The organism is Sporosarcina cascadiensis, from assembly GCF_009650995.1.
Taxonomy (GTDB): Bacteria; Bacillota; Bacilli; order Bacillales_A; family Planococcaceae; genus Sporosarcina; species Sporosarcina cascadiensis.
Genome location: NZ_WHVV01000022.1, coordinates 1 through 44,475, shown reverse-complemented (window position 1 = coordinate 44,475; position 44,475 = coordinate 1). Strand labels below are relative to the sequence as shown.

General features: G+C 46.3%; 48 protein-coding genes, 1 pseudogene, 2 riboswitches and 1 other annotated feature. Of the genes and pseudogenes, 27 read left to right on the top strand and 22 right to left on the bottom strand.

Features of this window, described 5'->3' with window-relative positions; genetic code table 11:
• Both GDZ68_RS16655 and GDZ68_RS16650 read left to right on the top strand, forming a co-directional pair.
• On the top strand, positions 1-889 hold an 889-nt coding region (locus tag GDZ68_RS16655), incomplete at its 5' end, for an Nramp family divalent metal transporter (protein ID WP_153723443.1).
• Positions 890-1,046: 157 nt separating this feature from the next.
• Entirely contained in the window at positions 1,047-3,089 is a 2,043-nt protein-coding gene (locus GDZ68_RS16650; RefSeq protein WP_153723442.1) for a catalase, read from the top strand.
• 158 nt (positions 3,090-3,247) lie between these two features.
• Here the strand turns inward: GDZ68_RS16650 and GDZ68_RS16645 are convergent, their stop codons facing one another.
• Positions 3,248-4,489, bottom strand: a complete 1,242-nt coding sequence (locus GDZ68_RS16645) for an S-layer homology domain-containing protein (protein ID WP_153723441.1) — start codon at positions 4,487-4,489, stop codon at positions 3,248-3,250.
• A 187-nt stretch (positions 4,490-4,676) separates the two neighbouring features.
• On the opposite strand from GDZ68_RS16645, the gene GDZ68_RS16640 reads away from it, so the two are divergent.
• From GDZ68_RS16640 to GDZ68_RS16630, 3 genes are all read left to right on the top strand, one after another.
• On the top strand, positions 4,677-5,258 hold the full coding sequence (locus GDZ68_RS16640) for a TetR/AcrR family transcriptional regulator (RefSeq protein ID WP_153723440.1): 582 nt from the start codon (positions 4,677-4,679) through the stop codon (positions 5,256-5,258).
• 56 nt (positions 5,259-5,314) lie between these two features.
• A complete protein-coding gene (locus GDZ68_RS16635; RefSeq protein WP_153723439.1) occupies positions 5,315-6,520 on the top strand; it encodes a YhgE/Pip domain-containing protein in 1,206 nt (401 codons plus the stop codon).
• Between the two features lie 99 nt (positions 6,521-6,619).
• The gene (locus GDZ68_RS16630; protein ID WP_153723438.1) at positions 6,620-7,387 is read left to right on the top strand and encodes an arylamine N-acetyltransferase family protein; all 768 of its coding nucleotides are present in this window, start codon (positions 6,620-6,622) and stop codon (positions 7,385-7,387) included.
• A 16-nt stretch (positions 7,388-7,403) separates the two neighbouring features.
• On the opposite strand, the gene GDZ68_RS16625 is transcribed toward GDZ68_RS16630, so the two are convergent.
• Positions 7,404-8,078, bottom strand: coding sequence for a Dph6-related ATP pyrophosphatase (locus tag GDZ68_RS16625; protein ID WP_153723437.1), 675 nt, complete (start codon positions 8,076-8,078; stop codon positions 7,404-7,406).
• On the bottom strand, positions 8,075-9,067 hold the full coding sequence (locus GDZ68_RS16620; protein WP_228551145.1) for a GNAT family N-acetyltransferase: 993 nt from the start codon (positions 9,065-9,067) through the stop codon (positions 8,075-8,077). The genes GDZ68_RS16625 and GDZ68_RS16620 overlap by 4 nt, the downstream gene beginning before the upstream one ends.
• 108 nt (positions 9,068-9,175) lie before the next feature.
• Positions 9,176-9,219, top strand: a riboswitch (PreQ1 riboswitch).
• Positions 9,220-9,226: 7 nt separating this feature from the next.
• Between GDZ68_RS16620 and queC the strand changes: the two genes are divergently transcribed.
• On the top strand, positions 9,227-9,883 hold the full coding sequence (queC, locus tag GDZ68_RS16615) for a 7-cyano-7-deazaguanine synthase QueC (protein WP_153723436.1): 657 nt from the start codon (positions 9,227-9,229) through the stop codon (positions 9,881-9,883).
• Positions 9,884-10,066: 183 nt separating this feature from the next.
• Here the strand turns inward: queC and GDZ68_RS16610 are convergent, their stop codons facing one another.
• The 8 genes from GDZ68_RS16610 to GDZ68_RS16575 all read right to left on the bottom strand — a co-directional run bounded on the left by GDZ68_RS16610 (position 10,067) and on the right by GDZ68_RS16575 (position 17,435).
• Complete coding sequence (locus GDZ68_RS16610; protein ID WP_153723435.1) at positions 10,067-10,591, bottom strand: PCYCGC motif-containing (lipo)protein; 525 nt, start codon at positions 10,589-10,591, stop codon at positions 10,067-10,069.
• A gap of 85 nt (positions 10,592-10,676) precedes the next feature.
• Positions 10,677-12,062, bottom strand: coding sequence for a class II fumarate hydratase (fumC, locus tag GDZ68_RS16605; RefSeq protein ID WP_153723434.1), 1,386 nt, complete (start codon positions 12,060-12,062; stop codon positions 10,677-10,679).
• A 217-nt stretch (positions 12,063-12,279) separates the two neighbouring features.
• Complete coding sequence (locus GDZ68_RS16600) at positions 12,280-13,497, bottom strand: multidrug effflux MFS transporter (protein WP_153723433.1); 1,218 nt, start codon at positions 13,495-13,497, stop codon at positions 12,280-12,282.
• 135 nt (positions 13,498-13,632) lie between these two features.
• Entirely contained in the window at positions 13,633-14,730 is a 1,098-nt protein-coding gene (locus GDZ68_RS16595; RefSeq protein WP_153723432.1) for a sensor histidine kinase, read from the bottom strand.
• Positions 14,723-15,406, bottom strand: a complete 684-nt coding sequence (locus tag GDZ68_RS16590) for a response regulator transcription factor (RefSeq protein ID WP_153723431.1) — start codon at positions 15,404-15,406, stop codon at positions 14,723-14,725. Before GDZ68_RS16590 ends, GDZ68_RS16595 begins: the two co-directional genes overlap by 8 nt.
• Positions 15,407-15,443: 37 nt before the next feature.
• A complete protein-coding gene (locus tag GDZ68_RS16585; protein WP_153723430.1) occupies positions 15,444-16,013 on the bottom strand; it encodes a redoxin domain-containing protein in 570 nt (189 codons plus the stop codon).
• A gap of 17 nt (positions 16,014-16,030) precedes the next feature.
• Positions 16,031-16,789, bottom strand: a complete 759-nt coding sequence (locus GDZ68_RS16580; protein WP_153723429.1) for a cytochrome c biogenesis CcdA family protein — start codon at positions 16,787-16,789, stop codon at positions 16,031-16,033.
• Positions 16,776-17,435: a hypothetical protein gene (locus GDZ68_RS16575; protein ID WP_153723428.1), complete on the bottom strand. Its 660-nt coding sequence runs from the start codon at positions 17,433-17,435 to the stop codon at positions 16,776-16,778. The genes GDZ68_RS16580 and GDZ68_RS16575 overlap by 14 nt, the downstream gene beginning before the upstream one ends.
• 219 nt (positions 17,436-17,654) lie before the next feature.
• Here GDZ68_RS16575 and GDZ68_RS16570 point away from each other — a divergent pair, with 219 nt between their 5' ends.
• The 3 genes and pseudogenes from GDZ68_RS16570 to GDZ68_RS16560 form a co-directional block, all read left to right on the top strand.
• Positions 17,655-17,849, top strand: coding sequence for a PLP-dependent transferase (locus tag GDZ68_RS16570; RefSeq protein ID WP_153723427.1), 195 nt, complete (start codon positions 17,655-17,657; stop codon positions 17,847-17,849).
• A gap of 114 nt (positions 17,850-17,963) precedes the next feature.
• Positions 17,964-18,164 (top strand): PLP-dependent transferase, encoded by a 201-nt coding sequence (locus tag GDZ68_RS18410; RefSeq protein WP_153723426.1) that lies wholly within the window; start codon positions 17,964-17,966, stop codon positions 18,162-18,164.
• Positions 18,101-18,331 (top strand): annotated as a pseudogene (locus GDZ68_RS16560) (transposase); the annotation flags it as partial. The gene GDZ68_RS18410 and the pseudogene GDZ68_RS16560, both read left to right, overlap by 64 nt.
• Positions 18,332-18,417: 86 nt before the next feature.
• Here GDZ68_RS16560 and chrA read toward each other — a convergent pair.
• The 3 genes from chrA to GDZ68_RS16545 form a co-directional block, all read right to left on the bottom strand.
• Entirely contained in the window at positions 18,418-19,578 is a 1,161-nt protein-coding gene (chrA, locus tag GDZ68_RS16555) for a chromate efflux transporter (RefSeq protein WP_153723425.1), read from the bottom strand.
• A 159-nt stretch (positions 19,579-19,737) separates the two neighbouring features.
• Positions 19,738-21,045 (bottom strand): ABC transporter permease, encoded by a 1,308-nt coding sequence (locus tag GDZ68_RS16550; protein ID WP_153723424.1) that lies wholly within the window; start codon positions 21,043-21,045, stop codon positions 19,738-19,740.
• The gene (locus GDZ68_RS16545; protein ID WP_153723423.1) at positions 21,035-21,733 is read right to left on the bottom strand and encodes an ABC transporter ATP-binding protein; all 699 of its coding nucleotides are present in this window, start codon (positions 21,731-21,733) and stop codon (positions 21,035-21,037) included. Before GDZ68_RS16545 ends, GDZ68_RS16550 begins: the two co-directional genes overlap by 11 nt.
• Positions 21,734-21,972: 239 nt before the next feature.
• Between GDZ68_RS16545 and GDZ68_RS16540 the strand changes: the two genes are divergently transcribed.
• The 7 genes from GDZ68_RS16540 to GDZ68_RS16510 all read left to right on the top strand — a co-directional run bounded on the left by GDZ68_RS16540 (position 21,973) and on the right by GDZ68_RS16510 (position 29,966).
• Entirely contained in the window at positions 21,973-22,593 is a 621-nt protein-coding gene (locus tag GDZ68_RS16540) for a DUF47 domain-containing protein (protein WP_153723422.1), read from the top strand.
• 13 nt (positions 22,594-22,606) lie between these two features.
• The gene (locus tag GDZ68_RS16535; RefSeq protein ID WP_153723421.1) at positions 22,607-23,611 is read left to right on the top strand and encodes an inorganic phosphate transporter; all 1,005 of its coding nucleotides are present in this window, start codon (positions 22,607-22,609) and stop codon (positions 23,609-23,611) included.
• 157 nt (positions 23,612-23,768) lie between these two features.
• Complete coding sequence (locus tag GDZ68_RS16530) at positions 23,769-23,969, top strand: cold-shock protein (RefSeq protein WP_009766462.1); 201 nt, start codon at positions 23,769-23,771, stop codon at positions 23,967-23,969.
• Between the two features lie 323 nt (positions 23,970-24,292).
• Positions 24,293-26,443: an MMPL family transporter gene (locus tag GDZ68_RS16525; RefSeq protein ID WP_153723420.1), complete on the top strand. Its 2,151-nt coding sequence runs from the start codon at positions 24,293-24,295 to the stop codon at positions 26,441-26,443.
• Positions 26,444-26,601: 158 nt separating this feature from the next.
• Complete coding sequence (locus tag GDZ68_RS16520) at positions 26,602-26,862, top strand: hypothetical protein (RefSeq protein WP_153723419.1); 261 nt, start codon at positions 26,602-26,604, stop codon at positions 26,860-26,862.
• Positions 26,863-27,631: 769 nt separating this feature from the next.
• Positions 27,632-28,348 carry a dihydropteridine reductase gene (locus GDZ68_RS16515; RefSeq protein ID WP_153723418.1) on the top strand — a complete coding sequence of 239 codons (717 nt, stop codon included), beginning with the start codon at positions 27,632-27,634 and terminating at the stop codon, positions 28,346-28,348.
• Positions 28,349-28,416: 68 nt separating this feature from the next.
• Positions 28,417-28,689, top strand: a binding site (T-box leader).
• Positions 28,690-28,754: 65 nt separating this feature from the next.
• A complete protein-coding gene (locus GDZ68_RS16510; RefSeq protein WP_228551144.1) occupies positions 28,755-29,966 on the top strand; it encodes an MFS transporter in 1,212 nt (403 codons plus the stop codon).
• A 49-nt stretch (positions 29,967-30,015) separates the two neighbouring features.
• Here the strand turns inward: GDZ68_RS16510 and GDZ68_RS16505 are convergent, their stop codons facing one another.
• Positions 30,016-30,189, bottom strand: a complete 174-nt coding sequence (locus GDZ68_RS16505; protein WP_153723417.1) for a hypothetical protein — start codon at positions 30,187-30,189, stop codon at positions 30,016-30,018.
• Positions 30,190-30,209: 20 nt separating this feature from the next.
• Positions 30,210-30,671, bottom strand: a complete 462-nt coding sequence (locus GDZ68_RS16500) for a hypothetical protein (RefSeq protein WP_153723416.1) — start codon at positions 30,669-30,671, stop codon at positions 30,210-30,212.
• A 268-nt stretch (positions 30,672-30,939) separates the two neighbouring features.
• Here GDZ68_RS16500 and GDZ68_RS16495 point away from each other — a divergent pair, with 268 nt between their 5' ends.
• The 4 genes from GDZ68_RS16495 to GDZ68_RS16480 all read left to right on the top strand — a co-directional run bounded on the left by GDZ68_RS16495 (position 30,940) and on the right by GDZ68_RS16480 (position 33,268).
• Entirely contained in the window at positions 30,940-32,067 is a 1,128-nt protein-coding gene (locus GDZ68_RS16495) for a CAP domain-containing protein (protein ID WP_153723415.1), read from the top strand.
• Positions 32,068-32,164: 97 nt separating this feature from the next.
• Entirely contained in the window at positions 32,165-32,611 is a 447-nt protein-coding gene (locus tag GDZ68_RS16490; protein ID WP_153723414.1) for a hypothetical protein, read from the top strand.
• Positions 32,596-32,886: a DUF2653 family protein gene (locus tag GDZ68_RS16485; RefSeq protein ID WP_153723413.1), complete on the top strand. Its 291-nt coding sequence runs from the start codon at positions 32,596-32,598 to the stop codon at positions 32,884-32,886. The genes GDZ68_RS16490 and GDZ68_RS16485 overlap by 16 nt, the downstream gene beginning before the upstream one ends.
• Positions 32,887-32,995: 109 nt before the next feature.
• Positions 32,996-33,268: a translation initiation factor 2 gene (locus GDZ68_RS16480; protein WP_228551143.1), complete on the top strand. Its 273-nt coding sequence runs from the start codon at positions 32,996-32,998 to the stop codon at positions 33,266-33,268.
• 162 nt (positions 33,269-33,430) lie between these two features.
• Here GDZ68_RS16480 and GDZ68_RS16475 read toward each other — a convergent pair whose 3' ends face one another.
• The 5 genes from GDZ68_RS16475 to GDZ68_RS16455 all read right to left on the bottom strand — a co-directional run bounded on the left by GDZ68_RS16475 (position 33,431) and on the right by GDZ68_RS16455 (position 37,750).
• Positions 33,431-34,027, bottom strand: coding sequence for a superoxide dismutase family protein (locus GDZ68_RS16475; RefSeq protein WP_153723412.1), 597 nt, complete (start codon positions 34,025-34,027; stop codon positions 33,431-33,433).
• A gap of 155 nt (positions 34,028-34,182) precedes the next feature.
• Positions 34,183-34,572 (bottom strand): ectoine synthase, encoded by a 390-nt coding sequence (locus GDZ68_RS16470; protein WP_153723411.1) that lies wholly within the window; start codon positions 34,570-34,572, stop codon positions 34,183-34,185.
• Positions 34,573-34,584: 12 nt separating this feature from the next.
• The gene (gene ectB, locus GDZ68_RS16465; protein ID WP_153723410.1) at positions 34,585-35,865 is read right to left on the bottom strand and encodes a diaminobutyrate--2-oxoglutarate transaminase; all 1,281 of its coding nucleotides are present in this window, start codon (positions 35,863-35,865) and stop codon (positions 34,585-34,587) included.
• Between the two features lie 65 nt (positions 35,866-35,930).
• Positions 35,931-36,455: a diaminobutyrate acetyltransferase gene (gene ectA, locus GDZ68_RS16460; RefSeq protein WP_153723409.1), complete on the bottom strand. Its 525-nt coding sequence runs from the start codon at positions 36,453-36,455 to the stop codon at positions 35,931-35,933.
• A 614-nt stretch (positions 36,456-37,069) separates the two neighbouring features.
• A complete protein-coding gene (locus GDZ68_RS16455) occupies positions 37,070-37,750 on the bottom strand; it encodes a phosphoribosylaminoimidazolesuccinocarboxamide synthase (RefSeq protein WP_153723408.1) in 681 nt (226 codons plus the stop codon).
• Between the two features lie 168 nt (positions 37,751-37,918).
• Here GDZ68_RS16455 and GDZ68_RS16450 point away from each other — a divergent pair, with 168 nt between their 5' ends.
• The 7 genes from GDZ68_RS16450 to GDZ68_RS16420 all read left to right on the top strand — a co-directional run bounded on the left by GDZ68_RS16450 (position 37,919) and on the right by GDZ68_RS16420 (position 43,602).
• On the top strand, positions 37,919-38,140 hold the full coding sequence (locus GDZ68_RS16450; protein WP_153723407.1) for a heavy-metal-associated domain-containing protein: 222 nt from the start codon (positions 37,919-37,921) through the stop codon (positions 38,138-38,140).
• A gap of 28 nt (positions 38,141-38,168) precedes the next feature.
• Positions 38,169-40,070 (top strand): heavy metal translocating P-type ATPase, encoded by a 1,902-nt coding sequence (locus GDZ68_RS16445; RefSeq protein ID WP_153723406.1) that lies wholly within the window; start codon positions 38,169-38,171, stop codon positions 40,068-40,070.
• Complete coding sequence (locus GDZ68_RS16440) at positions 40,048-40,746, top strand: Crp/Fnr family transcriptional regulator (RefSeq protein WP_153723405.1); 699 nt, start codon at positions 40,048-40,050, stop codon at positions 40,744-40,746. The genes GDZ68_RS16445 and GDZ68_RS16440 overlap by 23 nt, the downstream gene beginning before the upstream one ends.
• A 72-nt stretch (positions 40,747-40,818) precedes the next feature.
• Positions 40,819-40,927: riboswitch (TPP riboswitch) on the top strand.
• A 77-nt stretch (positions 40,928-41,004) separates the two neighbouring features.
• Complete coding sequence (locus tag GDZ68_RS16435) at positions 41,005-41,595, top strand: thiamine phosphate synthase (RefSeq protein WP_153723404.1); 591 nt, start codon at positions 41,005-41,007, stop codon at positions 41,593-41,595.
• Between the two features lie 17 nt (positions 41,596-41,612).
• The gene (gene thiS / locus GDZ68_RS16430) at positions 41,613-41,819 is read left to right on the top strand and encodes a sulfur carrier protein ThiS (protein WP_153723403.1); all 207 of its coding nucleotides are present in this window, start codon (positions 41,613-41,615) and stop codon (positions 41,817-41,819) included.
• Positions 41,816-42,589 (top strand): thiazole synthase, encoded by a 774-nt coding sequence (locus GDZ68_RS16425; protein ID WP_153723402.1) that lies wholly within the window; start codon positions 41,816-41,818, stop codon positions 42,587-42,589. The genes thiS and GDZ68_RS16425 overlap by 4 nt, the downstream gene beginning before the upstream one ends.
• On the top strand, positions 42,586-43,602 hold the full coding sequence (locus GDZ68_RS16420) for a ThiF family adenylyltransferase (RefSeq protein ID WP_153723401.1): 1,017 nt from the start codon (positions 42,586-42,588) through the stop codon (positions 43,600-43,602). Before GDZ68_RS16425 ends, GDZ68_RS16420 begins: the two co-directional genes overlap by 4 nt.
• Before the next feature lie 191 nt (positions 43,603-43,793).
• Here GDZ68_RS16420 and GDZ68_RS16415 read toward each other — a convergent pair.
• Positions 43,794-44,475, bottom strand: a 682-nt coding sequence (locus GDZ68_RS16415) for an RNA-guided endonuclease TnpB family protein (protein ID WP_153723400.1), incomplete at its 5' end; no start/stop codon positions are given.

The following is a 44,475-nucleotide window of genomic DNA, read 5'->3' as shown; positions in this document are numbered from 1 at the left end:
TACCTCATTAGGCATCTCTACCTTGACAAATATTCCAGCCAATGTTGTAAGCCCTTTCATCGGGATTGCGATTCTGATACTCGGTTTATCAGGCAGCTATAAACTAATCGAGAAACTGATGATTACGCTGGTGGTCATCATGAGTCTGACGTTCATCACAACGATGATAGTCGTCAAACCGGATCTTGGCGCGGTATTCGCAGGTTCTGTGATTCCCGCTATCCCTGCCGGCTCTATTATCATGATTATCGCACTCGTTGGAACGACGGTAGTTCCTTACAATTTCTTCATTCATTCCTCTATGGTGCAAGAACGCTGGACAAAAGCGAGTGATCTGAAAGAAGCTCGCTGGGATACGATTATTTCCATTTGCATCGGCGGTTTAATTACAGCGGCCGTGCTGATTACAGCAGCAACCACGATGTATGGAATGGATGTGAAAAGTGTTGCTGATCTTTCCTATCAGCTGGAACCATTATTCGGTTCATGGGCGAAAACATTCATTGCAATCGGGATTTTTGCAGCAGGCTTTTCTTCCGCGACAGCCAGCCCTCTCGGTGCAGCAGTCGCTATCAGCAGCGTGTTGAAATGGGAAGGCGGCATGAAGAACAAGAAGTTCAAAATGGTTTTTGCCGCTGTTATTATCATCGGAATTGTTACTTCTGCTATCGGCTTCAATCCGCTTGATGTATTGCTTGTTGCACAGGCACTGAACGGAATTCTTCTTCCGATCGTCGCTATTTATCTGTTCATTATCATGAACAATAAGAAATTGCTGGGCAATCATCGCAATACGGTGCTCCTCAACATCATTGGGGCGATAGTCATTCTCATCGCTGTATTCCTTGGCGGCTACAGTCTGCTCGACGCCATCCAAAACTATCTATAAGAATGAACGGCACTTCCCTGCTGCACGTCGGGGGAGTGCTTTTTTATTGTTTAGCGACAGCAATTCCGGGGAAGTATGGTATCGATGGACATACGCAGGAAAACTTATCTGACAGGTTTTGAAATCAAAAATTCTTACAGAAAAGGATGATGACAGGATGAATCAGAAAAATAATAAGCAAGACCAAAAGGATCAGCAACTGGAACAATATCGTCATGAAAACAACGGTCCTGATAAGCAAATGACTGAAGAAAGCGGCAACAAAGTCTCTGATGACCAAAAGTCCCTGCGTGCAGGAAAACGCGGCCCTCTTCTCATGCAGGATTTTCATTTTTATAAGAAGCAGTCACATTTCAACCGTGAACGAATTCCTGAAAAAGTTGTCCACGCAAGAGGATTTGGCGTATATGGAGATTTCGAGCTCTATGAGTCTATGAAAGAATACACGATGGCAAATTTCTTGCAAGAACCAGGTAAGAAGACTCCTCTTTTCGTACGTTTTTCTAACTTTGTCGGCAGCAAAGGTTCAAAGGACACAGCAGTCGATATCCGCGGATTTGCGGTGAAATTCTATACCGAAGAAGGAAACTATGACTCGCTTTCCTTGCAGTTCCCTGTCTTCGTAATGTCTGATCCAATGAAATTCATGGAAGTGACACATGCTGCTAAGCCGAATCCAAAAACGGATCTGCCGCAGGCGACAGTCGCCCATGATAATTTCTGGGATTATGTCGTCAACAATCCGGAGTCTGCCCATATGGTTATGTGGCTGATGTCGATGCGCGGACGTCCGAGAAGCTGGAGAATGATGGAAGGCTATCCGGTCAATACGTTCCGTTTCGTTAATGATAAAGGTGTGTCGACATTCGTCCGATTCGTCTGGAAACCGAAACTGGGTGTTCACTCCCTGAAGCTGGATGAAGCCAATCTAATCGGCGGTGTAGACCCCGATTTCCACAGACGGGATATTATCGCGGCGATTGAAACGGGTTCCTACCCTGAATACGAACTGGGCGTGCAGCTGATTGCCGAAGAAGATGAGTTCAAATATGACTTTGATCTTCTTGATGATACGAAATTATGGCCTGAAGAAGAAGTTCCGCTGAAGATCATCGGGAAAATGACACTGAACCGCTTAGTCGACAATTTCTTTGCTGAAGAAGAACAGGCTGCATTCAACCCGTCGAATCTCGTACCGGGCATTGAGTTTTCGAATGATCCCGTCTTGCAGGGCCGTTCATTCGCTTACCGTGATACGGAATTATATCGTCAGAATACACCGAACTATGAAGAGCTGCCGGTCAACCGCCCAATTTCGGAAGTGAATAATAATCTCCGCGACGGTCATTACAAAGTGCCGATTGATACGGGTACCGTTCATTACCATAATAACTCGATGGCCGGCAATACGCCTGCTGAAGTCCCGCCGGAAGAAGGCGGCTATGAAAATTATCCAGGCAAAGTCGAAGGGCATGTCACGAGGGAACATCCGAGCGATTCATTCGAAGATTACTTTACGCAGGCACGAATTTTCTGGAACAGCTTGAGCAAACCAGAGAAGGATGATCTGGTCGAATCGTTCAGTTTCCATATCGGTGGCGTCAACAATAAGGAAATACGTCAGCAGAACGTGGAGATGTGGGCAAATGTAGATGAGGAGATGGCTGCCCGGATTGCTGAAAACGTGGGGGTTAACCCGCCGAAGAACAAGCAGGTCAAAACGGACAAGAACTATCCTTCGCTCAGCCAGCTGAATTCTCCGCACTCCCCGGCGACATCGAAAGTCGGTGTCTTGGTCGGAGACGGCTTTAATGGAAAAGAACTGCAGAACACACTTGATATACTCAATAAAAGTGGTGTCCTGATCGAAGTGATTTCCGAAAAACTGGGGCCTGTGAAGGGCGATGACGGCACGGAGCTGATGCCTGCCAAGTCCTTCCTGACATCGCACCCGGCCTTGTACGACGCAATTTACGTGGCGGGTGGAAAATCGGCCAATCAGATGATGTTCGACCAGCATCTTCATGATTTCATCCGCATGCAGTTCATGCATTTAAAGCCGATCGGTGTAGCGACCGGCCTGGAAACATTTATTTTGAAAAAAGATGCGCCCGGCATCGTGCTAGCTGCGGGCAACTCGGATTTCCCTGAACAATTTGTTGGAGCGATTGCAAAAAAGCGTTTTTGGGACCGCATTTGATGTGAGTAACTGACTAACGAAACCTGAGGGCTTCAGCCTCCAGGTTTTGTTCCAGACTAAAAATCATTGCAGTACTTCCGGCAATTGGCCGCGAAGTACTTTTTGGGTTTACCCAAAAAGGCAGGCTGTGAGTAAACAGCCCGCCAGTTCATCTCCGCTCAGTCATACCTCCCATTAGATGAATGAACCTCCACATTTTCCCGGCCTTTGTCCGTCTCTACAGCGAACTTATAGACAGTGTAAGTAAACGGCTTTTTCGTGAAATAATCGGTATCTTTATCGGATCTCTGAGATACATAATTGACATTGACATAACGGGCACCGTTGCTCATATAAGATTCTATCAAAAGCTTTTTGGCTTCATCGGCTGTTAATTGAAAATTCTTTGAGCCGGCCATTTTATACGTATAGCCGTCCAGCTTCCACTTGCCTGACTCTTTTTTAAATTTATAGTCGACAAATCCGCCATGCGCCAGACCGTCCCACAGCTCTATTGTCTGGACATGCAATGTTTCAGGTGCAGGCTGCTTGAAATCAAATCGAATTTTCGGCTCGAACCGAAGTGTCGGGAACAAGAATGAATCACACTCTGTACAGACGTTTGGATAATCGTCTTTCAGCAGACCGTCTGTGAATTCCTTCGTTGCATAGGCAAGTAATTTCGGACGGATCGTATTGAACGACTGCTTATTGCGCTTGCCTTCGATTAACGTCATTTCCGTAAGATGCGGAAGACGGTTGGACAAATCCCATGCTTTTTCCTTCGTTACAGCCTTTGTGTCTGGACGTTCCTGAACCGCCTTAATTGAACGATTTAAGAACTCTGCATAATGTGCACGTGTGACAGCGGTATTAGGTAGAAACTTCCCCTCGTCCCCTTTTGCTACACCGCTTGAATAGAGCGCATTCGCATGTGTATACCCCCAATGGCTGCTGTATACATCTTCGAATGCATGCTGTGCCGTCATATTAAAGTCAAACGCTAAATCCAGCACTTTCGCCATCTGAATTCTTGTAATCGGCGCGTCCGGATTGAACTTACCATTCGATCCACTGACAATACCCGCCTGTGATAACTTCATGATCGGTGTGTAATACGGATGGCTTTTCGGAACATCCGAATAAAATGCTTTTGCGGCAGAAGGCTCTCTCAGTTTCAAGGTTTCATTCAATAGTTTAGCCACGTGCTTGCGGCTAATCTTTTCATTCGGGCGGAACGATCCATCTGGATAACCGTTGATGTAGCCTGCTTTTTGCATAGACTGAATGGCCTCATAGTTCGGATGGGATTTCGGCACGTCTTTGAACTCTTTCGCGGACACCTGACCCGGTGCTCCCGCGGTAAATGACAGCAGCAGTAAAAGTCCTGTCCAGGCCGCAATTTGCAAAAGTTTCTTCATATAATTCCTCCTCACTCTCCTATCATTCTAGCAATATCTGGAATGTACGTAAATAGGTCAATGGGAGAGTTCAGAATTTTTGCGCATAATAGCAAAACCATTTTAGAAATGAGAAAAGCTGTCTTGCCATCCTCATTCGCCTATGATAGTATGTAAGCAATCACTTACATACATAGGAGATGATTTTTTGCCCACGCGCAATACATCTGAACGTATTTTGGACGCTGCGGTTCAATTAATCAGCGAAAAAGGCTATGCCGCTGCCACCACACGTTCGATTGCCCAGCTTGCTGAGGTCAATGAAGTCACCGTATTTCGTCATTTCGGGAGCAAACGGGGTATTTTAAGAGCTATTATTGACAAATTCTCTTATGGACCAGTCTTTGAAAACGTCATTCAGTTCGACGTTCAGTATGAATTGGAGAAAGATTTACTTCATTTCTCAAAAAAGTATTTTCAAACCATGCTGCCGATCAAAGATCTCGTCTTAATCGCGTTTAAAGAAGCGGGCGCATTTCCTGAATTTGATGAAGAGCTCGGCAGTGTTCCCCGTGCCCTTAAAGAACAGCTGATTTCGTATTTCGCCGAGATGAAGAACAGAGGGAAAACTATCGATTTGAATGAAGAGGAAATTGCTCTTTCCTTCATTGCATTAAACTTCGGTCATTTTATTTCCCATATACGATTAGGGAAAACTGTGACAAGCTTAGATATTCAGAGCTTACTGCAAACCAGCGTCTCCATTTTTTCTAGGGGCTTAACTCCCTAGAAAAAATTTTATTATATATGCAAGTAAGTACTTACATTCAAAAGGAGGATTTAATTATGAAGACTTTAAAAGGACTTTTTCAAGTAAAGGGAACCTATATAGGAATCGCTGCTGCCATTCTGTTTCAAGTAATATTCTTCTCCGTTTGGCTGACGGCTTATCATGACGTAGAAAAGCGTGCGGGGAACTTGTCCATTGGGTTGGTAAATGAAGATGCTAACAAGGATATGCAATTTGCGGAACAGCTTAAACAGGCCGTTCCTTTCCGAATAAAAGAATATTCCGATCTCGAACAAGCTGCCGGGGAATTAAATGAGCGTGCCGTCCATATGATTATTCAAATTCCCGCCGACTTTTCTACTTCTCTCCAAGCAGGCAAAACGCCTTCCATAGACTACTGGATTAATCAGGCAACCGCATCCGCCACGAAAACTATGATGCTGCAAACTGCGCAGGAAGTGAGCCGGGAACTGAATCAACAATTTTTTTCTATACAGAAGACAGCCATGTCATCAGGAATCACGCAGGCCATTGCACAAATGCCGCTTGACCCGCCCATTGCACACTTGATTGGAAATGAAACAGTCTCCGCAATCGGTTCGCTTGATTCGGAACCTGCAGAAACGGTAGTTCATAAAACGAACAACGTAGAAGAATTCTCCGCGAACCTTGTACCTTTGATGGTCATCATCAGCTCATTTGTCGGAGCAATGGTCATGATCATGCAAATTAATGAAGCTGCCACATCCATTCGATCTTTGCACCCGAAGTGGAGTTTATTTTGGAGCAGGCAGATCATCAATCTGGCGGTGGCATTCTTGCTTCCTCTATTGACAATCAGCCTGATGAAACTATTTGGCATCAACAGCCAAGAATCATTTGCTATGATTTATCTGTTTCAAAGCGTCCTCTTCCTCGCCTTCTTGACCTTCGCGCAAGTTTTCGTCTTTTTATTCGGTAATTTGGGGATGGTCTTCAATATTCTTGCTCTGTCCCTGCAGCTCGTCACATCAGGAGTCTTAGTTTCACGTGAGTTATTATCGAACAGTTATCAAGAAGCAGCGGCTTTTTTGCCGGCTACGTACGGTGCAGACGGTTACTTTGCCATTATTTTTGGCGGGGGCAGTGGGATTTTAACGGAAAGCATACGGCCTTTGCTGATAATTACTGTACTGGCATTTGGTTTGGCGGCGGGTGTAACAGCACTGAAGAGGGATGGGGAAAAAGCAGTAATTACTGAAAAGATAATTGAGTCACTGTAAGGAGTGCATATTGCCCTGCGCCTTCGCGCCGGCTAGAACACTTCGGCTCGGAATGCTAAGATAAGAAGTAATCATACTGCCGGAAAGGAAGGATCTTTCATGCGAATTATTGATCAGCTGGAGCTGACGGGCTCTCCCCTTGACCAAATCAGCCAGGTACAGACACTGTTCGCTAAGCTTTTCGAGTTTGAGAACTTGGATGTCTTACTGAAGAATGAAGAATCGGTCACCGAAGCCTTTTTACTGGATAAAATGGTGAAACGGGGCCGCGGCGGAGTGTGCTATGAACTGAACGGCCTGCTGCAGATCGTCTTGAAAGAATTAGGATTTGACGTTTCATTTGCTGCAGCTACAGTGGCCGACGAGAATGGCTGGATTTTGGACCGGACCCATACAGTGAATTTATTCGAATACGGAAGGACTCTCTACCTGCTCGACAGCGGTTCGGGCAACAATCTGCCGATGGCGCCGATTGCATTAGACGGCGAAACGGTCAGTTCTCCGTCAGGAAGCTACCGGCTGCGTACCGAAACAACTGAACGCGGCTCCATCGTCTGCGAACATCGGACGAAAAACGGATGGGCATTGCGCTATGCATTCGAACCTGACGTGGTCGGCTGGGAAGACCTGAACCGCATCAAAAAGTTAATTCATACCCATTCTGCGTCGCCATTCAACAAAACACTGTTAGTCGCGAAAACGCTGGAAGACGGCACTTATTCGATCAATGAAAAACGCTTTAGGCGCAAATGGTCGGACGGACGGGCAAAGACAGTCCGTTTCGCCGGATCTGCGGAGATGCTGGAGCATATACGGCTTCACGCGGCACCTGCTGTTTATGAGGATGCTAAAAAGCTGGAAACATAAAAAAACACAGCCTCAATTACCCTGCGGCTGTGTTTTTTTCCAATTCACATTTTAAAAATATATACCCGTCCTTTTCAAGCGTTTCATTCATCACAAAAGGAATTCGTTCTTTGAAAATCGGCCCGTCGACCACTACCGTGTGGAATTCCCCCGATTCGCCGCAGCTATCAATGCCGAGCGCCTCAAGTTCTTCCATCAGCCCGATCGTAAAGCGCCTGCCAATAAATTCAGCGGGCATCATTTTCGTATTGACGACCACGATATATGCTTCAAATCCTTCCGCAATGAATTCCTCCAGCAGTTTGCGCCTCGGTTCTTCCCACAGTGGATGCAACGCTTCCATGCAGACCTTTGCGCACATGGACTGCACCCACAGCAGATGATCCTCCAAATCGATGTCTCCAAAAACGGCCTGTGGAATTCCGTGAGCTTTGCAGACACGCATGGCATCAATGAATTGCGTCTCATAACCCGCCCAGTCTGCTTTGCGGATCATCAGCGGGATACCGATCTGCTTTGCCTGAGCCTGCACAATTTCCAGTGGCAGTGCATGCGACTTGGAATGGCTCTGGTCTTTCTCGAACATCGTCCACAGCATCGCGGGTGTCCCGCCGTCTTTTACTGCGCGGTGAAATGCCAGCGCAGAGTCTTTTCCGCCGCTCCAGGAAGAGACGAACTTTACGCCGCTCATTGTCCGTCCGCCCAGGCGATCCGTGCATCGACCGTGCGCGCCATGCGGATCAGATAGCAGCGGAATCCGAGCTTCGGCCAGAAATAAGAAGCCAGATGATTTGCCGTATACCAGTCCGTCATGATGTATTCATAGCCCGCCTTTTTCATTTGCGTGAAACTGTGATTGGCAATCGACTTGCCGATACCCTGTCCGCGCATATCGATATTCGTTGCAGCCTGAATGAGCGCCGCCGCATTCCCCGGCGTTGTCATCGCATGTCTGTCGTCCGCAGGTGTATACAGGTGAAACGCGACTGGCACGCCGTCCTGCTCCGCCACCCAGCTGCGCGATCCTTCTTTACCTTCATATGATTTCAGCACGGAGCGTTCCTGATCGAGTGCTTCCTGCGTAATCGGTTTCCATGCCGGTGCTTTCGCCTGATGCATGCTGTTCCAGGATGCCATTTTCTCCAGCAGCGACTGCTCCTCAGAAACCAATTCCTTCATCGCCACCAGGCTGTTCTCCCCCGGCTGTGCTCGGTAACTTTCCAATGAAAGCGCAGCAAAACGCTGCTCGAAATGAAACGACTGCTCGAGAAGCTCGAAAATTAATTCGTCATTGCCGACCGGGACGTCCACCACATGCTCAAGATAACCGTTTCGGACCCATTCTGCGCCTGCTTCTGTGTACATCAGACGCGCCAGCCGCGGATGCTCGTCCTCATGAATGACAAACGACGGATAGCCGATATACACCATGCGCCCCCGCGTCGCATCCTGGCGGTATTCATACAGCAGATACCCGATGACCTTCTCATCCCGAAGCGTCACAAGGCCGCCGGTATACGGCTTCGCCATCTCTTCACGCAAACGTTCTTCCGCTTTTTCCTGCTCTTCAAACCGTTCCTGCAAAAATGGAAAACGCTGACGTTCATCCTGATGCCTCGCCGCCAGCAGCGAAGCCATCTGCGATATGTATTGATCTTCAAATTGAACAAAACGAATCAACCGAATCCCCTCCCGCTTAATTATAAGTAAATTATATCATACCCCTCTTCCTTTCCAATGAAACGAACGAACCTGATTGTTACTGCTTCTATGGTATGATAGTTGCGAAACAAAGAGGTTCGAAAAATCCCTCTAAAAAAAACTAGGAGTGAATTACAAATGAAACAAGAAAAAGCAGTCGTTGTTTTCAGCGGCGGCCAGGACAGCACCACTTGCCTGTTTTGGTCAATCAAACAATTTAAGGAAGTCGCAGCCGTGACATTTGATTACGGGCAGCGCCATCATGCAGAAATCGAGTGTGCGCGAAGCATTGCGGAGGAACTCGGTGTTTCATTCAAAGTTCTCGACATGACATTGATCAATCAATTATCAGCTAATGCACTAACACGGAAAGATATAGAAATTACGGAAGATGCAGGCGAATTGCCGTCCACATTCGTGCCCGGGCGCAATCATCTGTTCTTTTCATTCGCGGCGGTCTATGCGCAGACGATTGAAGCCCGCCATATCATTACAGGTGTCAGCGAAACTGATTTCAGCGGCTATCCGGACTGCCGGGACACGTTCGTCAAATCACTGAATGTCACTCTCAATCTGGCAATGAACGCAGAATTCGTCATCCACACGCCATTGATGTGGCTGGATAAAGCGGGCGTCTGGGAATTATCCGATCGGCTCGGCGCGTTTGATTTCATTCGGCAGCGCACACTCACATGCTATAACGGCATTCCGGCTGAAGGCTGCGGGACTTGTCCAGCTTGTAAGTTGAGGAGACAGGGGCTGGAAGAATATTTGGCGCGGCGCAACGTCCTATGAGCGCGAAACCGGAGTCAATGAGCATATACGCATGTCCAATGATCAATTGCCGTCCGCTCAATGAGCAACGGCCGCAGTGCAATGAGCGCTTGGCGGAGTTCAATGAGCATGCGCACCTTTCCATCCATATAAAAAAACTGCAGTTCCACTCACCAGAGCGGTTCTGCAGTTTTTATTTTCCAATCAAACCGGCATCGGCGTATCAGTCGGCTTCGCAAACCCACCACCGCCGTACTCCGTATCAATCGCGTCACGGATTTCTTTCATCGACTTGCCGTCCTGCTTCATCTGCACAGATTTCACAGCAATCTCCAGGCAGACCTGGCAGCGTGTGCCGTGGTCGTCCCAGACAACTGAACCGTCTTCGCGCACTTCATCGAGGAAGCAGTTCATATTGCTTTTATGGCCTGCACTTTCTCCGCAGCCGCAATAGCACGGCATATACTCTAGAACTTCCGTAGCTTTCCCGGCCACTTGATAAATCAGACGCATATCCTCCGGCTTATCATCCAAAAACGACGGCAAGACGTCAGCTGATGCAGTGACTTCCTGCAAATCGCCGTTCGGCAAATGCTCCGTATGGCCAGCTTCTGCCTTCGCCTGTACGTCTGAATGATCCGTTTCTGCCGGTTTCTCCGTGGCACCGTTTCCGCATGCCGCCAGCGCCAAAGTCAGCGCCGCCAGTCCAGCGAGCAATTTCTTTTTCATGTCTGATCCTGACTCCTTCGTATAGACGTAATGTCTCCAGTATACAAAATAAGCATGGGAAACGGACGCACAATTTTATGACAACTTATTGATTGCCTGTCATCTTGCCCGGAACGACATATTCGTCAAACTGCTCTTCTGTCAATAAACCTGTAGAAAGCGCCGCTTCTTTTAGCGTCGTGCCTTCCTTATGGGCTTTCTTCGCGATTTTCGCCGCATTTTCATAGCCGATGTACGGATTCAGCGCTGTAACGAGCATCAAGGAATTCTTCACCTTATTGTCAATTTCTTCACGATTCGGTTCAATTCCGACCGCGCAGTTATCATTAAAGCTGACCATGCCGTCCGCCAGCAGTTTCGCAGACTGCAGGAAGTTATAAATGATGACCGGCTTGAAGACGTTCAACTCGAAATTCCCCTGGCTTGCCGCGAAACCGATTGTCGCGTCGTTCCCCATGACCTGCGTCACGACCATCGTCAATGCTTCGCTCTGCGTCGGGTTCACTTTCCCTGGCATGATGGAACTGCCCGGCTCGTTTTCTGGAATCGTGATTTCACCGATACCCGAACGCGGTCCGCTTGCCAGCCAGCGCACGTCATTGGCGATCTTCATCAAATTAGCAGCCAATGCTTTCAGCGCGCCATGTGTGTAGACGACTTCATCATAGCTAGTCAGCGCATGGAATTTATTCGCTGCGGAAGTGAATTCGATGCCGACAGACTTCGAGATTTCTTCCGCCACTTTTTCACCGAATCCAGCCGGCGCGTTCAGCCCTGTTCCGACTGCTGTGCCGCCGATTGCAAGTTCCTTCATGGAATCAACGCTCTCTTCCAGCATTCTGCGCGTTTTCACTAACATTTCATGCCATCCGCTGATTTCCTGACCAAGTGTCAATGGCGTCGCGTCCTGCAAGTGCGTACGGCCGATTTTGATGATGTCCTTGAAGTCTTCGGATTTCTGGTGCAATGTTTTCTTTAATTTATCGATCGCCGGCACTACTTCACGCTCGACTGCGATAACGCCCGCCACGTGAAGTGCTGTCGGGAATGTATCGTTGGAACTCTGCGATTTATTTACGTCATCATTCGGATGCAGACGGTCTTCCTCGCCCCATTCCTCAAGCAGCTGGTTGCCTCGGTTTGCGAGTACTTCGTTCATATTCATGTTCGATTGCGTGCCGCTGCCTGTCTGCCAGACGACTAACGGGAAGTGTTCGTCCCATTTGCCTTCGATGACTTCTTCTGCCGCCGCTTTGATTGCTTTCATTTTCGCTTCAGATAAATTGCCGAATGAATGGCTCGCGATGGCTGCCGATTTTTTCAGATGGGCAAATGCTTGGATGACGCCAAGCGGAATTCGTTCGCCGCCAATCTTGAAGTTCTGCTTGCTGCGCTGTGTCTGTGCTCCCCAAAGCTTATCTGCAGGTACTTTGATCTCTCCGAACGTGTCATGCTCAATACGATATTCCATCTTTCCATCCACCTCTCGAAATTGTAATCAGACTCTCACTCTATCATGCCCTATTTATTCGGAAATTTGAATTAAAAAGGGTTGGTGTGGCAGTTGCGTATCGTTGATTATGGCTCCAGCCGGGGAAGCTTTCCGGAGGGCGTGGCTGAGCCAAGCGAATAACGTTGCTCCGTCTTCCGCCACAATCAACTAGGAAGAATTTTCAACATGCAATTAATTATACATTTTGCGCACGAAATGCTTTCCGCACAATAGTCAAATAAATAACCAGTGCACTTGTGCTGCAGATTAAGATGATGATGCCCATTGGCCAGGCGGAGAAATCTCCGGCCAGGCCGACTAGTGGTGAAACGATTGCGCCGCCGATGAACGGCAGGAGACCGAGGAACGCAGCGGCGCTTCCTGCTGATTTCCCCTGGCTTTGCATGGCCAATGAGAAAGCGGATGTGGAGACCATTCCGACGCTTGATACGACTAGAAATAATGCAGTCGCCATTAATGCAAGCGGCCATTCATTCCAGACGGCTACTAATAGAAACAGACTGCCGGTGAAGGAAATCATGACGCCTGTACGCAAAAATTTCACTTCGTGGATCTTGCCTGCCAGACGCCCTGTAATTTGGGCGGCAATAATAATGCCGATACCATTCAGCGCGAAAAATAATGAGAATTGCTGAGGTGATACACCGTAGATATTTTGCAGCACAAACGGCGATCCTGCGATGTAGGCGAACATGCTCGACATGATGAAGCCCTGGGTCAGTGCGATACCCATGAACCATTTGTCTTTCAGCAGGCCGCCGAATGTTTTGACGACAGCGAGCATGCCGCCTTCTGCACGCTGTTCGACCGGCAACGTATCCGGCAGGAAGGAGGAAGTCGCCAGAAACATTACTAAGCCAATTGCCCCTAATATGAAGAACACCACTTGCCAAGACGCGAAGCTCAATACTACTCCGCCAGCAATCGGCGCCATGATCGGTGCTACACCATTGACAATTGACAGCATTGCCATGAATTTCGTTAATTCATTACCTATGTACAGATCCCGCGCACATGCCCGTGCAATGACGATGCCGGCTGCACCCGTCATTCCCTGAATGAAACGCAGCAAGACGAATGCCCAGATGTTTACCGTAAACGCACACATGACGGAAGCCGCCGCATAGACGATTAACGTAATGATGAGGGGTTTGCGTCTGCCGTAAATATCACTCATTGGTCCGAATACAAGCTGTCCCGCGCCTAATCCGATCAGGCAAGCAGTCAGACTTAATTGGGCAAGGGAAGCGGAAACGCCCATATCTTCCGCGACAATTGGCAGCCCGGGCAGATACATGTCCATCGACAGCGGTCCGAATGCCGTCAGCGAGCCGAGCAGCAGGACGAGCCAGACAGTCGGAAGCGGTATTTTCTTTTGAAGCTGTTTATCCATTTCACAAAACCCTTTTCTTCATTAGATTCTTCTTAGTATAGCATGAAGAAAAAATGCTGTTCTGTCAAAGCCTACAACTGCTTATGCCGCTAGAACAGTTGACAAATCTCTTTTTGTTCAAGCATTCATAATTTTTTACACATATTCCGTTTCTTCAAGCAGTAACGTGAACCAAAAAGTATGATAGTGGTTCTGTATAGAATCCAATCCAATCCGACCATTATGATGCTCGATAATCTCTTTCGAAATCGCTAGGCCAAGCCCTGTTCCACCTGTCCCGTGACTTCGAGAAGCATCGCCTTGATAAAACCGTTCAAACACTTTAGCTCTTTCTTCCTCTGTAATCTCCTGACCTTCACTGCTGATTGAAACTCGATAACTTTCTTCCGAAACCTCGCCATGTATCCGGATGGGCTCTTTCCCTTCATAATAGCGAATGGCGTTATCGATGATGTTGCTGAGAACTTGCGGAATGCCTCCGTTATATACATTCACCATCCCAGCATCAGCTTCAACTAGTACGGGGATGCCTTTTTCCTTTAATGTCCAATGAAACATTTCAATAGATTGCTCGATCAGCAACCGCATATCTACCCGTTCTTTTTCTGTGAAGGTTTGTTTCGAGACATAATCCCATTCCTTTAATTGCTCCAACTGTTCCACCATCGTGGTCAGACGTTTCGATTCACCGCTAAGCGCACCGAATAACTCTTTATCTCCTACAATGACACCATTGCGCAACGCAATAAGATAGCTCGTTAAGTTTGATAAAGGGGTTCGGAATTCATGGGAAAGATCCGTTACCAGCTTCTGCCGGGATTGCTGATTGTTTTTCAATTGTTGCACCAGTTCATTGAAATGGATGATCAATTCTCCTATTTCCCCTCTGGATTTTGTTTGAATCACCTCAGGATAATGTCCTTTTTTCATGTCCTTAGTAGATTCAATCAGCACTTTTAACGGACGAATCAATTTCCTCGTTAAATAAAAGTGAATAAGGCTTCCCATTAAAATGGTGGATATGCTGAATATCCATAAATACTGTAATAGAGTGGCATTAAAATGACTTTGTCCTTGTTCATTCATCGTCCCCATACCATCCACCAGCACACAGGCTGTATTATAAATAGCAAAGCTGCTGAGGGTGATGAAAAGTGAGATTGCGAAGACATTTAAAAATGTCAATCGCCAGAGGAGCTGTTTTGGCAGCAACGACCTGATCAACTTAACCATACACAAATTTATATCCCATTCCTCGCACCGTGAGAATGCGTTTAGGGGAAGAGGGAACCTCCTCGATTTTCTCCCTCAGTTTCTTTACATGGACATCGATGGTCCGATCTAATACAACTTTATCGCCATACGGATACAATTGATGAAGGAGATCCTCTCGCGTGAAAACGATATGCGGATTCCCCATAAAATGGAACAATAAATTAAATTCGTGTTTCGTCAAGTTTATTTTTTGATCGAAAAGCAGTACTTCTCCCTTTCTTGGTTTGATACATAGCCCGTCGTATGCAATCTTTTGACAGAATGGGCCGGTTCTCCGCAAGACCGCCTCCACATGTGCGAGAAGTTCATCCGGATCAAACGGTTTTGTCATATAATCATCGGCACCCATTCGTAACCCATTGATTTTATCATTCGTATGAACTTTGGCAGATAGCATGATAATAGACACTTCATTCTGCTCTTGGTCCTTCACCCATTTACAAAAATCTTCCCCGCTACATTTCGGCAGCATCAAATCCAGTACAATCAAACAAGGATGATGCTTGAGGAAAAGGTCTTTCGCATCCTCACCATCGACTGCCGCAATTACATCGTACCCTTCTTTTTTCAAATAGATGCAAATCAAATCACGGATTAGCTTGTCATCTTCAACTACTAATATGGTCTGCTTCACCTAATCACCTCCTCGTTATTGTATATTCGTTAAGTTCTTATTTCATCTTCTCCACTTCTTGGACCATTAGATCATAATTGATCGCCCCAAGTGCAACGAATTGAATACGGCCATCCGAATCAATCATGTACGTCGTAGGATACGCATAGACACTATACAGATTGCTCACGTCAGAACTTCTGTCCATCAAGACGGGAAATGTCAGCCCATATTCATCCACAAATGGAGCGACCACTTCTTCATTATTTTCTGTAGATGTTAGATTGACTGCCAATATTTCGACATCCAAGTTGCTTTGTGTATACAGCTTCTGCATATCTGGCATCTCCGCCCGACATGGCGGACACCAAGTCGCCCAAAAGTTCAACAATACTCGCTGTCCTCTATAATCCGATAATTGGACTGTCTCCCCTTCCAATGTCTTCAATTCAAAGTCAGGCGCCAATTGGCCGCGCTGAATTCCGATTTCATTGGAATCTACGGTACTGAAAACATCTGCCTGAAGCGGTCGGCCCGTTGCTGTTTCCTTTTCCGAAAAGGTAAAGTCATAGACGGCCCAACCGACCAACACCATTACGACAGCTAGTAATATTACTCTCTTCTTCATTCATGATCTCCCCCTATTTATCCCAGGTTTGATAACCACGTGCCGTCTACTAAATCAAGCAGCCAACCTGTAATTAATGGCATTAAGCCGAAAAACAATACAAGACCCATCAAAATCATGATGACTGCGCCTACTTTCATGATCACCTGACTGCGGCGGACAATCCACTTCGTCGAGCCAAGGAAAAATGTCAAGATAAGGAAAGGCAGCGCAAAACCGATAACATACATAATCGTGTAGAAAATTCCCTGGCTCGGGTTACTCGCAGCCAGCATTAAAATGGAACCGAAGATTGGACCGATACAAGGCGTCCAGCCGGCTGCAAACCCGAGTCCGATGAAAAATGTCCCAAAATAGCCGGTCGGTCTCCTCGTCGATTGAATGCGACGTTCTTTCATCAACCCCGTAATATTGACCCATCCACCTATAAACAAGCCCATGACTATAATGAAAATCCCGGCAATTCGTTGGATAAACAAGCCGGAGTCTCCTCTTAACAGTTCTGAAATCCACTGACCGAAAAAGGAGGCACCGGCCCCCAGGCTGATGAAGACAAGCGATACCCCCAGTAAAAATACAAGGGAATGACTAATTAATTTTCTGCGGATTTTTATCGTCTGGTTCCCTTGAAGTTCTTTCACACTGATTCCTGTAATATACGAAAGATATGCCGGGAAAATAGGCAGCACACAAGGAGACAAAAAAGAAAGTGCCCCCGCTCCGACTGCCAATAACATCCCTACTATCAATACCGTATCTGTTTCAATTCCACCCATAACGTCCTTCCTTCCTATGTTGTAGTATTAGCAATAGCAAATTGGCTGCGAAAAAGAGCAAGAGGAACCACGGTTTAATCATATAACCGAACACCGTTACATAAGGCTGGATCGTCAACAGCACGGCCATCCCGAATGTCCAAACTGTCAATAAGATTCCGAGTAACTTCCCCGTCGCCATCCGTCCATTCAAGTAAGTAAAAACTCCCAGAAGAATCGCCAATAATATAAGACTTCTCAATGAATAGATCTGATCATTCCAAGTATATTGAATGAACTCATATAAAAATGCCGCGGATAAATACAGATGAACAAAAGCCCTTCCGACAGCCAGGCCCTCCAAATGTCCTCGTTTCACCTTATACGACAAGAGCAACCCACTAAATAACACAGCCGCATAGAAAGCGCCTGAATCTCCCGGGTACGCCAAGATCGCCATTGGATCTGTGATAAAGACAGAAAGATTCAAAAGAACTTTTCCCGCCCACATAAATAAAACAAAATTGATCAGTTGCGAAACCATTTCATCGACCATCTTCTTTTTCTGCTCCTTCGGCAGTTCACTCATCAAATAAAAGAGCAAAATACTAAGAGCTATGCTGAAGACTAGAATAGATATGGAAATCAATTTACTTATCGATGCCATTCAAGTCCCCCATTTCCTCTCCATCTTCATCATACTGTCCCATTATGAAAATTTGATGAAAGCGAGTTAATTGGCAACAGAACCCTGCACCCTATGCTGAATGATCACGTCGAGGGTTAATCCCTAAAGGTGATACCATGCCGGATGAAAAAGAGACTAAAATCCGTTATAAAATATTGAATTTCATCCTAGGGAAAGAAAAAGCCGGGAAGTTTACACATGACCCCTCTATTACGAGAGCCATTAACGATGGGTGTAAATGTGGTCGTTCATAGTGGTACAAAATATCTTAAGGGTTATGGAGATATGATTGCCGGATTTGTCATTGGAGAGAAAGAAGAAATTGCTATGATACGAAAGAAACTAATGGGAGATTTACCTATTGCAGAAGGGAATGAAGACGCTTCCGATTAGAATGGAAAGACATTGTTAGAATGCTTTGGAGATTGCGAAGTACTTGAAAGTGCATCCCGCTGTTGAACTCCGAGTTTACCTTCACATCCGCAACATGAGTTAGCGAAAGGGCAAATGAACGACATGGGCGGCATTGTTTCATTTGAATTAAAAGGAGGAAGGAAGATAGACAAACAATTTATTGATAATTTACATCTTGCATTAATTTCATTAAGCCTCGGCGAGTCCGAAACACTTGTTCAGTATCCTGATTGCAGGCAGCAAACCAAACGCTTCTTGACCAGGTTCACCGCGCCCGGCAGGCGCAAGCGCTGATTGTAGACCTCGATTCCTCGAATACCGATACGTATGGTGAACAGGAAGAGGCAGCATACAGCGCGCATTACCAGACGGTCGGGTTTCATCCGCTCGTCGCATTCGACGGCTTGACAGGCGACTTCCTGAAAGCAAAGTTGCGTCCTGGCAATGTCTATATGAGCAGTTCTTTTCATATTGGGCTGCGTGCCGCTGCCTGTCTGCCAGACGGCAGTATATCAAAAACAGCCTTTCTGTTAGGCTGCCTTCCATTCTATAATAATAATCCGCCTGCAGCGCCTGTCAGTACAACGATCCACGGCGGAATCTTCCAAAATGCCAGCATGCTGAATAGTACCGCCGCCAACGCAAAATCGGCCGGTTTCCCAATTGAACTTGTGAAAATCGGATGATATAATGCAGCCAATAAAATCCCGATCACCGCAGCGTTGACACCCATTACAGCACCTTTGATCCGAGGATGGCTGCGCAACAAATCCCAAAATGGAAGCGCGCCCGCAATCAGCAGGAAAGCAGGCAGGAATATCGCAAAGGTCGCAAATAATCCGCCCTGCCAGCCGTTCATCACTGCACCGAGATACGATGCGAACGTGAACAACGGACCGGGAACCGCCTGCGCCGCTCCGTACCCGGCCAGAAATGCTTCACCGCTGATCCGGCCCATCGGCACCAATTCCTGTTCCAATAAAGGCAAAACCACATGCCCTCCGCCGAATACAAGCGCGCCTGCCCGATAAAAACTATCGAACAGTGCTACCCAGTAAGAGCCCGTCAGCTCACGTAAAATCGGCAAAACGGCTAATAGCCCAAAAAAGAGTGTCAGGCAAAGCGCCCCTGCTTTTTTGGATAAAGGAAATTTCGATTGATCGATTCCACTGTCTTGCTCGGCAGATCGAAAGAGAAGGAGCCCCGCAATTCCCCCCAATAAAATAATTGCAATTTGTGTAAAAGCTGTCTGCCATAAAAGAACGGCAATGAGCGCAAGCAGCGCAATCGTCTTTCGTGCCGTATCGGGCGTCAGATTTTTCGCCATGCCAAGAATTGCATGCGCGACAACTGCCACCGCCACAATCTTCAATCCATGCAGCCAGCCTGCATGGCCGATATCCGAACCAACGAACAGCATCGCAAATAAAATTAAGACCAGCACGGAAGGCATCGTGAAGCCGATAAATGAAACAATTCCTCCCAATATGCCGGCCCGGGCTATTCCAACGCCAATTCCGACTTGACTGCTCGCAGGACCCGGCAGGAACTGGGCAAGCGCCACTAAATCTGCATAGCTTTTTTCATCCATCCACTTGCGCTTACGGACATATTCTTCATGAAAATAGCCTAAATGAGCAGCCGGTCCGCCAAATGAAGTCAGACCAAGCTTTGTTGAGGCAATGAGTATTCCTAGTAAACGATTCATTCCAAACACCTTTCCCGTTTCATTTGCCTCTATCATCTCATTCAGTAATTAATTTTCAACATACTTACAAAATCTTAACGCAGACGTAATAATCCCTAACAGAAAACAAAATAAAAAAAACCAAGAGCCTCCCGGAATTTCAGGAACTCTTGGTTTCTCTTATAATTCGCGCCGCAGCGCATCAATCACATCGATTTTCGTAGCCTTTCTTGCAGGACGCCAGCCTGATACAACGGCGACAGTCAGACTGATGGCGGAAGCAATAACGACCAGCTGCCAGGGAATGATGGAGAATGTGACATGTAAATCAGCAAAATCCTCTTCCCCCATTGCCGCCCCCACGATGATAGGCAGTAACCAATTGGAAACAAAGCTTACGGCGTAGGAAATAATGAGCGCTAAAACAGTTCCGACAATCCCAATCCATGCGCTTTCCATCAAGAACAGCCGCTGAATCAGCTTTGGCTGTGCACCGATCGCCTTCATGACACCAATTTCACGTGTGCGTTCCGTCACAGCCATGGTCATCGTGTTGAAGATTCCAATAGAAGAGATTAAGATGGCAATCGTGCCCACAAATACGAGACCCGCTTTCAACGCAAGAAAGAATACATCAACGCGATCCAATTCTTCTGAGATGGAATAGACATCATAGCCGTCCTCTTTCAATTGATTCGTGACCGACTTTACGTTTTCAAGCTCATCCGCGTAAACGTACAGCATACTGGACAGCAGCGGATTATCCTCCAAGTCTGCCTCCTGCTTCTGGTAGATGTTCTCCAGTTTAGGAATCAGCTCCGCATCCGCGTAAATTTTATTGTCCACCAGCCAGTCTTTTGACGGCTTTTCGGCAATGCCGACAATGGTCAATTCGGTTTGATCCTTAAATAGGTCACCTGTATTGTAATCTCCCATTTGATAAACGAACTTTTCTCCGATCAATTTTCCATCGTATGCAGGTAGATCGGGTTCTTCCTGTGAATCTGCAGGAAGTGATTCCATTATTTTATCGGCAGCCTGCTGGTCAATCAAACTCTCAGCAAAACCGCTCCCCACTACCACTTCATCAGCTGTTTCCGGCAGTCTTCCCTCTTCCAAAGCGAAGCCGACTTTTGCTTCTTCATTAAAATCGGTCACAAGTAAATTACCGTTAGCGGTATATTTCCCGATTGACTCCTGCTGCAGCGCATTGACATTCTGACGCACAACGACCGCTTTGACATGGTCGATGTCTTTCATTTCCACCGCTTTACTGACATCCAGTTCACTGGAATACACTTCAATTTGTGTAACCAGCCGATTATCCAGAATCTCGTTTCTCAGCGTATCGTGAATTCCGAAGCCGACGCTTGCCAATACGATCAGAAATGCCGTACCCATTGTTGCCGCGAGAACCGTCATGAAAACGCGCAGTTTATTTTTCCTGATATGCTGCCGAATAAAATCAATCTGGTCTTTAAACTGCATGTGGAACACCTTCTTCCGTCAAAATCCCGTCATGCATCCGGTACATCCTGTCCGCCTTGTGTGCCACTTCATCGTCATGTGTGATGATGACAAACGTGATGCCGAGCGTCTTATTAAGTGTTTGGATCAACTGCAATACTTCCAGCTCCGTCTCCGAATCCAGACTGCCTGTCGGTTCGTCCGCGAAAATAATGGGCGGATCCGTGATCAGTGCACGCGCGATACTGACCCGCTGCTGCTGTCCTCCTGACAATTCATTCGGATAATGATCCTGTACAGCAGTCAAACCCACTTGCTGCATCAACTTATTGACTTTATCTTTACGTGTATGACGATTCATCCCTGTTAACTTCAGCGGCAACTCCACATTCTCGAATGCCGTCAGACCAGGCATGAGCTGGAAATTTTGAAAAATGAAACCGAAGTTCTCCAAACGGAACTGCGCACTTTGCTGTTCGGAAAATGTGGAAGTCACCGTATCTTTCACCCGTATTTCTCCGCTGTCCGGTTTTAAGAACCCTGCTAATATATGAAGCAATGTGGATTTTCCGGAGCCGCTTCGTCCCACAATTGAGACAATCTCTCCCTGCCGGACCGAAAATGAAATACGCTTCAGCACAGGCACATTGGTTTCTTTCCCTTTTCTTCCGATTAAAAATGAATGATTTATATTATCTACTGTAATCAATATTTTTCCTCCCACGACTGTATTAACTTCAGTATACAAATACCATCTTAAGGAACCATAAGGATGATTCTTAAGATTTTCTGAAGTTCTGCGCAAAAACCATCAAATTACTACACGATTCTCTATCTTTTTATGCAATTATTTTGGTATGATGTAGGAATCCAATACGTTAAGGCGTGTTTGGGAAACTGCTGAACTACGTTACACTAACGATTTCAACAATAGATGGAGGAAAATACATGTTAAGTCCACGAAAACCCGATCCATTTTTCACTGCTTTATTGGACATTGCGAAACATGTGCAGGAGTCGCTGCACTATGCAGATGATTTTAAAGTAGATACGGTGGCGGACCTGAAGGAAATCAGCATCAAAATGAAAGCATTTGAGACTTCAGGCGATACGCTGATTCATGAATTGATCACCAAACTGAACACATCGTTCATGACACCGATTGAACGTGAAGATATTTTGCAGCTGGCCATCAAAATGGACGACATCTTAGATGGAATCGAGCATTTCATTGGAAATTTGGAAATGTTCTCCCTCATTGAAGTGGATGAATATATGCAGAAGTTCATGGACAATATCGTCAAAAGCACGGATGAAATCGTCAAAGCAATGGAGCTTCTGACGAATAAGAAGCTTGTGGAGATGCGCACACATGCCGTGCAGATCAAAGAGTATGAACGGATTTGCGACGACGTGCTGCGGACATCCATTAAGCAGTTGTTCATTCGGGAAAAAGATCCAATCCGAATCATTCAGCTGAAGGATCTGTACGAATTACTCGAAGAAACCGCTGATTATTGCCAGGACGTCGCCAACACAATCGAAACGATCATAATGCGTAACGCGTAAGGAGTAACAGCTGATGGATACGATTCTCATACTCACCATTCTCGTTGTCGTGTTTGCCCTGGCATTCGACTTCATCAATGGTTTTCACGACACAGCCAACGCCATCGCCACATCTGTTTCGACGCGTGCATTAAAACCGCGGACTGCAATTATGATGGCAGCAACGATGAACTTTATCGGAGCATTGACGTTTACAGGGGTCGCGAAGACGATTACAAAAGATATTGTTGACCCTTTTTTATTGCCTGACGGTGTGGGTTCATTGGTCATTTTAGCCGCGCTTGTCTCTGCGATCATCTGGAACCTTGTGACATGGTATTTCGGAATTCCTTCCAGTTCGTCACACGCGCTGATTGGTTCGATCGCAGGAGCCGCGATTGCAGCAGCCGGTTTCGGGATTCTGAACTACAGCGGATTCATCAAGATTATTCAGGCACTCCTTCTGTCCCCGGTCATTGCGCTGGTCGGCGGTTTCATTGTCATGACAGTCCTGAAGAATGTTCTGAAAAACCGTAATCTTTTCAAAGCGAATAAACGGATCCGCTATATGCAGATCGGAACGGCGGCTATCCAGTCGTTCACGCACGGCACGAATGATGCGCAAAAAGCAATGGGAATCATTACAATGGCATTGATTGCCGCCAATTTGCAGACTTCCGATGATATTCAGCTGTGGGTACGGATCGCAGCCGCCACTTCCATGGGAATCGGAACATCGATCGGCGGCTATAAGATTATCAAAACCGTCGGCGGTAAAATTATGAAGATCCGTCCGATTCACGGCATTGCGGCAGATCTGAATTCTGCTACCATCATTTTCGGCGCCACCCTGCTCCATCTGCCTGTCAGCACGACGCACGTTATTTCTTCATCCATCATGGGTGTAGGGTCAGCACAGCGTTTAAAAGGCGTGAAATGGGGCGTTGCGAAGACCATTGTTATGACGTGGATCATCACGATGCCGATCTCTGCACTTGTCGCAGCAATCGTTTATAAGGTCCTCGCGTTATTCGTGTAGGGTTCTTTTAACTTGCAATGTCTGCCAATAGTTGTTATGATAAAGGAGAATTATTTTTGTTCGACGTTGGTCCGACGATTTCATCTCGACCGTTTCAAGAATTGAGCAAGGATAGTAATACAATGTGTACACAACAGTGCACGAGGAGGAAACAAACATGGAACAAGGTAAAGTAAAATGGTTTAACGCAGAAAAAGGTTATGGCTTCATCGAACGTGAAGATGGCGACGATGTATTCGTACACTTCTCCGCTATCCAAGGCGACGGATTCAAAACTCTTGAAGAAGGTCAAGACGTGTCTTTCGAAATCGAGCAAGGACAACGCGGACTTCAAGCAACTAACGTTACAAAAAACTAATTTAACCTTTCAAACCACTTCCTTTTGGGAAGTGGTTTTTTTATTGCTCTCTTTTTTAAAATACATATACAGCAACGATCATATAACAGTGACAAGCGATCATAACAGCCTTGCTGCCGCTCGTAGTTTGCCTACAACCGCTCATTACACTTCGTTGAGTGCTCATACCTCTGCCCTGTGCGATCATAAAACCCCCGCAAGCGCTCATAGAAAGGTTTTGATGTCATTGATTTCAGCCGATTCGGCAAGACATTCCACCCGTTCTCCGCTATGATAAACATAGACTACCTGATCAATACATAGATCACCTGGGAGGAATCACCTTGCACAGCTTTGCAAACTTCATCACCAAATCATATAAATGGATTCTCGCTTTCTGGCTGATTTTATTCGGCGTCATGACCTATTTCGCCATCCAGCTGCCCGGCCTGCTCGCGGGTGACGGCTTCCGAGTGGACGGGGAGCATGAAAAAGTTATGAAAATCGTCTCAGAGGACTTCAATCTGCCTGCCGAGACGCTGTTTTTAGTATTTGACGGAAAGACAGACAAGGAAATAGAATCAACCCTTTCTGAACTGGACTCCCTCGGAATTGCGTCTGAAATCGTTTCACCGCTGAATGAAAAAGATCAATACACAGACGATCTTTCCTATGCGATGCTGCAATTCAGCGAAGAACCGGACGATATGCCGAAAGCCGTAGAGGATATCCGGGATTCATTCGAAGGAGAAAACGGCATTGTACTGACAGGCGGAGGCGCTTTTGAGCACGATATCAATAAAGCAAGTCAGCGTGACTTGATGACAGCGGAAGCGATTGGTCTGCCGATCGCGATTATCGTGCTGCTGTTCGCATTCGGCACGATCGTCGCGTCGGTTGTGCCTTTATTGGTCGGGATTGGGACCGTTGTCTGCTCGCTCGGTATCCTGGCACTGCTTGGCAACAATGTGGATCTGTCCATTTTCGTGCTGAACATCGTGCCGATGCTCGGACTCGCACTCAGTATCGATTTTGCGCTGCTGTTCATCAGCCGCTACCGCGAAGAACTGAAGAAACAGAGCATCACGGACTCCGTCATCATGACAATCCGCACGGCAGGACGCTCGATCATCTTCTCCGCCGTCTGCGTGTTCATCGGCCTCGGCGCTATGCTGCTGATCAAAGTGGATATTTTCGGGAACATCGCGCTCGGCGGTATGGTCGTGGTCGGCATGGCGGTCGCAGCCTCCCTCACTTTACTGCCGTCTGTGCTGCTGCTGCTCGGCGAACGTATCCATAAAGGACGGCTGCTGAAGGACCGCGGTGAAGAAGCGAATGGCTGGAGGAAATTTGCCAATGCCGTCATTAAGCGTCCCGTGACCATCGCTATCGTGGCATTTGTTTTATTGGCCATCGCGCTCATCCCGGTACGAAATATGGAGCTGACGATACCGCAGATCGACTCGCTTCCTGAGTCATTCGATACGCGGCAGGCATTCGAAAGTATGCAGGACACGTTCGGAATGGGTAATGAAAGCACCGTCTTCCTTCTCGCAGAACGCGCGGGCGGCTGGGAGGATACCGGCGGGCTGTCGGAGATGAAAAAACTTGAGCAACAGCTGACCGATGACCCATTGGTCGGAGATGTCTCTACAATTTACACGGTGAGCGGGATCGAAACACCAGATCAATGGGAACAGTCACTGCTCGTTCCAGACATGGATGCACAGCTGAAACCGGTGCTTGAGAACTTCACGAACGGTGACCAGCTGCTCGTCCCGGTCACACTCAACGCTTCCGGCAGTTCGAACGAAGCACAGGACTGGGTGCGCGACTGGTCCGCAAAAAAGACAGACTGGAATTTATTGATCGGCGGCGAATCGCGATTCAATCAAGAAATTTTCGACGAAATCGCCAATCAAATCGTCTACGTGCTGCTGATCATTGTCGTGTCGACATTCTTCATCCTGATGTTTGCATTCCGGTCGCTCGTCATCCCAATTAAGGCAATCCTGATGAATATTCTCGGGCTGTCGGCGACATTCGGGATACTCGTCTATATATTCCAGTACGGCCATTTCGGACTGCATCCCGGAACCGTCGCACTCATTATTCCGGTCATCGTGTTCAGCCTCGTTTTCGGCTTGAGCATGGACTATGAAGTATTCCTGATTTCACGGATGCAGGAGGAATTCTCCTATTCATTCGATAACGATAAGTCTACGGTCGAAGGACTTGCGACGACAAGTAAAGTTATCACATCCGCTGCACTGATCATGATTGTTCTGACGGGTGCTTTCGCGTTTACGGACGTTATGCCGGTAAAACAAATCGGCGTCGGCATCGCCATTGCGGTCGCCATTGATGCGACGATCATCCGCCTGCTGCTCGTGCCGAGTCTGATGAAACTGTTCGGCAAGTGGAACTGGTGGCTGCCGTTCGGCAAAGGGCTGTACCGCTCGAAAAACCAGCAGCCGCATGACCTAGGAAAATAAGCAAAATTCGTTTGAGCACCGATTTTTCGGTGCTCTTTTTTTCAAAATGAAACGTAGTGCCGATCCAGAACGTATGCATAATAATGGAGGCGAATTCTTGAAGAAGTGCGCTGTCCTTACCAGCAATAAGGTCCACTAATTTTACGAGGAGGGATTTCATGAAGAAAGTATTTGAAGCGAATTATGAAGGTCATATAATACAAGTTGAAAATAGATGGTTTACTGGCGAAAAGTTGTACGTAGATGGAAAATTGCAAGATGAAAATATGGGCCTGGCGCTTAGAGGTACGTTAAATGGCAACTTAACTACTAACCAGAATGAATCAAAGGATATCAAAGTGAGTATAGGCGGTTTTTTTAGTATCCACTGTAAAATCTTTATTGGTCATGCAGTAGTCCCCTCCTATCAAATTAAATGAAGCAGAGAATTAGGGTCTGCACCAAAAGGTGTGCTTGACAGGCTATTTCATGAGCAGTTTGAGATTTGCTGTGATTGCAGTATAGGATTCGCTTGGCCGTATTTCTGTGGTTTTTGCAGACATTAAGGCACCTGTCGGCGTACTTAGGTTGCCTAGAACAAAGGTGCACTAGCTGGTTTTTCAATACTTCTTATGTGAGTAGACAGTATGGGTATCATATTTAATATGATTACGATAGGCTAGGTATTTCATGCAATACTTATTATTCTACAGTGGCTAAAATTCTTGTGATCAATGCGTTTGCAAAGTTGCGAAAAGAAATCACACCCACAAAACCTACACTCTGAGAAAAAGCAAAATGATATAAATACACCACGCCAGCGAAGGCGCAACTGCGGGGTCGGCCGTGGCTGTGAGACTGCTGGCATGCTCTCCGCCAGTAGGCTCATAGCGTAAGCCAATCCCCCAGCGCCGAAGCGGGTTTAAACTGCAAACTCACACTTCAATTAAAATCCCTACAAAGTCGAGAAACGAAATCCGCACAAGTATATCCACACATTGCCAAAATGCATGTGAAAGGTTGTCAAGCACATGTTTTGGTGAAGAGCAGCGGATTATTTCAGAAAGTTTTTTTCAGCAATACTTCACTCTGAATTAGAAGCCGCCTTACATCCTATAACTTTTTTCGAAGTAATCACTCTTTTAATTGAGAATGGCTATCATTTACTGTATAGTAAAGCTACATCTTATTACGTGAGGAGACTATACATTGAAAATCTACTGGACAAAAATAAATAGTATCATCGAAGAAACACCTGAGGTTAAAACGTATATGCTTGACCGCCCGGAGGATTTCACATGGGAAGAAGGTTCTCACACCCACTTCGCACTGGAAGGTTTTAATGCCGGAGATAAACCGAATCGCGGCTTGATCCGCCATATGTCGATCTCCACGTTACCACATGAAAACTCAATCGGTATCACTACGCGCATCAGAGAGCAATGTTCCGAGTTTAAAATGATTTTAAGAAAAATAGAAGTCGGAAGTGAAGTTGCCATATTTAAAACACATTCAAATGTACCGCTAAAACGGGAAGACAAAAATGTGTATCTGCTTTCTTCAGGCGTCGGACTGGCTACTTTCAGACCGCTTGTACTTGATTACTTCGACCGCGCCGACAATGTCAATCAAATTCATTCGCTGAATATTGATTCTTCAACGGACTACTTATTTACTGAGATCTTTCAATCCGCGTCTGACAAAAATTTCACTTCACAGTTCGTCGATAACCGTAAAGAGTACTATGACGAAGTGAAAAATCTGGCTGCAGATAAAGACGGACTCTTTTATGTTGTCGGCAGTGACGAGTTCCTTATGCAAAACATAGAAGTCCTCTGTGAGCAGGGCATCAAGCCGGAACATATTATGCTCGACAAGCACGAACGGTCGCTTCCTGATTTCCTAACGGTTACTGCATCAATTTAAGTATAGTAAAATACTTCCTTGGAAATGCTATGTCGATATGATTGAATTATGGTAACATATATTTACATTAATAAGCGATGAAGAGACAAGTACATGTGGGTAAGCGTTACAGAGAACTCCGCCGGCTGAGAAGGAGTATGCAAATACACATGGAAACAAGCCTTGGAGCTGCACATAGGATAGTCATTACATTGATTATGTGCCGGGTTCTCCCGTTATCGAGATAGAGTATAAACCTGCGCTGTAGAATGCAGGCGTACTTGAAAAGGTTTTTGCGGCGACGCAGGAACAAACTGGGGTGGCACCGCGAACTTCTGCATTCAGGAAGTCTCGCCCTCAAGTCTATTGACGTGAGGGTGGGATTTCTTTTTTTGTGTTCAAAAAAATGAATGTAGGAGTGGCTGCCATGTTGAAATTAAATAAATGGAAAGATCCTTTATTGCTGTTGCTGGGAATCGGCGTGTCGAATTTGGGTGCTTGGGTTTACTTGATCGCCTTGAATCTAATTGTACTGGATATGACAGGGTCGCCATTCGCGGTATCTGTTCTTTATATACTTATCCCTGTTGCCGCTCTGTGCACAAACTTTTGGTCCGGCAGTCTGGTTGACCGGATAAATAAAAGAAAATTACTGATCTACCTTGACCTGATCAGAGCATTTTTACTGCTTTTACTGCTATATATGGATTCACTGCTGTTAATATATCTATGCGTATTACTCATCAATATGGCTAGTTCCATCTTCGGAACAACCTCTATGGTTTATATGACCAAGCTGATACCTGAGAGTAATAGACAGCGGTTTAACTCCCTAAGAAACTTTATCAATTCAAGCGGCTTTATACTAGGACCATCAATAGCCGGGTTTCTCTTTCTTATCGGCTCTCCATATCTTGCAATCCAATTAAATTCCCTTGCATTATGCATTTCGGCCTTAATTATTTTGTTACTGCCTAACTTGGATAACGTCAAAAGTGATGTTGTTAAGACGGAAAAATGGAGCCTCCGCATGATCAGAAATGACTGGTTAGAAATTCTCAACTTCAGTAAATCAAACTGGCATATTGCGTGGGTGTATATTCTTTTCAGCGGAATTACTGTGTTTATGACAGGATTGGACTCACTGGAAGCTGCATTCGCAACTAGAGTACTTTCGTTGTCTGACAGTACCTACGGGTTTCTGGTCAGTATAGCAGGAATCGGAATTATACTGGGATCATTGACAAATGCTATATTCGCCAGCCATTTGAAAACCAATATCCTCATCAGCTTCGGAGCCGTATTTACGCCGGTTGGCTACCTGATCTTTGCATTCTCCCAAAACTTCGTATGGGCTTCAACCGGCTTTTTTACATTGGCGTTTGCCTTGTCGTTTGCAAACATCGGATTCTTAACTTTTTATCAAAATCATGTGCCGGTGTCTATTATGGGTCGCTTCTCCAGTGTGTTTGGCGTGGTAGAGGCACTGCTGATTATTTTCTTTACGGCTGCAATTGGTGTTCTTGCCGAGTTCTACAGCATTCGCCTTGTCTATATAATCGGATCTTTTATTTTTTTAGCATCCGGATTTCTAGTGAGTATAACGGTTTTGGACAAATCTAAAAGAGACTATTACTGACAAAACAGCAAAATAAAAAGTACCTGCACTGCACAGGTACTTTACTTTATTATCCTATTTCCCAGCCAAACGCGCCGGCTTCCATATAAGAAGGTACTTCCATCGATTGATGATTCTTCTGTGTCGGATTATTTTTAAATGTAACTGTAACCATGAAATAGATGGCCGCCACGACAATGATCGTAAACACGACCATTCCAATTGCCAGTGTTTTCCCCTTCATTCCATTTCACTCCTATTGCATTATTTCGTTTTCAATGAAAAGCCTTCTTCCTTCAGATAGCTGACGGCTTCTCCGTAATCGCCGAAACCTTCTTCCAGATTGACGCCGTGATACACATTGAAAAAGCTGTCTTCTTCGAGCACAGTCAGCGTTGAACCATTTGGATGCTGCCATGTTTCAGACAGCGGTTCTGCTTCTGCCGGCTCTGTTGCCAGTGCTTCCACTGCCGCTTTAATGACCGTACGCAATTCCTCCGCAGTGAATTCACGGATATTAACTAGTCCGCGTTCATCCGGCTCATAGCCTTTGACGTCCGCCACGTAAACAAAGCCGTTGCCGTTCGGGTGCAAGTGCTGCACGACGACCGTCTTATCGAAAAGCGATTCTTCATAATGATAATTCAGTCGCTTCATGGAGACCTCTTTTTTCACTAACTCCGGAAATCCCTCTATAATCTGCTGCTTCTCTTCAAATGTTAACATGTCATTCCTACTTTCCGCTATTGTGTTATCTCGTTTTCCATTCGATGAACAGGACGAGTAATATGACGACTGCAAATGCGACGATATAGAACCAGGATGGTACACTGCTAATTCCGCCGAACATGCCATCCACTCCTTCCCCGTACTCCATTCTGTTTAGTATACCCTTTTTCCATTCGCTCTGGCGATTAATTTCATGAATTCAGCGGTTTACGCTGTATTGCAGGCCCGGTAAAAGAGTATAATGTGAAAGAGGAGTGGGTGTCACATGTTCAAACGCCTTTTTCAACTGCTGTTTCTCATCGTGATTTTATACGCTGCCAAGCCTTTATGGGAAGGACCCGTTTCCAAGTACGCGGACCTGTCATTTCTGGACCCGCTGGATGCGCGCGTAGAATCTGTGCTTGATGAAGAAATGGTTGAATCTGTGCTTGATTATACAAAACAGACCATTACAACAATTGTAGCCTTTGTCTCCAATAAAACAGCAGAATCACGTGCGCCTGAAGAAGTCGCCCAGCCGGCGCTCGCAACACCGGCGCAGGGGGCTCTGTCTATTCATAATATCCAAATCGGCATGACGGAAGCCGATGTAAAAGCCGAACTTGGCGAACCCGCACGTAAATCTGTCAATGAATACGGCACCGAGTGGCTGACGTTTCATGAGAATTACCAGAATTTCGTCATGCTGTCTTATGACATTCAGCGCCGTGTCAATGCCATCTATACCAATGACCGCTTAATTTCTTCCTCAATAGGAATCGAATACGGCGTGCCAAAAGCAGAAGTCCGTGAAATTGCAGGCGAACCGATTACGGAAATCCGCAAAGGCACAAATATTTATAAATTGCAGGATGATGAGGGAATGGACATATTTCATTCGGATGGTGTCTATACGTATGTTTTCTATGATCTGCATCAGGATCAGACCGTGACGGCTGTCCAGCTGATTTCTGATAAGCTCGAGCAAAAAAAGACCGCACTTTATGCACCGCAGAATGATGCTATGAGAAAAGGCTTTGAAATACAGCTCTTTGATTTGACCAATGCGGCAAGAGTGCGCCATGGCCGATCGATTTTGACGTATGATGAGCTGGCATCTGCCACCGCCCGAAAACATAGCGTAGACATGGCGGCGCATGATTATTTCAGTCATGAGAATCTGCAGGGCGAATCCCCTTTTGACCGAATGAAAAAGGACGGCGTGAAATTTGTCAGTGCCGGTGAAAACTTGGCGTACGGCCAGTCGAGCAGCATCTTCGCCCACGAAGGTTTGATGAATTCCAAAGGTCACCGTGAGAATATTTTAATCCGCGATTATCAGTTCCTCGGTATCGGTGTGGATTTTAATGACAAAGAACAGCCTTTTTATACAGAGAATTTCTTCTCTAAGTAGGTAGGTTTGCTTTCAATTTGTCCGACAATCTATTAAAATAGAGGGAAGGCCTTCGCGTAACAGGAGGACCTTATTAAGCATTAAAGGAGAATACGAATTGAAAAAAATTGCAGCATTTTTCTTGGCCGCGACATTAATTCTGTCGCCGATCGGAAACATCGTTTTCCAGGATAATATTACAGCAGAAGCACGCGGATACAAGTCTGGTAAGAAAAGTTTCAGTACACCAAACCGTGTACAGCCTAATAAGATCGAAAAGAAACAAGATCAAACGAAACAAAACAATAATACAACAGCTGCCGGTAAAACATCGAAACCCGGCATGGGCGGCGGCCTGATGAAAGGTTTGTTAGTCGGTGGACTGGCCGGTCTGTTATTCGGCAGCCTGTTCGCTAATATGGGTATGCTCGGATCATTCCTCGGTTTGATGATCAACGTCATCGCCATCGTTTTCATCATTTCATTGGTACGGAAGATTTTCGCGATCTTCAAAGAAAAAGAACGGAAGAAAAATGAGGATATGAACCAATGGAACAGCAGATAATTATTGAGCAGGATGTGGCGAACGCGGTCTGTGTGCTGATTGCGAAAGAAGCACGCGCGATGCCGGACGATGTGGAAGTTGAGCTTGCGTATGACGATGAGGAAGGCTTTTCTGCTGAAGCAGAGCTGAACGGCCAGGTCCATCAGCTGAATACAGCACGTCTCGTCGAAGCACTCCGTTTATGGATCGAGCAGTATTTGGATATGGATCCGATGGCTGCCGGCATTCAGTTGAAACTGGATGATGAAGAAGGCATTATTGCGGTTGTAAGATAATATGACAAGACGCTCCTTTTATGGGGCGTCTTTTTCATTTGAAGTATGGTTTCGTTACACGCCTCATATATATAAGAAGAACCCATCTTATTATTGAGGATGTGAACGAATGAATAATGAAGATAATAAGCAGGAAGAGAAGAAGATGGAGTCTGCGGAAATTTACGCGGCCAAACTTTCATTTATTGGTTCTGCTCTTTCCACATTAGGCGATGGTCTTCAAACACTGGCTGCAGCAATTGCACTGCAGGAATTGATACATGCAGAAAACGACAGTCAAACATCCGATCAGGCAAGTCAACTGGAGCAAATGCAAATACAGCTGGATTACCTGACCAAAAAAATAAAAAACATGGAACGCACTAATTACGGGCAGTTTTGAAGACGTGCATAAAACCGCTGGGTGAATCCCCAAAATCAGAAAGTGAGCTGCAGTGTTCCGCGGAAACGCTGCGGCTCCCAGTGTCACAGCGTTCTATAAACAATAATCGCAACACCGTACAAAAAAACAGCTCCTCATAAAAGAGGAACTGCTGACTGTCAATTATTCAGAAAGGTTCTCAGATGTTATTTCCGCACAGGCAAATGGTGTGCCTGAATTTCCTGCCGGATCCGTTTTGTAGTCGTCTTCTCCTTCATGTATGACCAGCGCTTTTCCACCGCCGTCAAGCAATGAATTTTCTTTGCCAAGTTCCAGCGTCACAGCATCTGTCGTGATCAGGACTGCTGCATTGCCGTTTTCATCCGCTTCAATATTTTCTAAATCTCCTGCATGGTACCCTTTGGGATTGTCAAAACCATGTTCTTTGCCGCCGGGGTTGAAATGCCCCCCCGCAGATGCTTTAAAGTCAGGCGCCGTACATACGCCATGTTCATGGATATGGATACCATGCTTGCCTGGTGTAAGGCCTGTCACAGTGATATCCATTGCTACGCCGCTTTCTTCAGCACGTATGACAGCTGAACCGATGCTCTCCCCTTCCGTATTGATAATCGGAGCATTAACTTCTGATGCCGCCTTCTCCTGCTGCTTCACTCCACTTTCTCCACTGCCGCTGACCGGCACCTTTTCCTTGGCTGCGCTGCTGCAGCCGGCCGTCAATAAAATAGCGCCCAGTATAACGCCGTGTAATTTCCACATGTTTCTGCCTCCTTGTTTGTGCTATGTACATTCTCTCCTGTTAATCGGTAAGTATTCACTGAAATCATAATTGCCGATACCTTGTAGTTAACTTCTGTCAAGGCGAAAAGCTCCAAAGCAGGAAACTTTCTGCTTTGGAGCTTCTATTTTGTTATTCAGTCTTCCAATAAAGGATAAACACCGTTCTCATCATGTGTTTCTGTTCCGACAAGCGGCGGATTAAATACGCAGATTAAGCGCATATCCTCTTTGCCGCCACGCAGATAATGCTCATCATTTTCATTCAAAGCATACATCGTGCCGTTTTTAATCGGATATACTTTACCGTCCGACGTCGTTTCAATTTCACCGTCTCCGGCAACACAGTACACAGCTTCCAAATGGTTCTGATAATGAATATGCGTTTCTGTTCCGGCATAAATAATCGTTTCATGGAATGAAAAACCCATATTATCTTTTTTCAATAAGAAACGGCGGCTGGACCACGTTTCTGCCTTCGTTTCGTTCTCACTGCCAATAATTTCATCTAAGTTACGTACAATCAAAAGTATCTCTCCTTATTTCTTGACGACTTCTTCAATCGCTTTTTCTAATATATCGAACCCTTTATGGATTCCTTTTTCATCCATAGTCAGGGAGCCGAGGAATTTCACCACTTCCCCTTCTGGTCCGGACGTTTCGATGATCAGTCCTTTTTCAAAGGCCTTTGCACAGATTTTATCTGCATAATCTTCTTTGCCTTCACCGCAGACGATACCCTGCATGAAGCCGCGGCCTCGTGTTGTAGCCTTTAATTGAGGATAATCCTCTACAATTGTTTCCATACGCTTGGTAATAAGCTTGGATTTTTCTTGTACCGATTTAGCGAATTCATCTGTTTCCCAGTACGACAGAGCTTCTGTAGCTGTTAAAATTGCCATGTTGTTGCCGCGGAACGTTCCATTATGCTCAGCCGGACCGAATTTATCATAGTCCGGTTTGATCAGCGTAATGGCCAACGGCAGTCCGTACCCTCCAATAGACTTTGACAGGCAAACGATATCAGGCTTGATGCCCGCCGGTTCGAAACTGAAGAAAGTTCCGGTACGCCCGCAGCCTGCCTGCACGTCGTCAACAATCAGTAAGATATCGTAATTACGGCAAAGACGCTCTACTTCACGCAGCCACTCAAAGCTTGCAGGATTGATTCCGCCCTCACCCTGAACGGTTTCCAAAATCATTGCCGCCGGCAGATCCAGTCCGCTGCTCGCGTCAGCCAGATACTTCTTAAGGAATGTCAATGACTGACCTTCTTCTAAAAATGTATCGAAGGGCATCGATGTCGTATTGTTCAACGGCACACCTGCACCGCCGCGGTTATAAGAATTTCCTGTAACCGACAACGCCCCGAGTGTCATGCCGTGAAAACCATTCGTAAAGCTGATCACGTTCTGGCGTCCTGTCACTTTGCGGGCAATTTTCAGCGCACTTTCCACTGTATTTGTCCCTGTAGGTCCAGGAAACATGACTTTATATTTCATGTTTCTCGGCTCCAAGATCACTTCGTTAAATCGTTCAAGAAATTCTTTTCGAACTGTCGTACCCATATCCAGACTGTGCGCGATGCCATCGTCCATAATATAGTCGACCAATTTCTGTTTCATTTTTTCATTGTTGTGACCGTAGTTCAAAGCACCCGCTCCGGCAAAGAAGTCAATATACTCCTTACCTTCCGTATCCCACATCTTGTAGCCTTTTGCTCTCTCGAATACTGTTGGGAAACTTCTGCTGTAACTTCTCACTTGCGACTCACGATTTTCGAATACTTCCATTACCTTCTGACTTTTTGTCAGTACCATGTGTAATTAATTCCTCCGTTAGATTTAGTATTTTCACGTGTCCTGTGCGGCAGCCGGCCTATTGCTTAGAATGGCCCGATACGGAACAATTCTTCCGCTTCGTGCTCGCCGCCCGGGAAGTGGCCGGCCGTATAGCCTTCCGAAACTGCACACTCCGTTTGCAAATCTCGTGCCAGCCCTTTAAAGAGCTTCGTGGACGGAATGTTGGTCGGGGTGACTGTCGCTTCCAAGTACTGAACAATTCGGCATACCGGTCTCTGCAGAATAGCGTGCAGCATGCGGGAAGCCAAGCCCTGTCCGCGTGCCGATTCATCAACAGCGACCTGCCAGATAAACAGCGTATCCGGTGCTTTCGGCTGAATGAACCCTGAGATGAAACCGACAACTTTGCCGTGATCTTCCACAACGATACTCGTTTCACTGAATTGATCCGCCCACAGCAAATAGCTGTAAGGAGAATTCACATCAAGCACTCCTGTATCTTTCACTAGCTGCCAGATCCATTTACCGTCTTTGACAGTCGGCGTACGGAACGAATAGGGATCGTTTGGATCATATCCTGCAATCGAATACTTATGATGTTTCTGCAAACAGTTTTCCTCCAAGTCTTGTCATTTGTGTGCTCTGCACAAATGTTCATTGTCTGAAATTCTCTAAAGATGCCTGTTTGCTTCTTTACCCTCGAACGCGGCTGCATAAAACAAAGTTCATTGAAAAGTCATAACTGTGAGGTTTTTTAGTTCCGAATAAAAACATTCGGCAGATTCCCTTTTGGAAACCGATGGATTTAGCAAGGGTACTTACGTAGAAAAGCCAAATGGAGATTCGTTACTGGCTACTGGGTGCTAACTTTCTGCCTTGCGGTATGAAGAGCAAAAAAGAGCGCCTTTACAAAAGCAGGGAGCTTTTGTTCATGTAAACAGCTGATAAAATTAGGATTCGCTGATTATGAAAGACACTTTCATGATCTAGAATTTACTGCCATACGCATTCATCCAACCAACGTTCAAACACTGGTGAAGAAGCAAAACTTCATGTCTCCTCTGACACTGGTTGTAATTATAGGAAACTCTGAAAGCGTTGTCAACAGTAAATTTCTTATTTTATTTACTTGATGAAAAAGTAAAGTGTTGTCAAGACAGTCGTCGTATGGTCTGAGGAGGAATAAAAAAAGCCGGAAACTTTTTTAGTTTCCGGCAGCCGTTTATGAAAATAACAGCTTTTCTAAATCCATTGGTGCAATATAGGTTTCGCCTTGATAAACACGCATATTTCCGCCTGAAATCTCATCGATCAGCATTATATTGCCCTCGAGATCACGTCCGAATTCCAGCTTGATGTCATATAAATCTAAGCCTTTCTCAGCCATTTCAATTTTAACTATTTCAGATACTTTTTTTGTTAACTCTTTTAAGTTTTTATATTCCTCATGCGTCAGAATGCCAAGCTGTGCAAGCGCATCTTCTGAAATTGGAGGATCCTGCCGCTCGTCATCTTTCAGTGTTACTTCGACAAATGCATCCAATGTCTGACCTTCCTCACAGTACTGTCCGTATCTCCGCAAGAAACTCCCGACTGCACGGAACCGGCAAATAACTTCCAAACCGTTTCCAAAAACTGCAGCAGGCTTGACCGTCATTGTGACTTCATTCAAATCGGCAGCAATATAATGTGTCGGAATCTGCTGCTCCGCGAGCTTTTCAAAAAAGTACTGCGTCATACGAAGTCCCGACTTCCCTGCACCCTCTATTGTCAGGCCGACAGTATTGGCACCTGGATCGAATACGCCGTCTTCTCCTGTTACATCATCCTTAAATTTCAACAGCACATGGCCGTCTTCTAATTGATAGACGTCTTTTGTCTTACCAGAATATGTTAGCTTCATACGAACGTTTCTCCCCATTTCATGAATAATGTTCTTCTTTTTAAGTATAATGCATTTTGCTCCGAAGAAAAAGGGGAAAATTGCAGATAACTTGACGAGGGTCAAGGTCCATCATGTTGATCTCTCCTATACTTAAGATACTAAATACAAACAAAAAGGATGAGAACAATGAAAAAAGCAGTTTTCCTCATGGAGCCGTTCAGCTGTCCGTCATGTGTCAAGAAAATTGAAGGTGCCCTGTCCCGTGCCAAGGGAGTCCAGCAAGTGAAGGTTTTATTCCACTCAAACAAAGTACGCGTCCAATTCGATGGAGCCATCATCTCCGCCAATGAATTGCAAGAGCTCATTGAAAAGCTCGGTTACCCGGTGCTCAAACAGAAAGTTGCTTGACTGGCTTACTTGAAAAGGAGGAATTTATATGCATGCCAAACAAACGATGCGCATCACTGCCGCTTCCGCCATTCTCTTAGCGTTCGCAGTCATCCTTCACTTCACAGGATGGCGTGATGCCCGTCAAATCATATTGATTATGTCCACCATTTTAGCAGGAATGCCCATCGCCATCAAAGCTTTCAAAGCAATTCGGATGAAAGCCTTCAGCATTGAACTGCTCGTTACCATCGCTGTCATCGGTGCATTATTCATTGGAGAATATGTAGAATCCGCAGCCGTAACCTTTCTGTTCTTATTCGGTGCGATGCTCGAAATCCGAACAATGGAAAAAACGCGTTCATCCTTGAAAGCTCTTACCGATTTGGCACCGCTTGAAGCACATGTTGTCCGTGACGGAAAAACCTTTATTGTTCCAGTGGACGACATTGAAATCGGTGACCGGGTTGTCATCCGTTCAGGAGAAAAAGTTTCGGTCGACGGTCCGATTATTTCAGGAAACGCAACATTGAATGAAGCGGCCATCACAGGTGAATCAGTGCCTGCGAGCAAAATGCCGGATGATCAAGTGTTCAGCGGGACCATCGTCGAACAAGGATATATAGAAGTGATCGCTGCACGAGTTGGCGATGACACGACTTTTGCCCGTATTATTGAACTCGTGGAAGAAGCGCAGGAATCCAAGTCAAAAACCGAAAAGTTTCTCGAACGCTTCGCTAATATCTACACACCGTCCATCGTGGTTTTATCCGTACTCGTCTATCTGTTCACTCGCAATATGGAAATGACTTTAACTTTCCTCGTCATCGCCTGTCCCGGCGCGCTTGTCATTTCTGCCCCCGTTTCAATTGTCGCGGGGATCGGCAACGGAGCCCGCAACGGAGTATTGGTCAAAGGCGGCGAAGTGATGGAACAGCTGGCGAAAATCGATACAGTTGTCTTCGATAAAACCGGCACATTGACAAAGGGACGTCCCGAAGTAACCGATGTGTGCGGATGGGGTATAGAGAATAAGGAGTTATTGCGTCTGACGGCCGAAGCGGAAATGATTTCCGAACACCATTTAGGTCAGACGATCGTTAAGGAAGCAAAGAAACGTGCCATTCGTTTGGTAAATCAACCAGAGGATGCAGAAGTGGTCAGGGGCAACGGAATATTGTCTACAATAGAAGGAAAGCGTTTGGCTGCCGGCAATCGCAAATTAATGGAAGCACAAGGCATATCCATTCCTTTTGACGTGGAAGAATATGCTCTTAAACGCGAAAAAGCAGGAAATACGGCAATCTTTGTTAGTATTTCCCGGGAAATAGCAGGAATCATCTCGATTGCTGATCAAATTCGTCCAGAAGCCGCCGAAGCGCTGGCTAAGTTGCGGAAAAATGGAATCAGCCAAATCATCATGCTGACAGGCGACAACCGACACACAGCACAGCTAGTCGGCGAGCAACTTGGCCTTGACGCTATACATGCCGAACTATTACCCGAAGATAAGGTAGCAGCGGTCCAGCGTTTGAAAGAACAGGGTCACCATGTCGCAATGGCAGGCGACGGAATCAATGATGCCCCCGCTATCGCTACAGCGGACATCGGACTCGCCATGGGGGAAGGCGGCACAGATATTTCGATGGAGACGGCAGATATCGTCTTGATGGCAGACCGGCTCGATCAGTTCTCCCATGCTTATGCTTTAGCGAAAACCACTGTACGGAACATGAAGCAGAATACCTTCTTTGCAGTCGGCACCGTATTTCTCCTGCTGCTCGGTGTACTGCTCGGCAAGGTGTTCCTTGCTTCCGGCATGCTCGTCCATGAAGTGAGTGTATTTCTCGTCATCTTGAACGCAATCCGGTTAATACGCTATACTAGCGACAAACCATTGAAACAGAATAAAAGTGAGGTGATACCGAATGAACCAGGAATCACATTGTGAACTGGGCGCAAAAGAGCATCATCATTCCTGTGTTGCGCTCGTCCCTCTCTTCAATCATTTGGATGAGCAACAGATGGACCAAATTGTCGAACTTGCCTACAGCGTGAACTACCCGCGCGGCGAAACGATTTACCATAGCGGCGACCGGTCTGAAGGCTTGTATATTTTGCATAAAGGGCGAATTAAGGTCTACCGTCTGTCAGAAAACGGCAAGGAACAGCTTGTCCGCATTCTAGAACCCGGGGATTTCACAGGGGAACTGTCTTTGTTCGATGCGAAACCGCATGACGCCTATGCGGAGACATTGGAAGGCGTTGAATTATGCATTATCCAGCGGGATGAAATGCAGCAGCTCCTGCAGAAACACCCCGCTATTTCATTAAAGATGCTGACGGAATTCTCTTCCCGCCTCGCAGATACAGAACAGCGGGCCGCCCGAATCGCCATGGAATCAGCTGAAACCCGCCTTGCATTGTATTTAGCGGATCTGTCTGAAGAACAGCAGCAATTGACCGTCGAACTGCCGATGAGCCGAAAAGATCTTGCATCCCATCTTGGTACGACTCCTGAAACGATCAGCCGAAAATTAAGTGCATTCGAAGAACAAGGATGGATTCACCAGGCCAGTTCCAAAACCCTGGAAATCATCGACTTAGACTCTTTATTACTCGTTTAGCAGTCGGAAAATCGGCATACCTCTTTTCTTTCAATCTGGTAAGTGCTATGCTGTTAGTGAAAATCATAATCTTTTGACCATTAGGGGAATCCTTTACAAGGACTGAGAAAAGAGTGCGGCTCTGAAACCCTTATCACCTGAACAGGTTTGTACCTGCGGAGGGAAGTGGCAAGTGTTTTGGCGTATTCTCATGCATGCTGACACATCCAACCACTTTCCGATTCGGGAAGTGGTTTTTTCATTTGGAGGCGAACGGCAATGAAATTAATCGGAATTACGGATGATCGTCATTCTGTTGACGAATTGCTGCTCAAGCTGCAGCAGACAGAACCTTATATCAATGCATTCATTCTGCGGGAAAAGTCGAAGTCGGATGAACAGCTGGAAACACTGATTTTCCGCCTCACCGCCAGCGGATTCCCGCCGGATAAATTAATTATGCATGCGCGGCCCAGCCTCGCGGAATCGCTGTCCATCCCCTGCCAGCTGACGGGTTTCGGCATGTCAGCGAATGATGTGCGGGCCGCTTTCCCTTCATTGAAATTCGGGTGTTCCGTCCATTCATTGGAGGAGGCGCGCAAAGCGCAGGGAGCAGGAGCGAATTGGCTGCTGTACGGTCATATTTATCCGACAGCTTCGAAAAAAGACCTGACTCCGCGGGGTACGGATGAGCTTTTTGAAATAGCTGCATCATTTTCTGTCCCCGTCTATGCAATCGGTGGAATTCAGCCGGTACATCTGCCATTTCTTAGAGAACACAGGGTCAGCGGTGCGGCAATCCTGTCTCCGCTCAGCAATCTGGATGCGGTGGACACAGTGAAAATGTATGTACATGCAAGAGATTTATAGAAAGGGAGAGATTATCATTGGATAAAACGATTGATTTAAACGGCAAGTCGTATTCGGTGGTTCCTGAAGTAGAAACGGTGCAGCAGTTATTGGAACATTTGAAGCTTAGCGACCGAATTTTAATCGTCGAGAAGAACAAAGAGATTTTGCAGAAGGATCATTATGGCGCACCAATCATGGACAGAGACCAAATTGAAATTATACATTTTGTAGGAGGCGGATGAGTATGTTACAAATCGCAGATAAGAAGTTTTCTTCACGTTTATTATTGGGAACAGGTAAATACGTTTCATTTGAGACACAGAAACAGGCAGTCGCGGTATCGGAAGCTGATATTCTGACGTTCGCCGTGCAACGGATGAATATTTTCGAGGCGTCACAGCCAAATTTCCTGGAGCAATTGGATTTAGACCGTTATACCCTGCTGCCGAATACAGCGGGGGCAAGCACAGCGGAAGAAGCAGTGCATATCGCAAAGCTCGCAAAAGCATCGGGGCTGTGCGATATGGTGAAAGTGGAAATCATCGGCTGCAGCCGCTCTCTGCTGCCGGATCCTGTCGAAACACTGCGTGCGTCGGAAATGCTGCTTGAAGAAGGATTCATTGTACTTCCGTATACGTCTGACGATGTGGTGCTGGCAAGAAAGCTTTGCAATCTCGGTGTTCATGCCATCATGCCGGGCGCTGCGCCGATTGGCTCAGGTCACGGAATCCTGAATCCGTTGAATCTCTCTCTGATTATTGAACAGTCTAATGTGCCGGTCATTGTCGATGCGGGAATCGGTTCTCCTAAAGATGCAGCTTACGCGATGGAGCTTGGAGCGGATGGTGTGTTATTGAATACGGCCGTTTCCGAAGCGGCGGATCCTGTGAAGATGGCGCTGGCAATGAAATTGGCGATTGAAGCGGGACATCTCGGCTACAGAGCGGGACGCATGCCGGTTAGGGATTACGGAGTCGCCAGCAGTCCGATGGAAGGGCTTGTGCCGAATTGAGCGGAAAATATTCACGGCAGGAGCTGTTCGCACCGATCGGCAAAGAAGGACAGGAACGGATCCGGGCAGCGAAAGTATTCATCCTAGGTGCAGGGGCGCTTGGTTCTTCGGGGGCCGAGATGCTCGTGCGCGCAGGGGTCGGTGAAGTAACGATTGTCGATCGCGACATTTTGGAGTGGACCAATCTGCACCGCCAGCAACTATACTCCGAAGAAGATGTGATTGCCCAATTGCCGAAAGCAGCGGCAGCGGAAAGACGGTTGCGTGTGATCAACAGCGACGTCAAAATTACCGGGATCGTAGCGGATGTCACGCCTCAGAATGTACTGGAATTATTCGAAGGACATGATTATATGCTCGACGGAACCGACAATATCGAAACGCGCCTCCTCGCAAATGATGCCTGTCTGAAGCTGGGACTCCCCTTCTTCATGGGAGCCTGTGTCGGCAGTTACGGCCTGACATTTCCAATTGGTATTGCAGAAGATCAGCCCTGCCTGCACTGCCTGCTTGAAGCATTGCCTCCGCAGTCGCTCACCTGTGATACCGTCGGCGTCGTCAGCCCGATTGTCGTGACGACAGCTGCACGGCAAACGGCTGAATTGCTGAAATACGTGACGGGTGCTGAAATGAATCCCCGTCTGGAGTCAACCGATCTATGGACAGGAGAACGGTCGGCAATGAACGTCCGTAACTTGAAAAAATCTAATTGCCCCAGCTGTTCCCGGAAGCCTTCCTATCCGTTTTTATCCGCGACAGATATGGTGCATACAGCTGTGCTCTGCGGACGCAATACTGTGCAGCTGACCTGGCCGAAAAACCGTCAGATCGAACTGCCTGTTTTTGTGGAGACCATCCAGGGCACCGTATCAAAATTGGTGCAAAACCCATTCTTAGTTTCGTGCGAATACCATAATCACCGGCTTGTCCTGTTCCGTGACGGCCGCATGCTCGTCCATGGCACAAAAGATGTAACAGAAGCAAGAAAGATTGCCGCCGGGCTGCTCGGCTGACTTTTCATTGGTCATTGCTGAATTTCACGTGATACACTGGTTTTGAACTACTCCCACTTATCGACTTTGCGGTCTGATTGAAGATGAGAGATTCTTGGGAACAAAGCATACTTGCTAGCGTATTTCTTTACTCGCAGAGGTTTCTTTTATTTACCAAGCTACCCCGTAGTTCCTACGGTTGTATTGTGTAGTTAGGCTAAGGTTTGTAATCGAAGCCCTTCGCTTAGGATATTCAGACTGGCGTTGATATCTCTATCGTGAGGTGTTTGGCAATTAGAGCAAACCCAATTCCTCATGTCTAGTGACTTTTTACCATCATTGTGACTGCAAGTAGAGCATAGCTGACTAGATGGAAACCATGCGTCTATTTCAACGATTAACCTTCCATACCAATCTGCTTTATATTTTAATTTCGTTACAAAGCTGGACCAGGACACATCAGAGATACTTTTAGCTAGTTTATGATTGCGTAACATTCCTTTGACATTCAAGTCTTCGATACAGATTATATCGTGGTTTTTGATTATTTCTGTAGTTAACTTATTAAGGAAGTCGTCACGCTGGTTCATTACTTTTTCATGTAATCTAGCAACCTTACGCTTTTGTTTTTGGTAGTTTCTTGCTTCCAATAGATGGATGCCTTTATTTTTGGCTAACAAGGCACGTTTTGAAAGTTTTCGTTGTTCCCTTTTTAGTTTCTTCTCCATTTTAGATGTGAACTTATGGTTGTCAATCTTACGGCCATCAGAAAGAATGGCGAAATCAACGATGCCGAGGTCTATACCGATAGATGATTCTGTTTTCTCCAACTGCTGTACTTCTGTTTCTACTAGAATAGATACAAAGTATTTGCCACTTGGATTTCGTCTGACG

Excerpts from the sequence above, each read along its gene's own strand:
- GDZ68_RS16650 (WP_153723442.1), top strand. The coding sequence starts at position 1,047 with ATGAATCAGAAAAATAATAAGCAAGACCAAAAGGATCAGCAACTGGAA.
- GDZ68_RS16645 (WP_153723441.1), bottom strand. The coding sequence starts at position 4,489 with ATGAAGAAACTTTTGCAAATTGCGGCCTGGACAGGACTTTTACTGCTG.
- GDZ68_RS16635 (WP_153723439.1), top strand. The coding sequence starts at position 5,315 with ATGAAGACTTTAAAAGGACTTTTTCAAGTAAAGGGAACCTATATAGGA.
- GDZ68_RS16630 (WP_153723438.1), top strand. The coding sequence starts at position 6,620 with ATGCGAATTATTGATCAGCTGGAGCTGACGGGCTCTCCCCTTGACCAA.
- GDZ68_RS16625 (WP_153723437.1), bottom strand. The coding sequence starts at position 8,078 with ATGAGCGGCGTAAAGTTCGTCTCTTCCTGGAGCGGCGGAAAAGACTCT.
- queC (WP_153723436.1), top strand. The coding sequence starts at position 9,227 with ATGAAACAAGAAAAAGCAGTCGTTGTTTTCAGCGGCGGCCAGGACAGC.
- GDZ68_RS16610 (WP_153723435.1), bottom strand. The coding sequence starts at position 10,591 with ATGAAAAAGAAATTGCTCGCTGGACTGGCGGCGCTGACTTTGGCGCTG.
- fumC (WP_153723434.1), bottom strand. The coding sequence starts at position 12,062 with ATGGAATATCGTATTGAGCATGACACGTTCGGAGAGATCAAAGTACCT.
- GDZ68_RS16600 (WP_153723433.1), bottom strand. The coding sequence starts at position 13,497 with ATGGATAAACAGCTTCAAAAGAAAATACCGCTTCCGACTGTCTGGCTC.
- GDZ68_RS16595 (WP_153723432.1), bottom strand. The coding sequence starts at position 14,730 with ATGGTTAAGTTGATCAGGTCGTTGCTGCCAAAACAGCTCCTCTGGCGA.
- GDZ68_RS16585 (WP_153723430.1), bottom strand. The coding sequence starts at position 16,013 with ATGAAGAAGAGAGTAATATTACTAGCTGTCGTAATGGTGTTGGTCGGT.
- GDZ68_RS16580 (WP_153723429.1), bottom strand. The coding sequence starts at position 16,789 with ATGGGTGGAATTGAAACAGATACGGTATTGATAGTAGGGATGTTATTG.
- GDZ68_RS16575 (WP_153723428.1), bottom strand. The coding sequence starts at position 17,435 with ATGGCATCGATAAGTAAATTGATTTCCATATCTATTCTAGTCTTCAGC.
- GDZ68_RS16570 (WP_153723427.1), top strand. The coding sequence starts at position 17,655 with ATGACCCCTCTATTACGAGAGCCATTAACGATGGGTGTAAATGTGGTC.
- GDZ68_RS18410 (WP_153723426.1), top strand. The coding sequence starts at position 17,964 with ATGAACGACATGGGCGGCATTGTTTCATTTGAATTAAAAGGAGGAAGG.
- chrA (WP_153723425.1), bottom strand. The coding sequence starts at position 19,578 with ATGAATCGTTTACTAGGAATACTCATTGCCTCAACAAAGCTTGGTCTG.
- GDZ68_RS16550 (WP_153723424.1), bottom strand. The coding sequence starts at position 21,045 with ATGCAGTTTAAAGACCAGATTGATTTTATTCGGCAGCATATCAGGAAA.
- GDZ68_RS16540 (WP_153723422.1), top strand. The coding sequence starts at position 21,973 with ATGTTAAGTCCACGAAAACCCGATCCATTTTTCACTGCTTTATTGGAC.
- GDZ68_RS16535 (WP_153723421.1), top strand. The coding sequence starts at position 22,607 with ATGGATACGATTCTCATACTCACCATTCTCGTTGTCGTGTTTGCCCTG.
- GDZ68_RS16530 (WP_009766462.1), top strand. The coding sequence starts at position 23,769 with ATGGAACAAGGTAAAGTAAAATGGTTTAACGCAGAAAAAGGTTATGGC.
- GDZ68_RS16520 (WP_153723419.1), top strand. The coding sequence starts at position 26,602 with ATGAAGAAAGTATTTGAAGCGAATTATGAAGGTCATATAATACAAGTT.
- GDZ68_RS16510 (WP_228551144.1), top strand. The coding sequence starts at position 28,755 with ATGTTGAAATTAAATAAATGGAAAGATCCTTTATTGCTGTTGCTGGGA.
- GDZ68_RS16505 (WP_153723417.1), bottom strand. The coding sequence starts at position 30,189 with ATGAAGGGGAAAACACTGGCAATTGGAATGGTCGTGTTTACGATCATT.
- GDZ68_RS16500 (WP_153723416.1), bottom strand. The coding sequence starts at position 30,671 with ATGTTAACATTTGAAGAGAAGCAGCAGATTATAGAGGGATTTCCGGAG.
- GDZ68_RS16495 (WP_153723415.1), top strand. The coding sequence starts at position 30,940 with ATGTTCAAACGCCTTTTTCAACTGCTGTTTCTCATCGTGATTTTATAC.
- GDZ68_RS16485 (WP_153723413.1), top strand. The coding sequence starts at position 32,596 with ATGGAACAGCAGATAATTATTGAGCAGGATGTGGCGAACGCGGTCTGT.
- GDZ68_RS16480 (WP_228551143.1), top strand. The coding sequence starts at position 32,996 with ATGAATAATGAAGATAATAAGCAGGAAGAGAAGAAGATGGAGTCTGCG.
- GDZ68_RS16475 (WP_153723412.1), bottom strand. The coding sequence starts at position 34,027 with ATGTGGAAATTACACGGCGTTATACTGGGCGCTATTTTATTGACGGCC.
- ectB (WP_153723410.1), bottom strand. The coding sequence starts at position 35,865 with ATGGTACTGACAAAAAGTCAGAAGGTAATGGAAGTATTCGAAAATCGT.
- GDZ68_RS16455 (WP_153723408.1), bottom strand. The coding sequence starts at position 37,750 with ATGAAGCTAACATATTCTGGTAAGACAAAAGACGTCTATCAATTAGAA.
- GDZ68_RS16450 (WP_153723407.1), top strand. The coding sequence starts at position 37,919 with ATGAAAAAAGCAGTTTTCCTCATGGAGCCGTTCAGCTGTCCGTCATGT.
- GDZ68_RS16445 (WP_153723406.1), top strand. The coding sequence starts at position 38,169 with ATGCATGCCAAACAAACGATGCGCATCACTGCCGCTTCCGCCATTCTC.
- GDZ68_RS16440 (WP_153723405.1), top strand. The coding sequence starts at position 40,048 with ATGAACCAGGAATCACATTGTGAACTGGGCGCAAAAGAGCATCATCAT.
- GDZ68_RS16435 (WP_153723404.1), top strand. The coding sequence starts at position 41,005 with ATGAAATTAATCGGAATTACGGATGATCGTCATTCTGTTGACGAATTG.
- GDZ68_RS16425 (WP_153723402.1), top strand. The coding sequence starts at position 41,816 with ATGAGTATGTTACAAATCGCAGATAAGAAGTTTTCTTCACGTTTATTA.